This window comes from uncultured Tateyamaria sp., assembly GCF_947494755.1.
In the GTDB taxonomy this organism is placed as follows: domain Bacteria; phylum Pseudomonadota; class Alphaproteobacteria; order Rhodobacterales; family Rhodobacteraceae; genus Tateyamaria.
Genome location: NZ_CANLVZ010000008.1, coordinates 112,536 through 169,688, shown reverse-complemented (window position 1 = coordinate 169,688; position 57,153 = coordinate 112,536). Strand labels below are relative to the sequence as shown.

The window sequence follows — 57,153 nt, the reverse complement described above, 5'->3', positions numbered from 1 at the left end:
TTTGTCGATGAGGGTGAGAACTTCCGCAACTACACTTACGCACAATTCGGCAAAGCCGTGCTGGAACAGCCCGGGCACTTCGCATGGCAGATTTTCGATGCGAAAGTGGAGGATCTGCTTTACGCGGAATATCGCTTTCACGATGCTCATTTCGTTGAAGCGGACACGCTTGAGGCGTTGTGTGGCTTGCTGGATGGTGTAGACGCGCCAGCCGCGCTCGCAACGCTCAGGGCCTATAATGCCGGGGTGAATAGCAGTGTCGCTTTTGACCCAACACGTTTGGACGGCAAGGACACAGCGGGCCTGCCATTGCCAAAGTCGAACTGGGCGCAAAAGCTGGATACGCCACCGTTCAAAGCCTATCCGGTCACGGGCGGCATTACGTTTACCTACGGTGGACTGAAAGTGTCCGATAGCGGCGCGGTCCTGAAAGAGGATGACAGCGCAATCGGCGGTCTCTTTGCCGCCGGGGAGATGGTCGGCGGGGTCTTTTTTGAGGGCTACCCTGGTGGCTCTGGTCTGACATCAGGTGCAGTGTTCGGCAGACTTGCGGGCGCTGGGGCAGCTCTGACTGATAGTCAGGGCTGATGTTTCAAAGCATGCGTTGCAATCTGCTTTCGGACACCAAGCCATCCGAATTGCCTGAAAAACATTTGCTCTGACATCATTTGATAAAATGAAGACAACGAGGTTACACCGACGAATGTTGGCTTTGCGTGAATACCGCATTGTCGCTTCGGACGCTGTTCTCTAAGTCAGATTTGGGCTGCCTCTGAGGCCGAGGGTTCAGGATCCGCCCCAAAACGCCGCAACGTGGCTGACAGCAGATGTGAGCCCGGGCCACGCAAATAGACAACATGCGGCAAAGGTCCGGTTTCGTGAGACCGGTCTGGCGGTCTCAGCCTGTTTCGATAGTTTACTACTACGCATGATTGGCCAGTATATTCCCGCAAGCAATGGACGAAAGCTGTAAATCTCTCGGCTTTGCTGGGTTACTTGGCGGTGGTTGGTGTGCCCCCGATCTTCAATTCAAACCCCGCCGGTATCGGTGGTGGAGCAGTTTTGGGGTTCTGTTCGACCTGATGTGTAGCTGGGCAGTAGGAGCGCCGATCCGTAGACGCATGACGCAGATGAAATCAGTTGGATTTCCGCTGCTTGGTGGGGAGGCGCAATGGCTGCGATGAACGTTATCGCGGCATCCATCCGAAAATGCCTGACGATCCGTTTCGACAGCAGCGAAGCAATACGACTCGAAACTGTGAAAACTGCCTTGGCAGAGGTTGGAGCCACAACCGATGAAGTCCGCGAACTGCGATGACGATCCCAACCCAAGTCTTATCAAAACCCGAAGCGGTTCTGGCGGAGCGCCCGGTTGTTCATTTAATCTCGGATTGTCTGCGAAGGCGTCGATTGAGCTGCGAAAATTTGTACTTGCTGATGCCTGGGGGAAATTTAGGCACCAAGTTCGGTGCCAACGCCCACGCGTACGACCCTGGTACCTGACCTTTTTCAGTTGTTCGCCAACATGCGAAAATCCCTTAAGAAGCCAACCGCTTTCACGTGCGTGGCGTATCAAGGCAGGAATGTCGGGTAAACTTAAGGTTCATACCTCGGCTATGAAGTGGGCGATGGCTGTCAGTGAGCCAGCAAAACCGAAAAGCGATGCTTAGGCTGGGGGGGGTCTCGTGGTGTGAGTGACGCGCGAGGCGCTAGGAACAGAAAGAGGAAATTGCGGAAGGGCCTGCGATTTGACCAAAAGCAGCTCGCTTGGTTGAGGACTAGGACTCCAAGATTTACCGTATTTCGCGCACCCTTAGCGCCCTCACCAAACGGTTGTGACGTTGGAGTGAGAGTCCTGCGGAACCGGCAGCATTAGAGCATAAAGGTTTCGGCTGAATGTCTCTCAATGGTCGGGCACCCGCGTCTGTTTCGCTCGCCGGCACAGCCTGATCTTAATGCGCTCCGCTATGCAACAGTTGTCAAGTCAAGGACTCCGGGTATGATCATCTGACACGAAAAAGGGAGGAATGATATGTTTAGGGAGAGCCTTGTTGCTGCGGCGTGTCTGTCCGTTTTGGGTAGCGCTGCATTCGCGCAGGAGAAGATGCGCATTTCGCTGCAGCTGCCACTGACAAGCCATTTGGGCGAGAACCTGGTGCTGTTCGAGAAGGAAGTCGAGGAGCGCACAGGGGGCGCGATTGATGTCGAGATTTACGACAGTGCAACGCTTTACAAGGACAGCGAAGTGCCTGCTGCCGTTGGCTCTGGATCGATCGAAGCGGGCGTTGCATCGTTGACGCGTTATGTCGGTGATGCGCCGGTGGTGGACATCTTCTACATGCCATTCCTGTTCAATACCGAGGACAAGGTGCGCGCAGCTGTTGCCGAAGGTTCGCCAGTGCGCGAGGTGCTCGAGGAGGAGATCGCCAAGACTGGTGGTCAGGTGCTTTACTGGCAGGCCTACGGTGGGGCCATCCTTCTGTCGCAAGAAGAGCCGATCCGTCAACCTGCCGACCTTGAGGGCAAGAAAGTCCGCGTCTTTGGCAAAACGCTTGGCGATTTCGTGAGCGCTGCGGGTGGTGCGCCGACATTGATTTCGGGATCCGAGCAATATCTGGCCTATCAACGCGGCACCGTTGATGTCGGCATGACCGGTGTGTCGGGCGTCAAGTCCCGCAAGCTTTGGGAAGTCATGGACACCATCACGGTCACAAATCATGCCGATATCGAGTTCGTCGTTGTGGTCAACACGGACTGGTGGGCGGGGCTTGATCCCGAACTTCAGGGTCACATTCAAGACGCGGCCAAGGTTGCGCAGGATGATGTGCGCGACCGGATGAGCCAGATCGAAGCCGATGCCTACGCGGCAGCCGAAGAGAACGGCATGACCATTATCGAGTTGAGCGACGAAGAACTTGCCGCGTGGCAGGCAGTCTCTCAACCCGTTTTTGACAGCTATCTCGAAGCGACAGGCGAGGCCGGTCAGAAGATCTTTGACGCACTGGGTGTGAACTCCGGCTCGTAAATTTCGCTGTAAATACTTTGGAAAGCGGGCGGTCCCAGGGCCGTCCGTTCGAGGCGGACATGTCCCTGATAAGCCGAATTTCGCAACTTGCGTGCAGTGTTGGTGCAGTGCTGATGGCGCTGACGGGTGCCATGCTGACCTTCGAGGTCATTGCGCGCTATTTCTTTACCAAACCGACCATCTGGGCGGCTGAGCTTAGCCAGCTTTGTCTGGTTTGGGGCTGTCTTCTGGCGATGGCGCATCTTTTGACTTTGCGACGGCACATCACGGTGAATGCGGTGACCGCATTGCTACCCGAGGCCGGCCAGAGGTTCTGTGCCTATATCGCGCTCATGGTGGTCATCGTGTTCTCGGCCATCGTGGCCATCTGGGGCTTTGACATTTTCCATACCAGTTTCGAACGCGGTCGCACGACCGGCTCGATCTTGAACCTGCCGATCTGGATATCCGAAGCATCGGTGCCCGTGGGCTTTGGGCTTCTCGCACTTCAGGGCGCGGTCGAAATGATCCGCCTGAAAGACGCTGAAAGCGCCAGCCTCGGGGCGACACACGAATGACCATCATCCTGATCCTTGTGACGCTGTTTGTGCTGCTGCTGTTGGGCGTTCCGGTCGCCTTTGCACTTGGCGGCATGGGGCTGGGAATGCTCGTGCTGGGCGGGTTTTCTCCGCTCATGGCACCGCAATCGATCTTGTCCACGCTGAACGGTTTTATCCTGCTGGCTGTGCCGCTGTTCTTGTTGATGTCCAACCTGTTGCTGAAAGGTGGTGTCGGACGCGATCTTTTTGCGGCCGTTCAGGCCTGGGTCGGGCACTGGCCGGGTGGGCTCGCAGTGGCGACGATCATCAGCTGTGCCCTGTTTGCCGCCATTTCGGGATCGTCCGTTGCGACTGCGGCCACTATCGGCACCGTCGCCATCCCCGAGATGATCAACCGCGGCTACGAGAAACGCTTTGTCTACGGTCTGCTCGCCGCGGGTGGGACGCTTGGCATCCTGATCCCGCCATCGATCCCGATGATCGTCTACGGCTTTGTCACCGAACAGTCCGTCATCGCGCTGTTCCTTGCCGGGATCGGGCCGGGGCTGGTGCTGGTGACGTTGTTCATCCTATTTGCCATGGTTCACGCCAAACTCTCTGGCAACTTCGAAGACGCGCCCAAGGCCACGTGGCAGGAACGCATGACCGCGTCAAAGCGCGCGCTTCCCTCGGTGGCGCTGGCGGCCCTTGTGATCGTCGGCCTTTACTCGGGTGCCTTCACCCCGACCGAAGCGGCCGCCATCGGCTCTGCCGCCGCACTGATCATCGTCGCCTTCTGGCTGCGTACCCTCACATGGGCCACATTTTGGGAGGCGATCCGTGAATCCGCCATCACCACCGCCGCAATCCTGTTGATCGTGGCCGGGGCCAAGGTATTCGGCAAGGCCATTGCGCTGTATCGTATCCCGCAGGACATCTCGGCCTTTTTGGCCCAGACGATCGATGGGCCGATTATGTTCATCATCGTGGTCTCCGTCGTCCTTCTGCTCATGGGGCTGGTGTTTGAGGCGTTGTCGATGATTCTGATCATGACGCCGGTCCTCTTGCCCGCCGCACTTGGCCTTGGGTTTGATCCGATCTGGTTCGGCATCTACATGGTGATCATGGTGGAATGTGCGTTGATCACGCCGCCCGTGGGGCTGAACCTTTACGTGATCCAATCCGTTGCGCGCACGTCGTTGGCCAACGTGGCGCGTGGTGTCTGGCCGTTCCTTGCGCTCATGATCGTGACGGTGGGGCTTCTCTATGCCTTCCCGGACCTGGCTCTTTATATCCCGTTCAAATGGTGAAAGCATGAACCACGCTGAAACATTGCGCGACCTGCTGGCGCAAGACACCTGCCACATCATGCCCTGTTGCTTTGACGCGCTGTCCGCCAAGCTGATCCAGCAAGAGGGCTATGCGCTGACCTTCATGTCGGGCTTTGCCGCGTCGGCCAGCCGCATTGGCGCGCCGGACCTCGGCTTGATGAGCTACGGCGAAGTGGTGGATCAGGCCCGCAGCATTGCCGATGCGGTCACGATCCCGCTGATTGCTGATGGGGATACGGGTTACGGAAATGCGATGAACGTGCGTCGAACAGTTTCCGGAATGGCCAGGGCGGGCTGCGCATCCGTGATGATCGAAGATCAGGTCGCCCCCAAACGCTGCGGTCACACTCCGGGCAAGGCCGTGGTGTCGCGAGACGAAGCGTTTGACCGCATCCGGGCCGCCGTGGACGAACGTGCGGCCTTGCGCGCGCAGGGCAGTGACATCGTGATCCTCTCCCGGACCGACGCGCGTCATGAACATGGGCTGTCCGAAGCGATTGAACGCGCGGCGAAGTTTGCCGAACTTGGGGCCGACATCCTGTTCGTCGAAGCCCCACAAACCGAAGCCGAGATGCGCGAGGTTTGCGCCAACCTGCCGGGCGCGAAAATGGCCAATATCGTCGAAGGCGGCGCGACACCGAACCTGCCAAACGCCGCGCTGCACGAGATCGGCTATTCCATTGCGGCCTATCCGCTGTCCCTCATGGCATCGGCCATGCAGGCCATGGTCACAACGCTGCGCGCCATGAGAGATGATGCACGCCCGAACCAGATGGATTTCACCGAACTGCGCCAACGCATCGGGTTCGAGGACTATTACCAGACGTCGGAGCAGTATGGGTCATCTCGGCGCGACTGAAGCAATCATCCGCTTCACAGGCCAAGACCAAAGTTTGCCCGTATCCGCGAAACCGGAGGCGCCTTTGCCAACGGGCAGTACATTCCCGACCTGCACGCCATGGCGATGCCGATTCTGGATCACGACGGGACGCTGGCGGGTGCTGTGATACTGATTTCAACGAATGCGCCCGTATTGGCCAATGCTGCAGAACCGTTAAATAGCTGCTATGCTGGCCAGACGCGAAGTCACATGGCTTCGCGAGTGCTTTGAGATTGTCAGGCAGTCACGCCGACAAAAGCGACGTCAAGAAAGGTTAGAACACCACCTTTTGTAGGAACTGGATCGTAGGGGAAGACATGGACCGCCTCAAAGCTTGGCTTGAAAGCCATTCACTGGGCAAGCACTACGGCCTGTTTGTCGAACACTCGATTGACCTAGAGATCATACCAGAACTCGTAGAAGCTGACTTTGCCGAGCTTGGCCTTAATCTTGGTGACCGCAAACGTGTCCTGCGTGCCCTGAGATCACTCAATGAAACGACGGGGAAGCCCACCGGTCTTTCCGAAAACAGCAAACCGTTTCTGACCGCTCCTGCGTCTGATATCGGGCTGGGTGTTCCCACCGAAAAACTGCACATAACAATGCTCATCGCTGATCTCGTCGGCTCTACTGCCCTTTCGAACGAGCTTGATCTTGAAGAGTTTCGCGACGTTATGCATCGCTATCAGAATTTCGCGGCGGAGGTTATCCGGCGGCATCACGGACATCTTGCTCAGTTCATTGGCGATGCGGTTACGGCCTATTTTGGCTATCCTGTCGCTGCGGAGGATGACGCCGAACGCGCCGTTCTTGCCGGTTTGGAAATCTGCAATAGCCTGAATGAGCAAGTGTCGCTTGCCAACCGCAAGGTACAGGCGCGGGTTGGCATCGCGACGGGTGACCTCGTGGTTGAGGATCATTCGATGCGCGAAGGGCTCGCCTTTGGTGACACGCCCAGCCTTGCTGCACGGATCATGGCCACGACCAAGCCGGGAACGGTTGCCATCAGCGAGCGCACGCAACGGCTGTTGGGTGCTGGGGTCGAATGCGAGTGGCGGGGCAAACATGTGCTGAAGGGGTTTGCGGAACCCGAAGGCATCTGGTGTGTCCTGGGGACTACCAACCCCGGTTTGCGTTTTCGGGCACGCCAGAAGGGTAAAATCCTGCCCATGGTTGACCGAAAGGACGAGATGCGGCTGCTTGAGAGCCGCTGGCAGGCCGTGGTTTGCGGCCAAAGGCAGACCGTTCTGCTGTCAGGCGAAGCGGGCATTGGAAAGTCCCGTCTCGTTGAGGCGCTCGCCGAAAAGATAGAGAATGACGGCGGGCTTCGGTTGAACTTTCAGTGCTCGGTCCACGATCAAAGCAACGCGTTCTTTCCTCTCGTGTCGTTGATAAACCTTGCCGCCAGCATCCGGCGGTCCGATGTGCCAGCGCAACAGGCAAACAAGCTCAGGCGTCTTTTGCAGGACTGGTATTCTGATGAAGATGTCGAAATCGCCTTGGCCCCGTTCGCAAGCCTACTGTCCATTCCGGCTGAGGCATTAGGTCTTGACGCCGAATTGTTACCTGAACAATTGAAGCCGCGCCTGCAACAGGTTTTGATCAACCTTGCCATCCATCTGTCGGATCGCGGCCCTGTCCTGCTGCTTTTTGAAGATCTGCACTGGGTTGATCCGTCCACCGAAGAACTCATCGACCTGCTGATCGAACGTCTGAGTGACTATCCGATCATGATCCTGAGCACCTCGCGCCCGGAATACAGGTTCCGTTGGACGGGCTTGGCCGGGGTGACGTCACTTTCTATTGCGCCTTTGGAAAACCACTACGCGCAGGAGGTGATGCGCAACGCCCTTTCGGGCAAAGCCGCGACCCCGGACATCGAGGCGCAAATCATCAGAAAATCCGATGGCGTGCCGCTGTTTCTGGAAGAGATGGCGCGCATGGTTCGGTGGCGCCTTGATGACCCGGTGGCGTCCCAAGAAGACGGCGACACGATTGCGCTGCCTTCAACTCTGAAAGATCTGTTGCGGGCCAAATTCGACAACCTGGCCGCCGCACGTGAAATCGTCGCTGTATGTGCTGCGATCGGGCGCAATATCTATCCGTCAATGGTGCAGGCAGTCACCGGGACATCTTTTGAAACGGCTCGCGCACAGTTGGACTACCTCGCGGATGTCGACATTCTGGTGCCGCGCGGTAATCAGCCGGACCGAAGCTATTTCTTTCGACATGCGTTGTTTCAGGAAGCGGCCTATGACCTGATGCTGAAAAGCCGCGCACGGGCGTTGCACCGGAAAATCGCAGAGGTCATCGCCGAGGGATATCCCGACCTTGCGCGGCAACAGCCTGACGTGTTGGCACAGCACTACACGCGCGCCGACATGCCGGTCGAGGCCCGCGATGCCTGGCGCGACGCAGCCACGCATGCGGCAAGCCGATCCGCCACCGAAGAAACCATCCGACATATTGAAAACGCCCTGGAACAGAATGACAGGATCAAGGATCGCTCCGTGCGCGAAGCCGAGGAAATCACCCTGCGCAAGATGTTCAATGTTGCCCTGAACACACGCGCCTTCGGCTCGCGTCCTGTTCTGGACAACATGACCCGGCTGCACGAGTTGCTGTTGGGGGCGGCATCCACGCCCGAAGACGCGTTTCTTGCGCTTCACGTCCAATTCGGTGCGCAGTTGATGCTGGGTGATGCACAGACCGCTTTGGCGATGTGCGATGATTTCGATCACCTCGCCGAAGACTGCGCCGATGCAACAATGAAGGCACTTTCCGCGCACAATCGGGGCATGGCCACTTTCATGCTGGGTCAATTTCACGAGGCCATTGCGCAATTCCAGCTTGCCTTGACGTTGCGCGGGCATTGCACCATCGATGATGTCCTGCGTTACCACGCTGCGGATATCGCATTGGTGGATATGGCGATGCGTTGTTGGGCCCGATCCTTATGTAGTGACAAGCCGGATGATGTGCGCGCCGAAATCGAGGCCGCCGTTGCGCAACTGGGGTCCGAAGAGCATGAGTTTTCGCGCTGTTTTGCGCTCAATATTCTCGCGACGTCCTATCAGGCGCTTGACGACCCGCACGCGCTGATCGCGTTGGTGAACGAAGCAAAAAAGGTGAGCGATGCGCACAGTTTTCAATACTGGGGAGCGTGGAGCGCTATCATCCGTGGCTGGGCCCGTGCACGGACTGGCGAGCCCACTTTGGGTATCGCCGAGCTGACATCCGGGCTTGATGCCTACCTTGCCACCGGGTCCACTCAAATCAGCCAATTTGCTCGGACGCTTCTTGCGGATGCCTACCTTTGCGGGGGCGATATCGACAGCGCGCTGGCGACCATCGAACGGGTCAACACCGATCAAAAGGAAGGGGCCATCTGCTATCACCTCGCCATCACTGCGCGCGTTGAAGAGGACATTCGGGCCGCTTTGAACTAGGCTTTTTTCGGTTTGCGCATGATCTTGGCGGATCAGCGGTTGCTGGGACTTTGGTGTCTCCCGGCCGTGTATGATGCACAGCATGTGGCCAGTACATAGCGGGCGTTTAGGATGGTTTTCATGTGCTGGTGAAGCACGGCGCGGTGGCACCCGTGGACAAAGTAGGTGCGAGATGCACGCTTTTGTGGTAAGAAAAGCCCATAAAATCTGATGCTCGCAATTTTCACGAGCAGTGCGGCCGCTCGTCTTTACACGAGCCTGCGGACTATTTCGCTTTTTGTATCAGTTGTCTTTTTTCCAAGAATTATTCGTCAAAGGAGATTTACATGATCGGCACTACAATTTCGTCTATTCGCAATGCGGCGCGCCACACACGCTTGTTATGGCTAGTAATTTTTGCGCTCGCATCAACGCAGGCAAACGCTCAAGGCAACGACGCAGGGACCGCGCCGACCGCGCTTTACAGCTATCTGGCTGACGCAGGCAGAGAGCGTCAATTCATTGATCTTGGGGCTTTAGCGCGAGAATTCGAACGCTCCGATTACACTATTCAGGCCGCGTTTCAGGCCGCGTTTTCACTTGAGGCGCGAACCCCGGAAGAGTTGAAAGCGCTGCGATCAGATCCGCTGTTTGACAGACTTAACGGAGACACTACCCAGCATTTGGGCGCTGGCCTCTTGGAGGGTGGCGCATCGTCAGGTGCAGCGCTGGTAATGCTGGGCGTTGCCGCGATCGCTGCGGAAAAATGCGAGGCGCTGAACACGGATTCGAATGACAATTTCGTACTCTACAAGGACGCGATCCTTGGCCGAAGCTCCTTGCGCGCGGTTCAGTTTTCAATCGATGAGACCACGGAACTTGGCCTGGGTCGGGGGCAATTCGACATCTACACCACCAAGTTTGCGATATGCCGGAACACCGCAAATAACGATATTGCTGGCATTCCGATCAATGTGCGGTGGGTGTTCAACGTGAACGATGATAGCCTGACGACGCGCAAGGGTGACCTGTCGGGTCCGAAAGGCAGACCCTACAAGCAGAACTTCCATGCGGAAGGCGACGGCATTCAGGTTGTGTTGATGGAGATTGATGGCCAGGCCGTGCAGCCCGGCCACCCTGTCTACAGGATCGTCGAAGATGCGTGCATCGATATCTGGCTGCCCGAGGTGGTTGATACGTTCGATGTCGATTTTCCGGTCTCCATCCTGAACGCAGGTGTCTTCTGTGCCGGTGGGTATTGCAAAGGCAGACCACCGGGATTGGACGCGACCCAGTAGTAAAGCGGTTGCCATGCGCGTGATATGCCGCTGGTCCAAGCGTCGTCGCACATGCGGCGGCGCGCCTGCGCTTTCTGGATAGAAATGCGTCTCAAGCCGCCAAATCATCAGGGCTCAAGTCAGGTCGTCCCTCAATATTCGCAGCTTTAACACCGTGCCGTCATGTTGTTAGTTGAAGCCGCCGCAATTGCTGCGTCCGAATTTGAAACCAAGGCGGAAAATGCTGACAAATAGTGATCTGATCGAACTGACAGAATTTCGCCGGGCGCTGCACCGCCATCCCGAAGTTTCTGGCGAAGAAGTGGAAACCGCGAAAACGATCGTCGCCGCGCTGGCACCGATGAATGCAACGCGGATCCTTACCGGGCTTGGCGGTCATGGCGTGGCCGCGATTTTCGACAGTGGGCAGGATGGCCCGACTGTGCTGTTTCGGGCCGAGCTTGACGCCCTGCCTATTCAGGAACGCAACGAGACCATCGCCTGGCCCTCGCAAACCACTGGCAAAAGTCACGTTTGCGGCCATGATGGCCATATGACGATGTTGCTTGCCTTGGGCCGCCTGATCTCGCGCAGGCCCGTCGCGCGGGGGCGTGTCGTCCTGATGTTTCAACCCGCTGAGGAGGATGGAAGCGGTGCCAAAGCGGTTGTGGCCGACCCGGCCTATCAGGAGATCAAGCCGGATTGGGCCTTTGCCATTCACAATGAGCCGGGGACCGCATTTGGTTTTGTTTCTGCCCGTGTGGGATTGATGAATTGCGCGTCTTTGGGTCTGAAGATCGGGTTGAGCGGGAAAACCGCCCATGCCGCCGATCCGCAGGATGGTGTGTCGCCCGCGTTGGCAGTTGCCAAGCTGATCCCCGTCTTGGATGCCTTGGGGCAGGGCGAGGGTGGACCCCGCAATGACGATTTTCGCCTGGTGACAATCACCCATGTGAATATCGGGGAGCCGACCTTTGGCATCGCCCCGGGTGAGGCCGAGATTTTTGCGACCCTGCGCACTGCCGGTGACGCAGGTTTGAATGGCCTTGAGGCGACCGCGCGTTCCTTGGCCTCCTCCGTGGCAGAGGAATTCGGGTTGGACGTGACATTCGAGGTTCGTGATCACTTCGCAGCGTCCATAAATGACCCGGATGCCTATGAGGTGGCTGTCAGGGCGATGGATGCAATCGGTGTCCCGCATGGACAAGAAAACGTGCCCATGCGCGCATCAGAAGATTTCGGGGTGTTCGGTTGGGGGGCGAAGGCGGCGATGCTGTGTCTGGGGCCGGGCGAAGACTATGCGGCGCTGCATAACCCGGACTATGATTTTCCCGATGATCTCATCCCCATCGGCAGCGCGATCTTTGAACGCATCGCGCGCGACGTGTTGGGCGATGCCCAAGGGGACTAGGGCCCCACCCACGCGGGCAGACGCATAGTCTGTACTATGGCGAACCCAAGATGCGGCACCAATCAGCCCAACACATCGCGCCAGGAATGTTTTGGCGCAAAGCCCAGCATCTCCTTGGCCTTCTTGTTCGAATAGAACGTCTCATTTGGTCCCATCTTGCCCCGCACTTCGACGCCGGGGTAGAACCGCGCAATCACCGCGTCCGAGGTAAGGTCCACCGACATGTCATCGTTGGACACATTGAACACCTGAAAACCCAATCCGTCGGTGTTCAGACAGCAATCCACCATATGGCCCAGATCGCGCGCGTCGATATAGGCAAAGATGTTTCGACGCCGCAGCGCCGGGTCCTTCATGAAGGCGGGGAACATCCCGGCATATTCATCCGGTTCAATCACATTGTTGATCCGCAGGCCGTATATGTCGCAGCCAGTGCGCGCCTGAAACGACTTGGCGGTCATCTCGTTGCAGACTTTGGACATCGCGTAGCTGTCATGCGGCACCGTCGGGTGGGTCTCATCAATGGGGACAAACTCGGGCTTCACCTCTCCATCCGCAAAGCAGATCGCATAGGTCGTTTCGGAACTTGCAAAGATCACCTTCGGGATGCCGACTTTCACGGCAGCCTCGATCACGTTATATGTGCTTAACGTGTTCTGCCGGAAGCATTCGCCATCGGTGCCGATCATGACGCGGGGGACGGCGGCGAAATGCACGACTGCATCGTAAGTGGGAACGCCGGTGCCCTCGTCGAGCTCTGCGCCGTCTGTGAATTGGCTCATGGCACCGATCACCTGGCCTGCATCGCACAGATCGACTAGAAGTTCACAGCAATCCAGCCCCGACGGCACTTGATCCAGATTGACGACGCGATGCCCCTGCGCCTGCAAGTGCCGGATGGCCCATTTGCCTGCTTTGCCGCTGCCGCCTGTAAAGAGTACCCGCATCGCGCCCTCCGATAATATGCGTATTGGTGTCGATCGCACCAGATGGCGAAGATGAACCATGAAGCATGAAGACGGCAAGACCTTGCAACCGAATGTCTGCGATGATGGAAGCTGTCCTTGTTGGCAGTGTGGTACGCTGACCCTCCGATATCAGCTTTGCACTCCGCGTTGGGACCACACCACCGCAGCAAAGATGATCAGACCGCCTGCCAACACCGTCGATGTCGGCACCTCTGCAAGGATTAGAAACGCAAAAACCGGGGCGAGCGGCATTTCCAGGGTGGAGAGCAAGGCGGTCTCTCCGGACGGCAAGCGCCGCGCGCCTTCTGACAAGGTGACAGATGCGATTGCGAAGACGAGGCCAAAGCAGATGAGGACCGGAATTTCGGCCACTGGCACCGCCAGAGGGGCGTCAAAGACAAGGGCCACGGGCAACAAGACCAGCGATGACGCTGCTGCGGGAAGCGCGGCCGTGGTCGATGGGTATTTGCGATAGACCACAATGACTCCGGACATCATGACCGTCATCACAAGCGCCAGCGCATCTCCGCGCAGGTGGCTGCCACCAATTGATCCCGAGACGACAACCACGACGCCGCAGAATGCAACGAGGCTTGCGATGACGACCTTCCGCGTCGGGGGCTCCTTTATGAAGACCCAGGACAGCGCCGCGGCGACAAACGGTGCGGAGCCGTAAATCAAGGCGACATTGGCGACACTGCTCAGTTTGAATGCGGGGATAAAGGCTGCGCTGCCGACGCTCGACATAACGGTCACCAGCAACGCCGGTTTGCCGAACGCCCTCACTTCCGTCCTGAGGTTTTGGCGCAGGTAGAGGTAGAAAAGGGTAAAGCACGCAGCTGAAATGCCCCGCCAGAAGATGATGTTCCAGGCGGAGGTGGACACACCCTTCGTGAAAATCCCGGCTGAACTGAAGACGATGGCCGACATCACAACCAGTAGGATTCCCAGATTTCGACTTTCTGTCATTTGGCGTGTCACGTCCGATCCCCATTCAATATCTGGGTGACGCTACCGCATTGCTAATGCCATCTATATGTCAGCAGTGTTCGGCTATGCCGAACTGAATGGAGGTGCTGCGTTGCCAAAAACGACAAGATTTTTTGAAGTGATCCAGCTTCTTCGGGCGGCCAAACGGCCCGTTCTGGCGCGTGATCTGGCAGCGGCGTTGGAGGTGTCCGTGCGTACCGTCTACCGTGACATCGCAAGTTTGCAGGCCATGCAGATCCCCATCCTTGGCGAACCGGGTATCGGCTATGTCATGCGGCGCGGATATGACCTGCCCCCAGTCAATTTTGATGTGGACGAAGCAGAGGCCGTTTCCGTCGGTTTGAACATGATCGCGCGCACCGGTGATCCCGGCCTGTGGCGTGCGGCGCGGCGTGCGTCGCACAAGTTGCACGAGGTCGCGCCAAGCACGAAAAAGCTGGTTGCGTCGTCCTGGGGTGTGCAATCCATCCCCGCCGTGGACCTGTCAAAGCTCAGACAGGCGATCAGGCACGAGTATAAAGCCGCGATCCAGTACGCCGATGTCGAGGGTCGCGAAACCGAGCGCACGATTTGGCCCTTGGTGCTGATTTACTATGTCGACAACGTGCTTGTGGTTGCCTGGTGCGAGCTCAGGCAATCCATCCGGCATTTCAGGCTCGACCGGGTTACCAGATGCCGTTTCTTGACGGATGATTTCAACGGAAGGGGTGATGCGTTGATTGCTCAGTGGGAAGCCACCCAGAAAGACGACACCGTGTCGACCAAAGATTTCGGATTGAGCGAAACCTGACTTTTGAGAGGTGAGAGCATGCTGCGGTTTCCCTAGACCTCGGCACCGCTGGCGAAATGCGCGCGCCATTCTTGCGACAGATGCACGAGATCCTTTAATGCTGCCGCTGACGAAGCGCCCAAATGCTGGGTGAAGAGGGCGGTGACCACATCTTCGGATTGCCGATATTCGCATTCAGCTTCCAACAGGGGTGTCGTCCTCGCGATAGCGTCGATTTCATTGGGTTTTCCCTCGGAGATGCTGGCTGTGCTCGGTGGGGTCAGAGCAAAAAAATAGGCGGATGGCCGGGAAACCATCCGCCGTTGTGGCCTGTACAGAAGGCTGGGGGGACAGGCCTTTGCACATTTGGGACATCGTGCTGTGTACAGGCAGGGACGCCGTTGCGATCTGGGGGTCAGACCGGGCTATCGGGTAACATCAGGCAAAACTCAGTGCCGTTTTTCGAGCTGCGCAGCAGACGCATTTTGCCACCCATCTCGCGTGCAAGGCCGACGGCTGTCATCAAGCCAAAGCCGATATGTGCGCCCATGGCCGGTGGGCGATCAATCCGGGGATAAAGGTGGCCGATGATATGTTCGGGCAGGCCGGGGCCATCATCCGATATCGAAAAACAGACCTTGCCGCAGCCTTGCGACACCCGGATCGTGATCCGGCTGCCAGTGCTTGCCCGGATGGCATGCGCAGCATTGACCGTAAGGTTATAGATGATCCGAAACAGCCGGGTTTTGCTGCACACAAGCCGTGTGCCTTGCGATACAAACACGTCCATTTTGGGATGTCCGATCCGATCTTCGTAAACCGGGCCAATCAGATGCGCGATGTCTTTGAGCATCTCCTCAATGTCGTCGTGGCTGAGGCAGTTTGTGGTCTCAGGCTTTTCTGCTTCCACAAGGTCCGTGTCGCAAATACAGGCGATTTGATCGATGGCCTTGGCGATGCGTTCAGCGCGCAACGCCACCTTTTCATCCATATGCGCGCCGAGGCCTTCTGCCGCCAGCGATGCGCTGGCAAGGTATCCTCGAATATCGTGGGCGGCGCTTCGTAGAGTGAGAGTTGGGTGTTCCAAAACAGACCTCCTCAATTTTCATCTGACAATGCGTCAGGTGATGATCCGAATCTAACCGATGCGCGCTGCGCTGTATTTCAGTTTCCGGGGGGGGGATTCTGAAATTCTGCCAATTGTCAGGTCTGCGGTGGCGATGTTGGCAGCCAAAACCCCCTCTCACTGTTTGACCAAACGGCTGCATATATTTAGAACAAAGAAGGAACATTAGGGAATCAGTGTGACGTGCATGCAGTCGTTGTCTCTTCAAAAATACAAGCTTGGGCAGCGGCATCAGCGGAGCCCGATCAAACGGACCTTGTCGGAGATCTTTCCCGAAACGGTGACAGATGCAGCCGCAATTGGGTACATATTGGCGCGTCTGCCCCGCACCAATGCGCCTGTGTTGTGGGTGCAGGATCGCCTGTCCTGTCGCGAAACGGGGCGTCTTTGTCTTGCGGGGCTTGGCGTCCAGCGCCCCATTATTGCGGTGAACTTGTCCCGTCCGGTCGACGTTCTGTGGGCATTAGAAGATGGGTTGCGTTGCCGGACACTTGTCGCCGTGATTGGCGAGATATGGGGCGATCCGGCCGCGTTGGACTTTACCGCGACCAAACGGTTGGCGATTCGTGCAGAGGCCGCAGATGTGCCTTGCTGGCTGGTCCGCCACGCCGCCACACCAAACCTGAGTGCGGCCCGCAACCGCTGGCGGATCGGGTCGGTCCCCTCTACCGCCAATGCCCACGACGCCCACGCGCCGGGGGAATCGCGCTGGTCGCTCGATCTGTTCCGGTCGCGTCAAGCCAAGCCGGGCAAGTGGACGGTGACATATGACCGGACGGCGGATCGTCTCGATCGCATTACCCCACTTCGCGATGGAGCGATGGCAGCGCGCGATGGAACGACGGGGCAACGCGCCACAGGATGATATTCCGCTGGTGCTGGCCAGTGAGGGGCATCATGGCCCGGTGATCCACGCCTCCAATCGTATCGCGCGGGGGATGGGCATTCTGCCGGGATCGCGCGTTGTGGATATGCGCGCGATTTGTCCCGAATTGCAGGTGGAATATGCAGACCAGGCCGGTGACCGGGCCGCATTGGATCGTTTGGTGCTGTGGGCGCGGCGCTGGTGTCCGTGGACGGTGCGCGATGGCGACAACGGGATGATTTTGGACACAAGCGGCTCCGATCATCTGCTGGGCGGCGAAGCTGCGATGCTGATCGAGATGGAGACGCAATTGTCCCTTCTGGGTCTAACATCACAACTGGCCGTTGCCCCGACATGGGGAAGTGCCTGGGCGCTGGCAAGGTTCGGGCCTGTGCGCTCAATCTGCATGGCCGATGAAATCCCCCACAAACTTGGGCCCTTGCCCGTCGCGGGATTGCGTCTGGACGGCGAGACTTTGCTGCTGTTGCAAAGGTTGGGGCTCAAAACCATCGGGGCATTGATGGATGTGCCGCGCCTTTCGCTGACACGGCGCTTTGTGAAAGCGGCCCTCGCCTCCAACCCGCTGATGCGGCTGGATCAGGCGTTTGGGCGGTTGGCCGAACCTGTTGCTAGCGTCGATGCAAAGCCGCGGTTTGTGGTCCAAAGCCGCTTGGCAGAGCCTATTTTCGACCCGACACCCTATCTGCCCCAATTGTGCGAAGACCTGTGTGATGCGTTGCAGCACGCAAGCATGGGGTGCCGCAGGCTGCATCTGACGGTGTACCGCACGGATGGCGATGTCAGTTTTGTCGATGTTGCCATGTCTGCCAGCTCACAGGACCCCATCCACCTGCACAGCCTGTTTCGCGACAAGGTCGAGCGTATCAATCCGGGTTTCGGCTTTGATCTGATCACATTGGCCGCGGGTGGGGTGGAACCGATGCACGTTGTCCAAAAGGGTTTGGATGGCGATGTCGAGGATGGTTTGGACCTCAGCTTGCTTGTGGATCGGCTGACGGCAAAGTTTGGCACACAGGCTGTGTCGCGTCCTACCTTGCGGGCCAGCCACGTACCGGAGCGCGCCGAGGGGCGTGTCGCCGCCCTGTCCACCCCCCCTCCGCCGGTTGAGGCCGTGTCCCAAAACCGCCCCATCCGTCTGCTGGACGTCCCCGAAGAAGTGCGGGTGCTTTATGCGGTGCCCGAGGGCCCACCGGCACAGTTCGTCTGGCGCAAGCAAACCCATCGTGTCACCCGGTATGCGGGGCCGGAACGGATCGCCCCCGAATGGTGGAAAGACCGCCCCGGCACCCGGCTGCGTGACTATTTCAAGGTCGAGGATCAGACGGGCCGCCGCATCTGGCTCTACCGCGAGGGTCTGCATGATGATGGGCGCGGCGGGGATCCGCGCTGGTTCGTGCACGGGATGTTTGCCTGATGCCTGACATGGACAACCAGCACCCAAGGCGCACAATCGAGGATGATGGGCTCACCCGCAACACGCCCAGCGCTTTCGTGGAGCTTGGTATCACCACATGCTTTTCCTTTTTGCGCGGGGCCTCGGATGCCGTGGATCTGGCCACAACCGCAAATGCGCTGGGATATGACAAACTGGGCTGCGCGGATCTGAACACAATGGCAGGCGTGGTCCGCTTGCATGCCGAGGCTCACAAAGCCCAGATCACTCCTGTGATTGGCTGCCGTCTTGAGCTGGTGACGGGAGAGATGTTCCTTGCCTATCCGCGTGACCGGGCGGCCTATGGGCGGCTGTGTACCTTGCTGTCCAAAGCCAAGATGCAGGCGGTTGATGGGTCATGGCAGCTCAAGGGGGCCTGCGACATCACATTGGATGATCTGGCGCAGCACAGCGCGGGTGTGCAACTGATCGCCATACCCGGTTTGGACCTCAATCACTTCAGCGCGGGTCTGCGCCGTCTGATCCGCGCCCTGCCGACCCTCAAGCACATCGCGGCAAGTTACCTTTATCGCGGCGATGATCGGGCCCGGATCAATCGGCTGGACAGGCTTGCAAACGCCAACGGGCTGTCCATTCTGGCGACCAATGACGTTCACTATCACGCCCCCGAGCAGCGCCCGTTGCAGGACGTGATGACATGTATCCTGCATAAAACCACAATCCAGAAGGCAGGCTTTCTGCTGGATGCCAATGCGGAACGGCACTTGAAATCCCCCGCGCAGATGAAGGCGCTGTTTTCAGAGTGGCCGCATGCCATTCACGCAACGCGGGTCGTTGCGGATGCTTGCACGTTCAGCCTGCTCGAACTGTCTTACGAATACCCGCAGGAAACCGTGCCCGATGGGCGCACCCCACAAGAATATTTGGACGAACAGACATGGAAAGGGGCGGCATGGCGCTATCCGGATGGCATACCCGATACCGTCACAGCGACCTTGCGCAAAGAATTGGCGCTGATTGCCAAGCTTGAAATCGCCCAGTATTTCCTGACGATCCAGAACATCGTCAATTTCGCCCGGCACGATTGCACCCCCCCGATCCTGTGTCAGGGCCGCGGATCAGCCGCGAACTCCGCCGTCTGTTACGTTCTTGGCATCACGGCCGTTGATCCGGCGACAAACGATTTGTTGTTTGAACGCTTCATCAGTGAAGAACGCAAAGAGCCCCCCGACATCGACGTCGATTTCGAACATGAGCGGCGCGAAGAGGTGATCCAGCATATCTATGAAAAATACGGGCGCGACCGGGCGGCTTTGTGCGCCACGGTGATCCATTATCGCCCTCGTATGGCCGTGCGCGAAGTGGGCAAGGTCATGGGGCTGTCCGAAGACATCACCACCGCCTTGTCCAAGACCATCTGGGGGTCTTGGGGACGGGAGGTCGGCGCGCGCGAAGCGACAGAGGCGGGCATCGATCTGAATGACCCCCTCATGGCCCGCACCATCAAAATCGCGGATCAGATGATCGGGATGCCGCGCCACCTCGGGCAGCATGTTGGCGGGTTCATCCTGACCCAAAAGCCGCTGACCGAAACTGTCCCAATTGGAAACGGCGCAATGCCTGAGCGTAGCTTTATCGAATGGGACAAGGACGATATCGACGAGTTGCGTATCCTCAAGGTGGATGTTCTGGCCCTTGGAATGCTGACCTGCATCCGCAAGGCCTTCGATATGATTGCAGCCCATCACGGACCGACATTCACATTGGCAAGCATTCCACAGGACGACACGCCGACTTATGACATGCTGTGCAAAGGCGACAGTCTGGGCGTGTTTCAGGTCGAAAGCCGCGCGCAGATGAACATGTTGCCCCGGCTCAAGCCGCGCGAATTCTATGATCTGGTCATTCAGGTCGCCATTGTCCGGCCCGGCCCAATTCAGGGCGATATGGTGCACCCCTATTTGCGCAGGCGCAGCGGGAAAGAGGCCGAGGAATACCCCTCACCCGCCGCCCCGCATGATCCGGATGAGCTGAGGCACGTGCTCAAGCGGACCAAGGGCGTGCCGATCTTTCAGGAGCAGGCGATGAAAGTTGCCATGGTTGCCGCCGAGTTTTCCCCGGACGAGGCCAACCAGCTGCGCAAAGCCATGGCGACATTCCGGTCGCGCGGCACCATTGGCGCATTGGAGGAGAAAATGGTCGGGCGCATGATCCGGCGCGGCTATGATCCGGAATTTGCAAACCGCTGTTTTCATCAGATCAAAGGGTTCGGGGATTATGGTTTCCCTGAAAGCCACGCGGCCAGCTTTGCGCATCTTGTCTACGTATCGAGTTGGATCAAATGCCACTACCCGGATGTGTTCTGTGCGGCGTTGCTGAATTCCCAACCTATGGGATTCTATGCGCCTGCCCAGATTGTGCGCGATGCCAGGGAACACGGCGTCACAGTGCGTGCGCCAGATGTGAATTACAGCGATTGGGACAACACGCTGGAACCTCTTGGACATGATGTCTTTGCGGTGCGTCTGGGGCTGCGCCAGATTGATGGCGTGCGGCAGGACATGGCACACCGCATCATGGAGGCGCGGCTGACCCCCTATACAGATCTGGCAGACCTGAAAAAACGCGCCCGCCTTGATGTTGGCACCTTGCGCAAACTGGCGGCGGCGGATGCCGTACGCTCCATGGATCTGGATCGGCGGCAGGCGCTTTGGGATGCTCGCGCGTTGCGGGATGCGCCAGCCCTGCCTCTGTTCCAGGAAAACCGGGACGAGGGGCGCGAAGTGCAGTTCGCCCTGCCGCAGATGCCCATGTGCGAACATGTCGTTGCAGATTATCAAACCACGCGGCTGTCCTTGAAAGAGCATCCCATGTCGTTTCTGCGCACAAGCATGACACGGCAGGGCTATCGCTCGACCGGGGTCCTCAACACGATGCGCAGTGGCCAGTCCATCAAGCTGGCTGGGATTGTATTGATCCGCCAGCGTCCCGGCAGCGCCAAGGGGGTCTGCTTTATCACGCTTGAGGACGAGGTCGGCGTTGCCAACCTGGTCGTCTGGCCAAAAGTGATGGAGGCGTTTCGCAAGGTCATCATGCGCGCGCGTATCATTGATGTCACAGGTGTGGTGCAACGCAGCGATGACGTCATTCATGTCGTGGCCCATCGCCTGTCTGATCGCAGCGATGCGCTTGACCGGTTGGCAAATGATGTGATGACCCCACCGCTCGCCCGTGCTGATGAAGTCAGGAAAGCCCTTCCGCACGGCAGCCATGGCCATCCGCGCAATGTGCGCGTCATCCCGAAATCGCGGGACTTTCACTAGGGGATACGGCGTCGCCCGAAATGATCCGGCGTGCCAGCGCAAGGTCAGCTTGAAAATCGCGCATCGCCTGTTGGGCAACCTCGGCGGGTTGCGCGCGCAGGATATAGGCGGGGTGAAGTGTGATCAGCACTTTGCCCCCGTGCAGCCCATCCTCGATCTTGCCGCGCCGGTTCATGATCGCTTGCCCGGATCCGGTTGTTGCCAGCGCCGCCGTTGCGCCCATTGCGACAATCAGTTTAGGGGCGACCTGTTTGATCTCCGCGTTCAGCCACCATGCACACCGATCGATTTCAGATCGTGTGGGTCGTTGATGGATGCGCCTTTTGCCACGCGCCGTGAACTTGAAATGCTTGACTGCATTGGTGAGGTAAAGCGCCTCGCGCGTCAGACCTGCATGGGCCGCGGCCTGGTCGAAAAGCTGCCCGGCCGGGCCAACAAAGGGACGCCCGGCCAGGTCCTCCTGATCGCCCGGTTGTTCCCCGACAATCATCAGGTCCGCATCCACCGGGCCGCTGCCGGGCACGGCTTGGGTCGCCCCCTTGTGAAGATCGCAGCGTGTGCAGCCCTCAAGCGCGTCGCGCATGGCGCAGGCGGACCCGGTCCATTCAGAGACATTGCGCATCTGCATGGCTTGCGCGCTAGCGGCGTGCGCGGGCGGCAGGGTCGGTGCGGCCTCTGCCATGGCGCGTGCGCGGGCGGGTGCTGTTGCGATCAGCTCGGGGATGGCGACCGCCTCGGGCATGTTCTTCCAGTATTTCTTGGGCATTTCCGACTGCATCGCTGCCACTTTCAGCCGGGCAGGGTTAAAGATGTTGCGGAAATAGGTGACCCACAGCTCTTCATGGGCATCATCGGGCAGGTCGGGCGCGTCAGCCCCGTCTTCCAGCCGCAACACGCCCTTTTCGAAATGAGCGCTGACATCAGGGGTCAGGATACGCCAATCCATATCGCCAAAGCGGCGGCAAAAGAACTGCGCGGTCGGCTCAACCGTGTGATGGGTCGGCTCAAACCAGGCGGCAAAGGATCGCCGTGGCGCTGCGGGGTCCCCGATCTCGCGAAACCGGACAAAGGCCTTCATCTTGTGCTGACAGCGATGTACGCCTTTTTCCAGGCTGCGCAGCTTTGCAACCTCGGCGTCCCCCCGATCAGACATCAGCCAAGGCGCGCTTTGGACACGCCACAGCAACGCATAGAGCCGTGCAAATCGCTGAGGGTCGGAATGCCAGACCACGCTGTTGGCCAATGCCACAAAGCTGCGCGGCACGGTTATGTCGCTGCGATCTGGTGGCGCTGCCGGTGCGTTCGCAAATAACTCGGGCGGGGTGTCATCACCGCCCCAGATGACGTCACTGGGCGGCACCCGTTCCCCCAACAACGCACGCGCCGCATCGCGCCACGCCACCGCCGTGCCGATTTTGGGCAACGCGATGTGCCGCATTACAGCAACGTCAATTGCTGGGGTGCGGGCGCGAACCGGGCGCGCAAATCCGCGCTGTCGGTCAGCCGGCCCGGGGTCCATCCAAGGGCTGTGATGAACGCGCGCGCCTTTTTCATCGATCCGCCCATGCAGGCCAGATCCTCATATCGCAACGTGCGATGTCGCCGTGTGCTCAGGATACGCTGCACCGATTTGACGCCAAAGCCGGGGACCCGCAGCAACATGTCCTTGCTTGCGGTGTTCACATCCAGCGGAAACAGGCCCCGATGCTGCAAGGCCCAGGCCAGCTTGGGGTCAATGTCGAGGTCGAGGTTCCCGTCCGGCGTCACGCCCGTGATTTCGTTCAAGTCGAACCCATAGAACCGCAACAGCCAGTCCGCCTGATAAAGCCGATGTTCCCTCTGCAACGGCGGGCGGATCAGCGGCAGCTTGCTGGAACTGTCAGGGATCGGCGAGAAGGCCGAGTAATAGACCCGCTTCAACTTGTAACTGGAATAAAGCCGGGTGGATTGCGACAGCACCGCCGCATCGTTTGACGCATCCGCCCCCACAATCACCTGAGTGGATTGCCCTGCGGGGGCAAACCGGGGCGGGCGCTTGCCGGTGTGAGACTTGTCCTTGGCCACCTCTTTGCGCATCCGGACGTTGGCCATCGCCTTGCGGATCTGTGCAGGGTTCTTTTCCGGCGCGAAATTCTTGACCGAAACATCCGTGGGCAATTCGACATTGATCGACAGCCGATCCGCCAGCAGCCCCGCTTCTTCGATCAGTTCAGGGGCGGCATCGGGGATTGTCTTGAGGTGGATATAGCCGCGAAAGTTTTCCTCGTGCCGCAGCTTGCGCGCAATGCGCACCATGTCCGACATCGTCCGGTCCGGCGACTGGATGATCCCCGAAGATAAAAACAGTCCTTCGATGTAGTTGCGGCGGTAGAAGTTGATCGTCAGGTCCACGACCTCGTCCACGGAAAACCGGGCACGAGGCACGTTCGACGACACCCGATTGACGCAATAGCTACAGTCATAGATGCAAAAATTTGTCATCAATATCTTGAGCAGACTGATACAGCGCCCATCTGGGGCATAGGCGTGACAAATCCCCGATCCCTCGTTCGATCCCAACCCCTTCCCGTCGAGTGAATCGCGTTTAGTCGACCCTGACGAGGCGCAGGAGGCGTCGTATTTGGCTGCGTCGCTGAGGATTGCCAGCTTGGAGACGAGAGAGAGTCGGGACATAATGTTCACATTATGTTCTCATCCAAGCTGATGCAAGCGCAAGTGATGCTGCGCTGGCCAAGTATCGCCGAATTGATTTTGTGCCTCCGACACTTAGCTTACGAGGAAGCCAAGGACATAAAACACCGATGACCGAAAACAGCCCCTTATCGCGCCCGCTGGCCGTGCCGACAGGACGCGTGTCGCGCATGATGCGCATGGGCGTGCTGGCGGCCGATGTGGCCGGTCGCATGGCGGCTGATGGCGCGCGCCAATGGGGGCAGGGCGGCCGCCCCACGACGCGGCAGTTGTTTATGACTCCGGGCAATCTGCGCCGCATGGCGGATGAGCTGGCGCGCATGCGCGGGGCGGCGATGAAGGTTGGTCAACTTCTCTCGATGGACACCGGCGACATGTTGCCCCCCGAACTGGCCGAGATCATGGCTCGCCTTCGGGCTGATGCCGATTTCATGCCGCCCAGACAGTTGCGCAATGTGCTGGATGCGGAGTGGGGCGCAGGCTGGCGTCAACGCTTTGCCCAGTTTGATGTGCGCCCCATTGCGGCGGCCTCTATCGGGCAGGTCCACAGGGCCCGTTTGCCCGATGGCACGGAACTGGCGATCAAGGTGCAATATCCCGGCATCGCGCGCAGTATCGACAGTGACGTGTCAAACATTGGCAGCCTGATCCGCATGTCCCGGCTGTTGCCCAAAGAGTTTGAATTGCGCCCCTATCTCGATGAGGCTCGCGCGCAACTGAAGGAAGAGGCGGATTACAACGCCGAGGCCGCTCATCTAGAGACCTTTGGCCGCTTGCTGAAGGATGATGCGCATTTTGTCGTGCCTGCGCTCCATGCGCCGCTGACCACGCAAAAGGTGCTCGCCATGACGTATGTGCCGTCGGACAAGATCGAAACGGTCGCTGAACAGCGTCAGGATGTGCGTGACCGGGTGATGCATGCGCTGTGTACGTTGATGTTGCGAGAGTTGTTTGAGTTTGGTGTGATGCAGACCGATCCGAACTTTGCCAATTATCGCTTTGATCCGGACACGGGGCGGATCGTTTTGCTGGATTTTGGCGCAACGCGCCGTGTGCCCGCAGCCTTGCAGACCCATATGCGTGCGCTCTTTCAGGCCGGGTTGGAAGATCAAGGCGCGGAGGTCGACAGCATCGTGGCGCAGATGGGACTGGTGCCTGACACCGTCGAGGCTCCTTTTCGCGACCGCATCCTTGATATGATCATGCTTGTCTTTGACGAAGTTCGGGCGGCACCTTTGCTGGACTTTGGCACATGGGATGTGTCCCGGCGCTTGCAGCGCGAAGGTGAGGCGCTGGCCGCCGCAGGCTTCGTGCCGCCTCCGGTGCCCATGGATCTGCTCTATATCCAGCGTAAAGTCGCGGGCATGTTTCTACTTGCGACCCGCCTGAATGCCCGCGTGCCAGTGACAGAGTTGATCACGACGGGGTTGAGCCGCGCATGACGCAAGCCGACCTGGCCCTTTTTCTAAGCGGTGTTCAAAAGACATTCGCAGGCGCCGACGGGCCTGTGCCGGTGTTGGGCGGTGTGGACATGACACTTGCACCTGGCGAGACGCTGGCGCTGACCGGGGAATCCGGCAGCGGCAAAAGCACGTTGCTCCATATCGCCGGTGGGCTGGAGGTCGCGGATGCGGGGACAGTGCGTGTGGCTGGTCAGGAGCTGACCGGGATGTCCGACAGTGATCGCGCCGCCGTACGGTGTCGCGATGTCGCGGTGATCTTTCAGCAATTTAATTTGATCCCGTCGTTGAATGTGACGGACAATATCGCGTTTCAGGCGCGGCTCGCGGGGCGCGCGGATATGGCCCTGATTGGTGAACTTGCCACGCGTCTTGGGTTGTCGGACCAGATGCGCAAATACCCCGAGGCCCTGTCGGGCGGTCAGCAGCAGCGTGTCGCCATCGCGCGGGCCATCGCGGCACGGCCGCAGGTGTTGTTGGCTGATGAACCCACGGGCAATTTGGACGAAAACACAGCCGTGCAGGTTCTTGACCAATTGCTGACCCTTGTGGCGGATACGGGCGCTGCGCTGCTGTTGGTGACGCATTCACCTGTCATCGCCGCCCGTATGGGTCGCCGCTTGCACCTGAGCCGCGGGGTGCTGGCGTGACCCGCGCGTGCTTTGCGGCTTTGGCGTCGCACTGGCGCCACAACCCCTTGCAGTTGTTTGCCTTTCTGGCCGGCCTCGCCTTGGCCACTGGCCTGTGGTCCGGCGTGCAGGCCATCAACGCCGAAGCGCGCGCCAGCTATGATGCAGCGGCGGCAACCTTGGGCGAAGGACAATTTGACCAGATCGTACCGCGCGCAGGGGATCGTATCGCCCAACAGGATTTCGTGTCCTTGCGGCGCGCCGGTTGGCTGGTGTCACCCATCATCGAAGGGCGACTGGACGGCGTGCGCGTGCTTGGGTTCGATCCTTTGTCATCTCCTTCAGGGGCCAGCGTTGGCGAAATCGCAGAGGCGGGTGACCTCGACAGCTTCCTCAGCCCCGGCCGGCTTTATGCGACTGCTGAAACAGCCCAAGCACTCGGTGATGGTGTTACCGTTTTGGTCGAGGACACCGTCGCGCCGGGAGTCGCTGTCGGGGATATCGGCGCGGTGCAACAACTGCTGGGGCGCACTGATCTATCGCGCCTGTTGGTGCAACCCGATCAACCCTTGCGCCGCCCCGCATTGGCGGATGTGGCCCCGCATCTGCGCCTGCAATCTGCCAGCCAGTCGGCAGATGTGGGCGAGCTGACCGAGAGCTTCCATCTGAACCTCACCGCCTTTGGCCTGCTCAGCTTTGCGGTGGGATTGTTCATCGTCTACAGCACCATCGGCCTTGCGTTCGAGCAGCGGCGGGGCATGGTTCGGACCCTGCGCGCCTTGGGCGTACCCTTGCCGCGTCTGATCAAGCTGATGGTGGTTGAGGTCGTTGCGCTTGCGCTTGTTGGCGCGGGGATCGGGGTGGTTCTGGGGTATGTGATCGCCGCGCTGTTATTGCCGGATGTCGCGGGCAGCTTGCGTGGGCTTTACGGGGCCGAGATGGCTGGCACGCTGCAATTCAGGGTCTCGTGGTGGGGGTCGGGCATGGCTATTGCGGTTCTAGGCGCTTTGGCAGCGGCAGGCGGGCGGCTCTGGCAGATCGCGCGGATGCCGCTGCTGGCGAGTGCGCGACCCCGCGCATGGGCGATGACATTGGGAAATGCGCAGGTGGCTCAGGGTGTGGGCGCACTTGGCTTGCTGCTGTGTGCGGGTGCTTTGGCGGTATGGGGATCAGGGTTGGTTGCGGGTTTTGCGCTGTTGGGATGCTTCCTGATCGGGGCCGCACTTGCGCTGCCCCTTCTGGTACGTCCGGTCCTGACCTTGGCCGAGAGCACAGCCAAATCGCCGGTGGCACGCTGGTTCTGGGCGGACACGCGCCAGCAATTGCCCGGTCTCAGCCTTGCGCTAATGGCGCTGCTGCTGGCCATTTCGGCCAATATCGGGGTGGCCACCATGGTGTCGAGTTTTCGGCTGACCTTTGTAGCGTTTCTGGATCAGCGCCTGGCACCCGAGCTTTACGTCGAGGCGGAGACTGCTGCGCAAGCGGCCCAAATCGAAGCGGCAGCGCCACGCCTCGGCGCAACTGCGTTGCCGCTGCTTGTGCGTGATACGCATGTGGCAGGCCAGCCGACGCGGTTGTTTGGGGTGCGGGTCGGGCCGACCTATCGCGAGAATTGGCAGTTCCTCGCCGCCACCCCCTCTGCCTGGGATCAGGTCGCTGCGGGTGCCGCTGCGGTGGCGAATGAACAGCTGGCCCGCCGTGCAGGGCTTTGGGTCGGAGACCGCGTTGAGGTGGCCCCGGATCGCATGCTGCCACTTGCCGCGATTGTGGCGGACTACGGCAATCCACTTGGGCAATTGGTGATTGGCGAGACACTGTTCCAAAGCCTTTACCCCGAGGTCAGTGCCCGCCAATTCGGTCTGCGCACAGACGACCCCACCGCTGTGCGGCGCGCTATGACTGACGAGATGGGGATCGCTGACAGTGCCATCACCGATCAGGTCGCGCTCAAGGCGTTCTCGATGGGCGTTTTTGACCGGACCTTTACGGTTACCGCAGCACTCAACGTGCTGACGCTGGCCGTGGCGGGGTTTGCGATGTTGATGTGCCTTCTGACCCTTGCCGATTTGCGGGTGCCACAGCTGGCACCGGTCTGGGCGCTTGGGCTGACCCGCCGCCGCATTGGCCAGTTGGAGGTCATCCGCGCATTGGTTTTCGCTGCGGTCGTGTGCCTTTTTGCGTTGCCCGTCGGGCTGGGTCTGGCATGGGTCCTTTTGGCGATCATCAATGTGGAGGCGTTTGGTTGGCGTTTGCCGATGTACCTGTTTCCTGCCGATTATGCCGGGCTTGGGGCATATGCAATACTGGCCGCTGGCATTGCTGCGGCGTGGCCTGCGATCCGTCTGATGCGCGTGCCACCCAATGCGTTACTCAAGGTGTTTGCACATGAGCATTAGGCTGCTCCTCTTCCTTCTGCTTTGGCCTCTCAGCGTGTTCGCGCAGGGTTTTGCGGGCTTGGGCACGGATGCCCAGAAGTTCGCAGTGCCGCAGGCCGATCCGCAATTCGACTTTCCCGCAGATCACGGCCCGCACCCGGAATACCGTATCGAGTGGTGGTATCTGACAGCCAACCTGACCAGTGCGGATGGCACGCAATACGGATTGCAATGGACCTTGTTTCGCACGGCCATCGCACCCGGAGAGGACGCAGGCTGGTCTTCGCCACAGGTCTGGTTTGCTCATGCGGCGGTAACCACTCCACAGGCCCATTTCGCCACCGAACGCTTCGCGCGGGGGGGCGTCGGAGTTGCAGGCGTCCAAGCCGAACCGTTCCGTGCCTGGATTGACGAATGGGCGATGGAGGGGGCGGACTTTGACACTCTGACGTTGACGGCCCAAGGTCCCGACTTTGCCTATGACATGGCGTTGCAGGCGCAGGGCCCGCTGGTGTTCCACGGGCAGCACGGGTTTTCGGTCAAATCTGTCGAGGGGCAGGCGAGCTATTATTATTCTCAACCGTTCTACAAGATAGCAGGCACCCTGATATTGCCTGATGGATCGGTTGAGGTGACGGGCAATGCCTGGCTTGATCGGGAATGGTCCTCGCAACCGCTGTCGGACAATCAGTCGGGTTGGGATTGGTTTTCCTTGTCCTTTGACGATGGGGCCAAGCTGATGGGGTTTCAATTGCGCCAGCGTGACGGTTCGCTTTACAGCGCCTCCACATGGATTGGGGCGGATGGGCGCACGACGGCTTATCCAGACGGGGCCTTTGCGGCTCAACCTGTGGCCCAAAGCGATGTGGGCGGGCGCGATGTGCCCACGACGTGGCAGGTTCAACTGCCGGATCGTGGCGTTGATGTGCGGGTTGAGGCGCTCAACACCCAAGCGTGGATGCCGCTGAGCATCCCCTACTGGGAGGGCCCGGTGATCGTCGAAGGTTCCCATACAGGCGTCGGCTATCTGGAGATGACAGGATATGAATGATCTAAACGATCTGGCGGCCTTTCTGGAAGAGGGCTGGCAGCATTTGCGGCGTGGCGTGGCCGACGGCAAGGCCCCTGCGCGCTATCCGACCTTTGCGACCGTCTCCTCCGATGGACTGCCCGAGGCGCGAACGGTGGCGCTGCGCCATGCCGGGCAGGCGGAGGGTGTGGTCGAGGTGCACACAGATATCGCGACACCGAAATTCGCGGCGCTGAGGGCGAACCCGCATGCCGCGCTGCATGTGTGGGTGCCCAGATCCAACCTGCAAATTCGCCTGACCAGCCGTGTCACCATTCAAACCGGCGATGCAGTGCAGGCGGCCTGGGACAAGGTTCCTGCCGCCTCGCGGGTCTCCTACGGGACTGCGCCTGATCCCGGCACGCCGATTTCGGACGTCTATGCCTATGAAAAACCGGCGCGGCGGGATCGGTTCGCGGTGCTGCACTGCGTCATCAGCCACATTGATCTTGTGCATCTGGGGGCGCAGCACCGCCGTGCCGAATTCCGGCGCTCGGATGCGTGGAAAGGCCAATGGCTGGCCCCTTGACCCGCGCTATTTTGGCTATGCGTGTTTGGGCGGCGTGAGCTGTTTGTGATCGGGATGGCGGGCTTCACGTTCGCTTCGCGCTTGTGTGGGCCTGCACCGGGCATTGTCGAGTTGTTCACCGCGCGCGCGTTGCGGGGCCTGGCGGCGGCGGCGATGACGCCACAGGTCCTCGCCATCGCGCATGTTATCGTCTCCCCCCGGAAGAAAGGGCGCGGGCTTTTGGCCTGTCCGGAACCATCTCGAGTCTCGGCGTAGGTGGCAGGACCCATTGTTCGGAGATGCGTCGATTTCTGCGGACATATTGGAGATGGATGGCGGCTGGCGTTTTTCGTCAACATTCCGCTTGGCGCCGCCGCCGCACTCCGCGCACTGCAAAGCGATCTGATAATGACCCGGTTTCCCGTCGGTGTGATGCTGGCCTCTATGGCGACAGAACGGTTCGGTGGCCATCGTCTCGCTGCCCGGATCGCAATTGGGGCTGCGCTGTTGTATGTGGGGATAGTGAGCCTTCAGGCTGTCATCCGTTCGACGGGTTCTGATCTGAATCCCTATGGGTTTGCCATGCCATTTTTGATCTGTGGCATCGGCATGGCGACCGCGATCATGTCCTGTTTCGACTGCCGATGTTGAGTGTTGACGCACAGGACGACGGGTCCGGGGCCGGGGCGGTGCAACCGTTCCAACAGATCGGCGCAGCCCTTGGGATGGCTATTGCTTGCCAGGCACCCTTCGTCAATCCGGGCGAGGACGGGATGGCCGCAGGTGGCGAGAGCGCACCGCAATTCGTAGAGGCTGCCGCGCAAGCGATCATGTGGTCCATCGCGGTTTTCGTCGTCTTGACAGTCAGTGTCGGGCGGGCGGCATGGGTCGAGCATCGCGCGGGCGCGTTGCGGATCACTCAGTAGGGCAGCCCAACATAGTTCAGCGCCATGGCAGCTTGCGCTTCGGGGCTGTCGCGCAGCAGGGCAAGTTCAGCCAGCTGCATCTTTTTGTCAAACGCGCTTTGGCCGGGGGAGTGGTGCATGAGGTTTGAAAACCACCAACTGAACCGCTCGGTCTTCCACACCCGCGCCAGTGCCTTTTCCGAATAGACATCAATGCCATGGGTGTCATTGTCCGCATAGAACTGGCGCAAACCCTGATTGAGATAGTGCACATCCGAGGCGGCGGTGTTCAGGCCCTTGGCTCCGGTGGGTGGGACGATATGCGCGGCATCCCCGCACAGAAACAAGCGCCCCCACCGCATCGGTTCGGTGACGAAACTGCGCAAGGGTGCGATGGATTTTTCGAGGGCTGGCCCCGTGATCAGCGTCTCGGCGGCGGTGGGTGGAATGCGGCGGCGCAGCTCGTCCCAGAACGCGTCATCGCTCCAGTTCGCGGCATCATCGCCTTCATCGCATTGGATGTAGTACCGGCTGAGGTTGGCATTGCGCATCGAACATAAGGCAAAGCCGCGATCAGAGTTGGCATAGATCAGCTCGTCATTCACAGGCGGCGTTTCAGACAGCACGCCAAGCCAGCCGAACGGGTACACTTTTTCATACTCGCGGCGGACGGATGCGGGGATTGTCTTGCGACTGACCCCGTGAAAGCCATCACATCCCGCCACGAAATCGCAGTCGATGCGGTGGTGCGTTCCGTCCTGGTCAAAGGTGACAAACGGGGTGTCGGTGTCTGCGTCGTTGATCACCACTTTATCCACTTCAAACCGGGTTTCGCCTCCGGTCTTGTCGCGCGCATCATAGAGGTCGCGGGTCAACTCGGTCTGGCCATAGACCAGAACAGTTGCATCTGTATGTTGTGTGAAATCCACCCGGAACATGTCGTTATCATAGGCGATCAGGGTGCCGTCATGCACAAACCCTTCGGCCTTCATCCGGGCATCTACACCCGCCTCACCCATCAGCCCGACCAGGCCGCGTTCAAGAACCCCGGCGCGGATACGGCCCAGCACATGGGCGCGCGACTTGCGTTCCAGCACAATCGCTTCGATCCCGGCCTTGTACAGCAGTTGCCCAAGCAAAAGCCCGGATGGTCCGCCGCCGACTATCACAACCTGGGTGCGCATAGGCCCTCATTTCTTAAAAGGGCAATCTTTGGGGCGGCCGTGGTCGGGGGTCAAGCATCGGTGACAGCGCGCGCATATTCGATAAAGGCATTGATCTCTTCGGGGTGCGCAGATTTTCCGGTGAAGGCCACCAGATATTCGGGCACCATCGCCAGACGCTCTGCAAGGGTTTCGCCGAGGTTCGCGTCATCATATCCAAGCTGCATGTAGTAGAGGACGCGCGCGCGGGCCTTTGCCTCAAGCGGGTCATAAGCGAAACGGGCAAACATCTCGGTCAGGGCCTCCAACCGCGCATCGTCCCCGGCCTTGAGCACCACGTTCACCCGGTCGGACCGGCGCGCCCAATCCCGGATCGCAAAGTCGAGGCGATTATCGAACAGATCGGCGTTGATGTTGCAACGAAAAACATTGCAGCAGGCGGCGGTGATCGTGTCAGCGGGCGCATTGGCCTGCGCCACCATCGCGGCGGTGTTTGTGTCCTGCCAATGTTGCAACAGGGCATCCAAGAGGTCGGTCCGGTTCTTGAAATACCAATAGAAGCTGGATCGCGACACATCCAGCCCGGCGGCCAGATCGGCCACTTTGACCGCCTCGACCCCACCTTGTTTCAAGACCGCAAGGGCCGCGTTCAGCCAATCCTGCCTCGTGACTTTGACATTGCCAATCAGCAGATCCTTGGCCGGGTCATCCCTGTGCAGCAGGGGCGCGCCCATCAGCTTTCCGGCGCGCAGCCACCTTCGGCGCTGCGTTTGCTGATATAGGTGCGCAAGTCTTCAAGGTTGTCTTGGCGACCCGTGGGCGGGGTAAAGTCGCGCAGGATGCCTTTCCATATGTCGGTCGCGCGGGCCGTGGCGTCCACGCTGCCCCGCTCTTCCCAGGTGCCGATATTGGCAAAGTCCGCCACCAGCGGTTCGTAGAACTCGGTGCTGTAGCGTTCCATCGTGTGCGCCGCGCCGAAAAAGTGGCCGCCCGGTTGCACCTCCTGCAACGCGTCCAATGCGATCTCGGCCTCTTCTGCGGGAGTTTCGACACATAACTCGGCGATCATTTGCAGCACTTCGACATCCGTAATCAGCTTTTCGTAAGAGACGGTCAGCCCTCCTTCAAGCCAGCCTGCCGCGTGCAGGGTCACCGTCGCCCCCGCCATCAGGCACCCCCACGTCCCGAACTGGGTTTCGTTGGCGGCCTGCACATCGCCCAAGTTTGCTGCGGAACCGGATGCGCAGCGCCACGGCAGTCCGACATGACGTGCAAGCTGACCGGCGGCGAGTGATGCCTTGAAGTGTTCGGGTGTGCCGAAGACGGGCGCGCCTGACTTCATGTCGACATTCGAGGTGAACGTGCCGTAGCACACAGGCGCGCCGGGGTTGACCAACTGGCCCAGGGTGATGGCGGCCAACGCCTCGGCATGGGACAGCGTCATGGCCCCCGCCACGGTAATCGGTGCCATCGCCCCCATCAGGGTGAAGGGTGTAATGATCGCCATCTGACCGGCGCGCGCGAAATCCATGATCCCGAGGGCCATAGGGATATCCAACTGGCGCGGCGAGTTGGTGTTGATGATGGTGTAGCAATGCGCCTCGGCGCGGAATTCGGCGTCCGACAGCCCGCGCGCAATTTGCAGCATCTCGAAGGACTGATCAACCTGCCCAGTGCCGCGCGAATAGATGAACGGTACCTTGTCCGTCAACTCCATTTGCCCCTCGGTCATCGCATAGTGGCGCAGGTGAATGGGCACGTCCTGTGGTTCGACCAGTGGCGGGATCATGTGCAGCACGTCGAAATGTTGGGTCAGGGTGATGAGTTCGCGAAAGTCCTGTTCGGTGCCGGGGCGGCGTCCGCGCTCGAGGTCTGTCGCGTGAGGGCAGCCCGCGCCGGGCTGAAAGATCATGGTGCCCAGTTCCATCACCTGATCGCGCTCGCGCGCACCGCCTTTCAGCGCAAAGGATTTGGGCGCGGTGGCAAGGGCGGCCTCGACCACCTCGCGCCCGATATGGACCATCTGTGTGCTCTCATCGACGCGCGCGCCCGCGGCTTCGAACGCCGCGCGCGCCTCGGGTAGCAGCACCTTGATGCCGAGCCGTTCCAGCACATCCAGCGCGGCGTCGTGCATTGCCGCGACCCGGTCGTCGGAAAACACGTTCATTGCCGGGAACGGGTTGCGCAATCGGCGGTAGTCCGTCTTGCGGGTCTTGGCGGGTGGCGCGCCGCGCCCGCGTCGTCGTCTGGGTTGATCGCTCATCCGCGCATCGCCTTGCCCTCGGGGTCATAGGGCGAGGCTGCAATGACCTTGGCGGTGCGTTCGACCCCGACGATATGTACCGTCAGGTCCGTGCCAGTGCCGCTATGATCCGCATCGAGCAGCGCCATGGCGAGCGATTTGCCTGTGGTGTGCCCGAACCCACCCGAGGTGACAAAGCCCACCTTTTGCCCGTCTTTCCAGACCGGTTCGTACCCCGACGCATCCGCGCCATCGGCGTCCACCTCGAGCGTGACCTGCATCTGCGCGGGGCCGTTGCCATCACGTTCAGCGACCGCTGAGGTCTTGCCGACGAATTCCTTGTCCCAATCGATCCAACGGTCCATGCCGGTCATGGCCGGCGTGTAGCCTTGGGTGAATTCCGCCGACCAGATACCGAACGACTTTTCAAGCCGCAAGGACAGCAGCGCGTTGAACCCGTATTCGATCATCCCGTGATCCGCACCCGCGGCCAGCAGCGTTTTGCGCAAGGTCGCATGGTCTCCCATACGGCAGTGGATTTCATACCCCATCTCGCCCGTGACGGACAGCCGACCGACCTTGCATTGAAGTAGCCCGATGTCGAAGGTGCCGCAGCCCATGAAGGGCAGTGCACTCGCCTTGCCATCCGTTAGCGCGTCGATGACCGCTTTGGATTTGGGGCCTGACAGGGAAAAGCCAGCCATTTCGTCGCCTAGGTCGTTGAGCGTCACACCGTCCATCATGTGATCGTCGAACCAGCGTTGATGCCATGTCCGCAGATAGTAGCTGCCCATGATCCACCAGACGCCATCGCCCCAATTGAACACGGTCAGATCACCCTTGAGCCGTCCGTCTTCGCCCAGCATCGGTGCGAGGCGTGCGCGGCCCGGTGCGGGCAGGCGCGAGGCCATGATCGAGTTCAGCCACGCCTCCGCATTCTCGCCGGTGACCTCGACGCGCGAAAAGCCGGAGATATCCAGCAGGCCCACCCGCTCGCGCACTGCCTTACATTCGGCGGCCACGATGTCGTGGGCGTTGCTGCGTTTTAGAGATGGCGTTTCGGCAAACCCATGTGGCGCGAAATAGAGCGGCACTTCGAGGTCCCAGCTTTGACCCCAGTGGCACCCGGCGGCGGTCATGTCCGCATATGCCGGTGCGGTTTTCAAGGGCCGGCCGGCCGGCAGTTGTTCGTTGGGGTAGGTCATCACGAAGCGGCGGGAATAGAATTGGCCGGTCGTTTCCTTGATGTACTGCTTGTTCTCGGCCCAGATGCCATAGCGGGCCACATCCATGCCGTAGACATCCGCCTCAGGCTCGCCATGCACCATCCATTCGGCCAGCGATTTGCCCACGCCGCCCCCTTGCAGGAACCCGGCCATCACCGCGCAGGCCGACCAATAGCCGCGCTTGCGTGGCACCGGGCCCACCAAGGGGTTGCCGTCGGGGCTGAAGGTGAAGGCACCGTTCACCCACGTCTTCACGCCCACATCCTGCAACGCGGGATAGCGTTCAAAGCCCATGATCAACTCTTTTTCAATGCGATCAGGGTCTTCCTGTTGAAGTTCAAACCCGTATTCCCACGGCGCGCCGTCCATCATCCAGTGCTGGTGGTTGATCTCGTAAATACCCAGCAAAACGCCCTTCTGATCCTGACGCAGATAGGTGAACCCTTCGAGGTCCACGGTCATGGGCACCTCGAAATCCAGCTCCTCCAGCGCGGGGATCGTGTCGGAAATCAGGTAGTGGTGGTTGAGCGGCGAGACGGGCAGTTCGACGCCTGCCATGCGGCCCACCTGCTTGGCCCAGAGGCCCGCAGCGTTCACGACATGCTCACAGGATATGGTGCCCTGTTCGGTGACAACCTCCCAGCCTTGCAAGGTCTGGTTCAGTTCCAGCACCCGGTTGTGTTCGATCACTGTCGCGCCGCGTTTCTTGGCGGCCCCGGCATAGGCGTGCACGGTGCCGGTGGTGTCGATATACCCCTCGCGGTCGGCCCACATGCCGCCCAGCAACCCGTCACCCGACATGATCGGGTTCAATTCAACCGCTTCTTCGACCGTGACGAGGCGGCAATCCTCGATCCCGATGGACTGGAACGTGCGATAAGCCGATTGCAGCCATTCCCACCGGTCCGGCGTGCCTGCCATCGTCAAGCCACCGGTCATGTGCAGGCCGATATCCTGACCGCTTTCGGCCTGAATGTCCTCGAACAGGTCGATCGTATAGGCCTGCAGTTGCGCGATGTTGGGGTCCGCGTTCAGCGCGTGAAACCCGCCCGCCGCGTGCCAGCTTGACCCGGCTGTCAGCACCGAGCGTTCGATCAGGCACACATCGCTCCACCCCAGTTTGGCCAGGTGATAGAGCACCGATGTGCCCACAACGCCGCCACCGATCACCACCACCCGGTAATGTGTTTTCATGTCTGCCCTCTGTCGCATTCGTCCGATCTTTGGGGAACTGTCGGATAACTGGACAGATCTGTCCAGTGCTTTCGCGACATCAATTTGGTCGGAGACGACCGCGTGTCAGACAGGTTCAGACAGGTGCCGATGGATTGCGTCGGTCAGGCGATCTTTCACGCGCGCGTAGCGGCTGGCGGGCACGGGCGTGGAGAGTGCATAGATGTCGCCGTTGCCGTCCTCGATGGCCAGTCCAAGGGCGCAGACTCCGTCGGTATGCTCGCTTTCATCGCGGGCAAGCGCGCCCTGACGGATATCTTCGACTTCGCGCAGGATCGTGGCGAGCGGTTTGGCCGTGTCGCTCTCCAGCTCCGCCAGGATCAGTCGCGTCGCGCGGGCGGGGTCCATACAGGCCAAAGCGGCTTTGCCGTTGGCGGTGGTTGTCAGGGGAAAGGATTCGCCGATGCTCGACACCGCGCGCAGGCGTTGACTGCCCACGATCTGATCGATGAACAACATCTTGTCCCCGTCAAGAATTGCCAGATCAACCGTCTCGCCGGTCTCGTCCGATATGCGTTTCATGATGGGACGTAGACGGTCACGTATATCGGTGGAGGCCGCTTGGGCGAGACTTTGAATCTCGGGGCCCAACCTGATTCCCCCATACCCCTTATCGGTTGAAATGAAGCCCTCGACCGTCAGTGCTGCCACGATCCGCTGTACCGTAGAGCGGGCCAATCCGACACGCGTAGCGATCTGCCCAAGGCTGAGGCCATCGGTCTCCTGACCCAACAGACGCAAGATCGTAGCTGCACGCGAGATCACCTGAATTCCTTGATTTTTCGAGATTTCTTGGATGCTCATATGTGGTTCTACCCTTGTGTCAGCCCGTTGTCTTGACGTGCTCAGCCTCAGAAATCATGCCCGACAAATCAGTCCTTGACCGCTATATGATACATTTGCACCATATTGTGAAACACCTTTAACCGGTTTTGGGAGGAACGGATGGTCGTTAATATTCGCGGGATCGATTTTCAGGAAAACGACAACAACGATATGGGGCTGGAGTTCGTGAACCTCAGTCACCGCTACGGGTTCCAGTGCCCCAACTGGCCGTATTTCAAAGACGTCCAGATCGACCGCAAGCACTACATGGCCAAATCCGGCGTGCTGAGCCAGACAATCACGACGACCATGCACGTCACCACTCACATTGATGCACCCGCCCATGTGGTTCAGGGCACGCCGTTCATCGACGAGGTGCCGCTGCCGCATTTCTTTGGGTCCGGTCTGGTGGTCAGCATCCCCAAAAAGAAATGGGAAAGCATCACCGGCGACGATCTTGAAAAAGCCTGTGGCCACGCGATCCGCAAGAATGATGTGCTGATCATCAACACGGGCTGGCACAAGCAATATGAGGATGGCGATTACTTCGCCTATTGCCCGGGCCTCGTGCCGTCTGCCGCCGATTGGATGGTCGAAAAAGGGATCAAGGTTGTGGGTCACGACACCCAAGCCAACGACCACCCGCTTGCGACCGCGATCGGCCCGCAGCGCAACGGCCCCATCCTGCCGCATCTGGAAAAGGAATACCTCGAATGGTCGGGCGGTACGCCGTGGGACGAGGATTTCCCCGAATGGGAACCCGTCCACCAGAAGCTGTTCACCAACGGTATTCTCGGCATCGAGAATGTCGGCGGCGATCTGGATCGGGTCACGGGCAAACGCGTCACCTTCGCCTTCTTCCCGTGGAACTGGGATCGCGGCGATGGGTGCATCATCCGTCTGGTTGCCATGATGGACAAGGATCAGGGCTACCGGATCGAGGCGGGCGAGGCGTTCTGATGCACCTCAAGCGCTTTGCCGATGCGACCGCTTACGAGGCCCCGAACCATTGGGGTGTCACCGGCCTGCGCCTACAGGGATTTGAGGATGGCGGCCCGGAGAATCAGTGGGTGGGGTTTTCCCAATTCCTGCCCGGCGGCGGTGCAGGGCCAGACGCGACCCCATTCGAAAAGGTCTACGTCGTTTTGGAGGGTGAGATGACAGTCAGCGTCGATGGCACTGACACCGTGTTGGGCGCGATGGACAGTTGTACGATCCCGCCCGGCGAGGTGCGCAAGATCGAAAACCGCAGCAACCACGTCTGCAAGATGCTGGTCGTGATCCCCTACCCCGAAGGAGGACGACCATGAGCCTCGACAATCCCATGTCGTTCTTCGACGTCTCCGGCAAGGTTGCGCTGATCACAGGCGCGTCGGGCGCATTCGGGGCCGTTGCCGCGCGCTGTTTGTCCGGGGCCGGGGTCAGGGTTGTGCTGGCGGCGGGCAATGCCGATGCGATGGCCGAGGTTGCGGCCACCTGCACGGGGCGAACGCATCAGATCAATGCGCGTCCCGACAGTGAGGCGGCCTGCGCCGCCATGGTCGAGGAAGCCGTGGCGACCTTCGGCCAACTCGATATTCTCGTTGTCGCCTCGGGCATGAACAAGGTGGCCAAGATCGGCGATATGGACCCCTCGACCTTTGAGGGTGTCATGGACGCCAATGTCACCCAAAGCTGGCTGATGGCGCGGGCGGCAGCAGGTCAGATGCAGGCGCAGGGCGCAGGCGGCAAGATCGTCCTGATGTCCTCGGCCCGTGGATTGCTGGGCCACCCTGCGGGCTACACCGCCTATTGCGCCTCGAAGGCGGCCGTAGATGGAATGACCAAGGCTTTGGGATGCGAACTCGGCCCGACGGGCATCACGGTGAACGCGATTGCGCCCACTGTCTTCCGCTCTCCTCTCACCGCGTGGATGTTCGAGGACACACCCGAGGCCACGGCTGTGCGCGACGGCTTCCTATCGCGCGTGCCCAAGGGCCGTTTGGGCGAGCCCGAGGACCTGGCAGGCCCACTTCTGTTCCTATCCTCGCGCGCGTCGGATTTCTACACCGGGCATATCCTGTACGCCGACGGCGGGTATACGGCGGGCTGATGGGTGCAGCGGCAAATATCGCGGTCATCGGGGCCGGTTTGATGGGCCACGGCATCGCGCTGACATTCGCGCGCGCGGGGCACGATGTGCGCGTCACCGATCCCATGACCGACACCTTGCGCAGCGTGCTCGAGCGGGTGGCGAGCAGTCTCGCGCTGCTTGGCGCGGACGAGGGCGAGATTTCCGACGTCCTGCCCCGCATAACCTTGTGCGATGCAGTCGCCGAAACTGTGCAAGACGCCATGTTCGTGATCGAGGCGGCACCGGAAAAGCTGCCCCTGAAACAGGCGATCTTTGCAGAAGTCGAAGCGCATGCGCCTGCTGACGCCATCCTCGCCTCCAACACCTCCGTCATCCCGATCACGCAGATCATGGGGGGCCTGTCGGGCCGCCACCGTGCGCTCGGCACCCACTGGTGGAACCCGCCGCACATGATCCCGCTGGTGGAGGTGATCAAGACGGAATGGACGCACCCTGGCCAGGCCAACGCCATGGTCGCGTTGCTGAGCGGGGCAGGCAAGACGCCGGTGATGGTCGAAAAGGACGTGCCCGGCTTTATCGGCAACCGCTTGCAGCACGCGCTGTGGCGCGAGGCGGTTTCGCTGGTCGAGAACGGGATCTGCACCGCTGAAGCGGTTGATGATGTGGTCAAGGCGAGTTTCGGGCGGCGCATGGCGGTGCTGGGGCCGCTTGAGAACGCCGATCTGGTTGGGATCGAGCTCACGCAAGACATCCACAATCAGGTGCTCGGCGATCTGGATGCCACGCCCCGCGCTTCGCATTATTTGCAGACCCTGCTGGATCAGGGGCGAACCGGCATGGCGTCAGGGGCCGGATTTCGGGACTGGGGGCCTGATGATCTGGCGGAGACGAAGGCGCGCATTGCGCATCATTTGAGCGCGCTGGATGCGCTACTGGACCTCAAAACATAACAACAAGGTATATAGATCAGAGAAAGCCGTAATAATTTGCGAAACGGAACATGATATTCCGAACAGAAACACAGACGGCTTTGCGCCCTTCGCGGCGCATCAGACCACACCATACATCTCAGGGAGGAGACGCTATGAAAACGGGAACAACCAGAAGACAGATCCTAGGCGGTTTGGCGGCAACTGTCGCATCGCCAGCCATCCTGACGGCAACGCGCGCCTATGCGGATAATCCAACGATCCGCGTCGGTTTCGTCACCCCATCGACCGGCCCACTGGCCGGGTTTGCAGAGGCGGATGACTATATCCTTGACGGTCTGCGCGCGCATTTTGCGGGCGGCGTGACGAACAACGGCAAGTCCTACAACATCGAGATCATCAAGAAGGACAGCCAGTCCAACCCCAACCGGGCTGCCGAAGTGGCTGCCGAACTCATCCTGTCGGACGAGGTCGACATCATCACCGCCGCCGCAACGCCCGACACCACCAACCCGGTCGCCGATCAGGCCGAAATCAACGAGGTGCCCTGCGTCACCACCGACGCGCCCTGGCAGCCCTATTTCTTCGGGCGCGGTGGCAACCCGGCCGAAGGGTTCCGCTATACCTACCACTTCTTTTGGGGCCTTGAGGACGTCATCACGAACTTCACCGGTCTGTGGAGCAACGCGGGCGTGGCCAAGAAAGTCGGCGGGCTGTTCCCCAACGATGCGGACGGCAACGCATGGGGCGATCCTGAACTGGGCTTCCCCAAGCCACTTGCCGCGCAAGGGTTCGAGTTGGTCGATCCGGGTCGGTTCCAGCCGCTGAACGACGACTTCTCAAACTACATCGCCGCGTTCAAGGACGCAGGCTGCGAGATCGTGACGGGCGTGATGATCCCGCCGGACTTCGGCACCTTCTGGGCGCAGGCCGCGCAACAGGGCTTCAATCCCAAGGTTGCGACCATCGGCAAGGCGCTGCTCTTCCCGTCGGCCATCGAGGCGCTTGGGGATCGCGGCGTGGGCCTGACCACGGAAATCTGGTGGTCGCCGAACCACCCGTTCTCGTCCTCGCTGACGGGCACGTCAGCAGGCGAACTGGCCAATGGCTTCACCGCCGCCACCGGGCGGCCCTGGACCCAACCCATCGGGTTCAAGCACGCGCTGTTCGAAGTTGTTGCGGACGCCATCGCGCGGGCCGAGGATCTGGACGACCCGGATGCCATTGCCGCCGCAATCAAGGGCACGAACGTGTCGACCATCGTCGGCGACGTGAACTGGTCCAACGGCCCGGTGCCCAACGTGTCCAAGACGCCGCTCGTGTCCGGGCAGTGGCAACGGCAGGGCGATGGAGTCGAGCTTGTGATCACCAACAACGCTCACGCGCCGAACATTCCGGTGGGCGGCGAATTGCAGCTGCTCGGATAGGCCCACATGTCCGCCCTGTTATCCGTCGCAGGTTTGCGCAAGTCGTTTGGCGCCGTTGTGGTTGCCGACGACACCAGCTTTGACATCGCGCAAGGCGAAGCTGTCGGCATTCTGGGGCCCAACGGGGCGGGCAAGACATCGCTGTTCAATCTCGTGACCGGGGCGCTCAGCCCGGACGCCGGGCGGATCACGTTTCAGGGGCAGGACATTTCGGCCACCTCCGCCGCACGGCGTTGCAAGATGGGGATTGCCCGGTCATTCCAGGTGCCCCAACCCTTTGGCGGGATGACGGTGTTTGAGAACGCGTTGGTCGGTGCAGTCGAAGGGGCCGGGATGCGCGGGCATGAGGCCGAGGCGCATGTGCTTGCCGTTCTTGAAGACACAGGCCTGCTCGCCAAGGCCAATATCCGCGCCGGCGCGCTTACCCTGCTGGATCGCAAGCGGCTGGAAATGGCGCGTGCGCTGGCGGCGCGGCCCAAGCTGCTGCTGCTGGACGAGATCGCGGGCGGTCTGACCGAAGCGGAATGCACCGCCCTGATCGACACGATCAAGGCCGTACATGCGGGTGGCACCACGATCATCTGGATCGAACACGTGGTCCATGCGTTGCTGGCCGTGGTCGAACGGCTGATCGTGATCGACTTCGGCAAGAAGATCGCCGAGGGGCCGCCCAAGACGATCATGGACAGTGCCGAGGTCAAGGAAATCTATCTGGGGGTCGATCCCGATGTCTGATCCGGTGCTGCAACTCGCGGGCCTCGATGCCTATTACGGAGATTTTCAGGCGCTTTACGGCGTTGATATGGAAGTGAACGCGGGTGAGGTGATCGCAATCATCGGAGCCAACGGGGCGGGCAAGACCACGCTGATGCGTTCGATTTCGGGGTTGTTGCCCAATGCTGCCGATCAGGTCCTGTTCAAGGGGCAACCCATCGGGGCGTTGCGCGCCGATCAGGTGGCCTATGCCGGTGTGGCGCTGGTTCCGGAGGGGCGGCAGTTGTTCGCCTCGCTCTCGGTTGAGGAAAACCTCAAGCTCGGCGGTACTGTGGGGCGGCAGGGGCCGTGGTTCCTAGAGGCGGTCTATGGCCTGTTTCCGATCTTGAAAGAGCGCCGCAACCAGCCCTCGACCTCGCTATCTGGCGGACAGCAGCAGATGGTCGCCATCGGCCGTGCCCTGATGTCGAACCCCGAGGTAATCCTGTTTGACGAGATCAGTCTGGGCCTTGCCCCCGTCATTATCAAATCCATCTATGAGGCGCTGCCGAACATCGTGAGCGGGGGCATGACGGCCATGATCGTCGAGCAGGACGTCACCAAGGCGTTGTCGGTCTCGTCCCGCGTCTATTGCCTGCAGGAAGGGCGCGTGTCGTTGTCGGGCCGGGTCGAGGACATCACCCGCGACCAGATCACCGCCGCCTATTTCGGAGTGGCCGCATGATCGAATGGCTCAACGCAATTGTGCAGGGGGTCCTGCTGGGCGGGCTTTATGCGCTGTTTGCCGCCGGCCTGTCCTTGATTTTCGGGGTGATGCGGCTGGTCAATATCGCGCACGGCGACCTGATTATTCTGGCGGCTTACTTGGGGCTGAGCACCACCGTGATGCTGGGCGTGCATCCGTTCGTGGCTTTGTTGGTCGTTATGCCAGCCATGGCCGGGATCGGCTACGTGCTGCAACGGGGCCTGTTGAACCAGACTCTCGGGACGGACATTCTGCCGCCCTTGCTTGTCACCTTCGGGCTATCGGTGATCCTGCAGAACGCGCTGCTCGAAGGTTACACCGCCGATCCACAGAAGCTGTCCGCCGGATCGATCGAAACGGCGAGCCTGTCGGTCGGGGGCCTGTCCCTCGGGGTGTTACCGCTGCTCACCTTTGCGATGGCCGTCGCGGTGATCGCCGGACTGCAATGGATATTCTACGCAACTGCCCTCGGCCGTCAGTTCCGCGCGGTGTCCGACAATCAGGACATCGCGCAACTGATGGGGCTGAACAAGGCGCATGTGTTCGGGCTGGCCATGGCGTTGGCGCTCGCCGTCACGGCGATTGCGGGCATCATGCTGGGTGTACGCACCAGCTTTGATCCGTCCATCGGTGGCGGGCGTCTCATCTTTGGGTTCGAGGCGGTGATCATCGGCGGGCTTGGCAACATCTGGGGCACGCTTGCGGGCGGTGTGATCCTGGGCGTGGCGCAAACCATCGGGGCCAAGATCGACCCCGGTTGGCAGGTTCTGGCGGGGCACATCGCGTTTCTGGTCGTACTGGCCATACGCCCCAACGGCCTTTTCCCGAGGGTCGAGCATTGAGCGCCCCGGTCGTCACCCGGGCCACGCGCGCCAGCCGCGTTGCGATGATTGTAGCCGCACTGGCCGTGATCGTGCTGGCGCTTGCGCCGTGGTGGGCTGGGCGGGCCGATCTGCGCCTGATGGGCGAGATTTTTCTCTATCTGTCACTCGCGTGCCTGTGGAACCTGATGGCGGGCTATGCGGGCCTTGTGTCAGTCGGGCAGCAGGCGTTCGTGGGTTTTGGTGGCTATATGCTGTTCGCGCTGACGATCTTTGGCGGGCTGCACCCGATCGTGGCGATCCTCGGATCCGGCGTGCTGGCGGCGATGCTGTCGGTGCCGGTGGCCGCGCTGATCTTCCGCCTCAAAGGGGCCTATTTCGCAATCGGTACGTGGGTCATGGCGGAGGTTTTCCGCCTTACATTTGCACAGATTTCCGCTCTTGGCGGCGGGTCGGGGACCTCGCTGCCGGTTGATGTGGTGCGCTCGCTCGCGGACTCGCGGTCGGGGCGGGAGGCGTTCAGCTACTGGCTGGCGCTTGGCGCGGCGATCACCGTGATCGCGTGCGTCTACCTGTTCCTGCGCTCGCGGCGCGGGCTTGCGCTGACGGCGATCCGCGACAGCGAAGTTGCCGCCTCGGGCCTCGGTATCGACATCTGGCGCACCAAGCTAGAGGTCTATGTCGTAACCTCCGCCTTCACAGCCATCATCGGCGGACTGCTGTTCCTGCAAAAGCTGCGGATTTCGCCCGATGCGGCCTTTTCGGTCAATGACTGGACGGCTTTCGTGATCTTTATCGTGGTCATCGGGGGCATCGGCACGCTCGAAGGGCCGATCATCGGAACGCTTATCTTTTTCCTTCTGCGCGAAACGCTTGCCGATTTCGGCACCATCTATCTGATGGTTCTGGGCGCGGTGGCAATTGTCGTCATGCTGAAGGCCCCCAAGGGAGTGTGGGGGTTGGTGCGCGACCGCTACGATCTGGAACTGTTCCCGCTGAGTTATCGCGTGCGCACCAAAAAGGAGTGAGACCATGGCCAGACAGCCCACCATCATCACCTGCGCGGTCACCGGGTCGATCCATACGCCCACGATGTCCGACACATTGCCGCTGACCCAGAACGACATTGCCGAACAGGCCATTGCGGCAGCCGAGGCGGGGGCTTCGATCCTGCACCTGCACACGCGCGATCCGGACGACTTCCGCCCCTCGGTCGAACCGGACCACTACGCGCCGATCCTGGGCCGGGTCAAACAGTCGACCGATGCCGTGCTGAACATCACCACCGGTGGTGCGCCAACCATGCTGATCAAGGAGCGGATCAAGGCGGCCACCAAATTCTCGCCCGAGATGTGCAGCCTCAACATGGGGTCGATGAATTTCGCCTTTCACCCGCTCGCCAAACGCTATGACACTTGGAAATACGGTTGGGAAAAGGATTATGTAGAAGGGTCTGAGGCCAACATATTCCGCAACACATTCGCCGATATTCGCGAGGCCGCAGAGACGCTGGCACCCCACGATATCAAATTTGAGCATGAGTGTTACGATATCGGGCACCTTTATAATCTGAAATACTGCATGGATGTCGGGCTGTTCAAAGCGCCGGTGTTTATCCAGTTCATCTTTGGCATTCTGGGCGGGATCGGGCCCGAGGTGGATAACCTGATCTTTATGAAACGCACGGCGGACCGGCTGTTTGGTGACGACTACCGCTGGTCGGTTCTGGGCGCGGGCGGTGCGCAGATGCCGCTGGCCACGACCGCCAGCCAGATGGGCGGGAATGTGCGTGTCGGGATGGAGGACAGCCTGTTTATCGCCCGTGGCGAACTGGCGGAGTCCAATGCGCAGCAAGTCACCAAAATCCGGCGGATTATCGAGGATCTGGGCTGCGAAGTGGCTACGCCCGATCAGGCGCGTGACATTCTAGCGCTCAAAGGCGGAGACCGGGTCGCGTTCTAATTCACTTGGGCAGCTTGGTCGGTTTGTCCCGGTGCCGCCCGGACGTCATCATGCCGCTCAGGCGGACAAGACCGGGTGTACCCACCCGGCTGCGGGTGCGCAGAACGGGTGTGTTGACCGAGCCACCCCGGCTTTCGCGGAACACGATGAACAGGCCGGAGGCGATGATGATGGCGGCGCCCATGGCGGTGTAGATGTCCGGTGTTTCATCGAAAAAGATCAGCCCATATCCTGTCGCCCAGAGGATTTGTGAATATTGCATGGGGGCGACGATGGCCGCCTCCCCGGTCTGGTAGGCGGCGATGATGAATCGCGCGGCGATCCAAGCCATCGTCGAGATGACGGCCAACAGTCCCAGATGCTCGATCGGCATCGGTTTGTAGACAAAGGCAAGTGCTGCGCCCATCACCACGAAATTGGCCACCATCGGATAGAGCAGCAGAACGGCCGTGCGTTCCTCCCCGCCGATCTTGCGCACTACGATGGATGCGAATGCGCCGCTGAAGGCGGCCAGGATGGCAGCGGCATGGCCCAGAGTGAGGTCTGTCGTGCCGGGGCGCAGCACGACCATCACCCCCGCGAGGCCCACGATCACGGCCAGCCAGCGCGGCAGACGGACCTTTTCGCCCAGGATCGGGATCGACAGCACGGTGATCAACAACGGAGTGGCAAACAGGATCGCATAAGTTTGCGTCAGGGGCAGGTTCGAGAAGGCGTAGAAGGCAGAGACGCCTGTGATCACCGCGCCCACGGTTCGGATCGCCATCCACCATGGATGCACCGGCAGCAAGGTGCCCGGCTTCGAATCCCGCATGATCATGATCGTGGCCAGCGGGAACGACAGCAGGACGCTGAAAAACACGATCTGGATCGGGGAATAGGTCGCCCCGAGCGTCTTGATGAACACGTCATGGGTCGAAAAGATGCCGAAGGCGACGAGGGCCAGCAATGCGCCTTTGATATTGGGTGACATGACTGATCCTTTGGGCTCGGCAACGGCGTTTGGATACCCTTGGCCCGATGGAGATGTCCACTGCGTTAACCGAGGTCACAAGACTGCGATCTAACGACGAAAGAGTGTTCCAGCCTGGGCTCTGGGGGGCGTTCGTGCTGGCGACGCGCCTTGCGCCACCAGCCAGAAGTCTTAGAGGCTCGCGTCGAGAGCGGCCAGAATGGCGTCGCCCATTTCGGTGGTCGAGATCGGTGTGCCACCCTCGGGGCCCATCAAATCAGCAGTGCGCGCGCCGTCGGCCAGCACCTTTTCGATGGCGTCCTCAAGCCGGGTTGCCTCGTCCCCCTGATCAAAGGAATACCGCAGAGCCATGGCAAAGCTGAGGATGCAGGCGATGGGGTTGGCCTTGCCTTGGCCGGTGATGTCAGGGGCGGAGCCGTGCACGGGTTCGTACATCGCCTTGGGCCGCCCGTTCGCCATCGGTGCGCCAAGGCTGGCCGAGGGCAACATGCCCAAAGAGCCGGTCAGCATCGCCGCGCAATCGGACAGGATGTCGCCGAACAGGTTGTCGGTCACAATCACGTCGAACTGCTTGGGCGCGCGTACCAGTTGCATCGCACCGTTGTCGGCATACATGTGGCTGAGTTCCACGTCCGGATAGTCAGTGTCGTGGACCTTCTGGACAACTTCGCGCCACAGAATTCCGCTTTCCATGACGTTGGCCTTCTCCATCGAGCAGACCTTGTTGTTGCGCCGCCGCGCAAGTTCAAAAGCGGAGCGGGCGACCCGGTCAATCTCGGACTCGGTATAGCGTTGGGTGTTGATGCCGACACGCTCGTTGCCCTCTTCGATGATCCCGCGCGGTTCGCCGAAATAAACGCCCGAGGTCAACTCGCGAACGATCATGATGTCGAGGCCCGCGACGAGTTCCGGCTTGAGCGAGGAGAAGTCGGCAAGCGCATCAAAGCATTGCGCGGGGCGCAGGTTGGAAAACAGGTCCATCTCTTTGCGCAGGCGCAAGAGGCCCCGTTCGGGTTTGACCGCGAAGTCCAGATCGTCGTATTTCGGCCCACCCACGGCCCCGAGCAGGACCGCGTCCGCCGCCAGCGCCTTGGCCATTGTGTCGTCGTGCAGCGGTGTGCCATGCGCGTCATAGGCGGCCCCGCCCACAAGGTCGGTTTCCACGTCAAAGGGCAGGTCGCGCTTGGCCGCGAACCAGTCAATGATCCGCGTGACCTGATCCATCACTTCGGGGCCGATGCCGTCTCCGGGCAGGATCAAAAGGGATGGATTGGACATGGGCGAAACTCCTGTGAATGCTTGGGGTTTCGCCTATCCATCCGGGGGTGCCGGGTCAAGGGTGAGGTCCACCCAGACGAGGTGGTGGCGGCTGGCTGTCGCGGCTGTTTCTGTCAGTGGATCATCAGGCGCGGGCCACATCACGCCACTGTCGATGACGCGCCAGTGGGTTGATGGCAGCACGTAATCCACCCGCAGATTTCCCGGCACGGGTTCGGCCCAGTCCGCGGTGTCTGTGCCTTGGGTACCTTTGGGGGCCGGATCCTGCAGACGCGGATCGGTGAGCAGAGAGTTGATTGCTGCCTTGATGCCTTGGCCATCAACAGGGTCCAGATTGGCGTCCCCCGCGATGACAAAGGGGCCGATGGGTGCGATGCCCACCGTCCCGTCGAGCACCTGTTGCCACAGCCGGATTTCATCGTGATTGCGCTTGCCATTGCGATCCTCGGGTCCGTCAAAGACCGGGGGGCTGGCGTGAAAGGTCATCAGGTCGATCACACCCACGGGTGTGTCTATCGGAACGATCCAGTGGGCGGTGGTTGAAAGGCGCTGCGCGGCTTGGGCGGCGTCACCTGGAAAGGGCGCGCCGTTGACCATAGGCAATGTCGGGTCGGGCACGTCACGCCACAACAGGTCCGACAGGTCCTGCACGTCCGTCGCAAGCACGGGAAAGCGCGACAGGATCGCCATGCCGCCTTGCCCGGAGAACCGACCGTAGCCCTGGGCATCGCGCGGGCCGCCAAGCCGCCCGTCGCCGTCCATGTCGAGGCCGGTGGGCATCCCGGTGTTGGGGCGGCGGGCAAAGTGGTGAGGATACTCTGCGGCCTGTGCCAATCGCGACAGGGCCGCGCTGGTCAGGTCATAATCAATGCCTTGCAAGGCTAGAATGTCAGCATCCGCCGCCTTGATAATCGCCAGCACCGCATTGATCTGATCGTCGGTGCCGCGTGCCAGGTCGCGCAAAAGCAGGCCGGGACCATCCCGGCTGAGTTCAGTGTTGTAGGTCGCAATGCGTAACGTGTCTGCCTGCGCCGCCAACCCTGTCAGCAGGGCGGTGACCGTGGCAATCAGACGGTCAGCATATCGCCTTCCGCGTTGGCATAGGCGCGCTTGCGCTGGTCGCGGATCATCTCGGCGATCCGCTGCATCGCGATGCCGCGCATGATCATGCTGGCAGGAAGGAAGGCCCATGCGCTCATCGTCCAGATCAGGGTTTGCGGGTTCTCCAGCGAGATCGGGTTCACCAGGTCTGCCGCCAGTTTGACCACCGCTGGAATAACAAAAGGTAAAAGAAAGCCGAGCGCGATGTTGATCCGCGCATCACGGCTCAGACGACGTAGAACGTCCCCGCCCGCCGTAGGGTCAAACAGAGGCAGGTTCACCCAAACGTTAAAGGCCCCCGACCGCGCGGGCCATCCGAGTACTCGAACCAAGAACAGGAACGCCGTCATCGCAGTCAGCGAAATGAGGTAGGCAAGGCCCGCAGCGGTGCGCACGGATTGCACAATGTCCGCGTCAGCATTGCTGGGCAGCATCAGCACGACGAGGCGCACGGGGCTGTAGGGGAAATCGATGCTGCTGCCCACAATTGTGCCGATGGATGTCAACGCGCCTGTCAGCAATGTGGGGTCAGTCTTGCCTTTGCAGATCACGCTGAGAAGGAAAACCGTCAGGAAAAGCGCGATGAAACGCAGCCGGTTGAATGGGGCTGCATCGCGAAACTCAACGATGCTGGGGCTTTTGGAGTTATATTCGACAAAGGTCATGAAAGCCGCGAAAAGAGCAACCAAAACAGTCGCTTGAGACGAATCAATAGACGCGCCGGGCACAATAAGCGCCGGGGTGGCGACGACCAATGCCACCAAAAAGCCGCGCATTGCTGCGCCAGACAGTCGTGCTATCACGTTTCGATCCCTTCAAACTGGCCAGCCGCGATACGTTGCCGCGAACTTGTTCCAACTTGATCCCACCGGGTCGGGCGGGTGTGCCTCATTCTTGCCGTATTGTTGCCTTGATCGACCCAATGGCTCAAGTGTGTTGGTTAACGAAACGCAAAACCTTGGGCATTTTGAGGGAGGGTGTGGTGCGTTTGTGCATCATTTCTGAGGCAGGAATTTGGCACGGTCCACATATTGTGTGCGGGCCGTGCGGGACCCATATCAGAGCACCGTCTGATGGGCTTTGTGGTTAATGAGGTCTTAAACCCACGGGCGGGCTTGGCTCGCCTCGGCTTCGAACGCGGTGATGCTATCGGCCTTGGCCATGGTGAGCCCGATATCGTCCAGACCTTCCATCAGGCAGTGCTTTTTGAATGCGTCCACCTCGAAGCTGAACACCTCGCCATCTGATGTGGTCACGGTCTGCGCCTCAAGATCGACGGTCATGCGGGCATTGGCCCCTTTTTCGGCGTCCTTCATCAGCACATCGACCGCTTCGGCAGGCAGCGCGATGGGCAGAATACCGTTCTTGAAACAGTTGTTGTAAAAGATGTCGGCGAACGAAGTCGAGATCACGCAGCGGATACCAAAATCCTTGATCGCCCACGGCGCGTGTTCGCGCGATGATCCACAACCGAAGTTGTCGCCCGCCACCAAGATCTCGGCATTGCGATAGGCGTCCTGATTCAGCACGAAATCGGCGATTTCGTTGCCCTGACGGTCAAAGCGCATTTCGTCGAAAAGGTTGGCACCGAGGCCCGATCGCTTGATCGTCTTCAGGAACTGCTTTGGAATGATCATGTCGGTGTCGATATTGACCAGAGGCATGGGTGCCGCGATCCCGGTCAGTGTTTCGAATTTATCCATTGGGTGTTTCCTTTGGCTTGGGGCGCTGCGGGGTCGGGAACCGATCCGATGCGCGCTGTGTTTGCCCTGCAAGACAGACAGATATGGAGAGACGTGATGTCATATAATGAAGGGACGAAGGTCGAATGGGACTGGGGCAACGGCACGGGCACCGGCAAGGTGACCAAGGTCTACACCCAGAAAACGACCCTCAAGATCAAGGGCAGCGAAGTGACCCGCGACGCGAGCGAGGACGAACCGGCCTACAAGATCGAACAGGACGACGGTGACGAAGTCCTGAAGTCCGACAGCGAAGTGCGCAAGGTGTCCTGAGCCCGCTTGGAACGTGGGATGGGCAATATTGCCCATCCTACATCATGTCCCGCACGTCGGTCAGTTTGCCGGTGATCGCCGCAGCTGCCGCCATACCAGGCGATACGAGGTGCGTGCGTCCCTTATAGCCCTGCCGCCCCTCGAAGTTGCGGTTCGAGGTCGACGCGCAGCGTTCGCCTTCGGACAGCTGATCGGGGTTCATCGCCAGACACATGGAACAGCCCGCAAGACGCCATTCGAAACCGGCCTCCTTGAAAATATCGGCCAGCCCTTCTTCTTCGGCCTGGGCGCGCACGAGGCCAGAGCCGGGCACGATCATAGCGCGCATCCCTTCCTTGATCTTCTTGCCCTTAAGGATTTGCGCCGCAGCGCGCAGGTCTTCGATCCGCCCATTTGTGCAGGACCCGATAAAGACCGTGTCGATCTCGATATCCGTCAGCGGTGTGCCGGGTGTGAGGCCCATATAGTCGAGCGAGCGTTGCGCCGCGCCGACCTTGCCGCCTTCGAAATCTTCGGCAGCAGGCACAGTGGCGGTGATGGGCAGCACGTCCTCGGGTGACGTACCCCAGGTGACGACGGGCGCGATGTCCTCGCCCTTGATGGTGATAACTTCGTCCCAATGCGCATCATCGTCCGAATAGAGCGTTTTCCACCACGCCACGGCCGCTTCCCATTGCGCACCTTTTGGTGCGTGAGGGCGGCCCTTGCAGTATTCAAACGTCTTTTCATCCGGCGCGATCAGGCCAGCGCGCGCGCCGCCTTCGATGGCCATGTTGCAGACGGTCATGCGCCCTTCCATGGACAGATCACGGATCGCTTCACCGCAATACTCGATGACATAGCCGGTGCCGCCTGCGGTGCCAGTCTTGCCGATGACGGACAGGGTGATGTCCTTGGCCGTGACGCCGGGCTTGAGCTTGCCGGTGATCTCGACCTTCATGTTCTTGGATTTCTTCTGAATCAGGGTCTGGGTGGCAAGCACATGCTCGACCTCGGAGGTGCCGATGCCATGGGCGAGTGCGCCGAAAGCCCCATGGGTGGCGGTGTGGCTGTCGCCGCACACGACAGTCATGCCGGGCAGGGTCCATCCCTGTTCGGGGCCGACGATGTGCACGATGCCCTGACGGATATCTGACACCGGATAGTAGTGAATGCCGAAATCCTTGGCGTTCTTGTCAAGCGCCTCGACCTGCACACGGCTGTCCTCGGTCATGGTTGCCGCATTGGCGCGGTCCAGCGTCGTGGGGACGTTGTGATCGGGCACGGCGATGGTCTTGTCCGGGGCATGGACGGGCCTGTTTGCCATGCGCAGCCCTTCAAAGGCTTGCGGGCTGGTCACTTCGTGAACGAGGTGACGGTCAATATAGAGCAGACAGGTGCCATCGTCGGCTTCGTGGGCGACATGGGCGTCCCAGATTTTGTCATATAGTGTTTTGGGGGACATGTGGTCCTCTCCCTTGGATCAGATGTGCGGATTTTGAGTGGATGAACAAGGTTGAGCGCGCTTAGGCCCGGGCCAGCACCGTGTGCGTTGCCCCGAAAAAGCGTTCGCGCAGGCGCGCGCGGTCATCCATGTCAAAAAGACGGGTCATGACGGGGTGACTAGCCGGATTCCCCGTGCCGATCAAGCAAGCGTGCAGTGCTGATATGCAGACGGGCGATTGCCTGCCCCGGCGCGGCGTTGCATGTTGGGGCGAAGCAAGAGGGGCGATATGGCCAACCACACGGGCGGTGAGTCCACCAACAACATTGCGGATGCGCTGAATTCGGCGGCAGAGGCGGCGGTCACTGGCAGCAGTGGCAACGGCGATATGTTCGTTGATACCATTCTGTCACTGGGCGAAATGATCCTGGTCGAGATCGACGGGATGTTTCATTCGCTGATGCGGCCCTGGGTCGGCTATCAGGTTGCGATCGTCGTTGGGGTGTTCCTTCTCTCATATGTGTTGCGCCTGTGGCTTGGGCCGCCGATCCGGGCGTGGATGGGTACCCGCGAAGGCTGGCCCAAGTGGCGCATGCGCGTTCTGGTCGTCGTTCACCAACGCCTGCGGGCAATCTTTTTCGTTGTGGTCATGTGGGCCGTTGTGCTGGCCATGCGCGAGTTCACTTGGCCATCGCGGTCCTACATCCTCAGCCTCGTGGCGACGCTTGCCATGGCGTGGTTGTTGGTGGTCTTTGCAACGCGGTTGATCCGCTCGATGCTGCTGCGCCGTGTGGTGCGGATTGGGGCCTCTATCTACGTCACGCTCTATATCCTCGGGATTGTGGATGAGACGGCAGAGGTGCTTGATGCTGCCGCACTCAGCATCGGGGATGTGCGCCTGTCGCTGTTGCTGCTGGTGCAGGGGGCCGTGGTCATCGGGGTGCTGTTTGCGCTCGCCCGGTTCATCACCCAAAGCACCTCGGCCCGGATCAACGCGAACGAGGATATCTCGCCCTCGATGCGGGTGCTGATCGTCAAGGTTGTGCAAATCATATTCTATGCCATCGCATTTTTTGCTGGGGTGCGCGCGCTTGGGATTGACCTGACCGGATTGGCGGTTCTGTCGGGTGCCATTGGTGTGGGTCTTGGCTTTGGTCTGCAAAAGGTGGTGTCGAACCTTGTGTCCGGGGTGATCATCCTGCTCGACAAGTCGATCAAGCCCGGCGATGTGATCAGCCTTGGCGATACATTCGGGTGGATCCAGACGCTTGGTGCGCGCTATGCGTCCGTGGTGACGCGGGACGGGCGCGAATACCTGATCCCGAACGAGGATCTGATCACCGGGCAGGTCGTGAACTGGTCGCACTCGGACGAGTTTGTCCGCCTCGATATCTATTTCGGCACGGCCTATGACGATGATCCGCATCAGGTGCGCAAACTTGCGATTGCGGCCGCGATGGGCGTTGAGCGTGTTTTGTCGAGCCGCCCGCCCGTGTGCCACATGGTCGGATTCGGAGACAGCTCGGTCGATTACATCCTGCGGTTCTGGATCACTGATCCGACGGGCGGGCTGACCAATATCCGGGGCAATGTGTATCTGGCGCTTTGGGACATGTTTCAGGAACACGGCATCTCGTTCCCATTCCCGCAGCGTGAGGTTCGGCTGCTGGGCAAGACGCAGGTGGACATCGCGCCGGATTGAGATTGTCTGCCTTTTGATTGAGCGCAATCGTGCGACGTCGCGGCGGGGCCCCATGCGGTTCATTGAAATGTCACGGTTGCATTGTTACGATAGGACATATCCCAGCGTCGGGGGTTTCGGCGACGCGATGAAAAGGAGGACAATGTCCTGTCAATTTCTGCCGAAGCGGTGCGCGCCGCTGATGGGGCGGCGGCCATGACGGCCAACGCCAAAACGAAAGCCACAAGCGATTTGCTCCTTGAGGCCGTTCTCTCCTCACTTTCCGATGACAAGGCCGAAGACGTGGTGCAGATCAATCTGCGCGGCAAGACCGAGATTGGCGACTATATGGTCGTGTGCTCGGGGCGGTCGTCGCGTCAGGTCACTGCGATTTCGGAAAAGCTGGTGCAGCGGATCAAGGACGAGTTTGGTCATGCCTCGCGGATCGAGGGCAAGGATACCGGCGATTGGGTCCTGATCGATACAGGGGACGTGATCGTGCATGTGTTCCGCCCTGAAGTGCGCGAGTTCTACCAGCTTGAGAAGATGTGGCAGCCCAGCACGGCTGCGAACTGATCGCGCCCTAGATGCGCGTTCATATCTGTGCGGTGGGCCGCCTGCGTGGCGGGCCCGAGGCCGAGCTGATCTCTGATTATGTCACCCGATTTGACCGCACGGGCCGGGCCTTGGGCCTTGGCCCTTTGTCCGTTGTCGAGGTTGAGGATCGAAAGGGCGGGGGCATGCCGGGTGAGGCCGAGGTCTTGCGCCGTGCGATCCCCAAAGGTGCCTTGATCTGTTGTCTTGACGAACGCGGCAAGGTCGAAGCTTCGACCGCCTTTGCGCGCCGCCTTGCCGGTTGGCGCGATGCGGGTCGGTCGGATGTGGCATTTATGATTGGCGGGGCGGATGGGATTGATCCGGCCTTGCGCGCGGATGCGGATCACGCGTTGTCATTTGGCGCGATGGTGTGGCCCCATATGCTGGTCCGGGTGATGTTGGCGGAACAGTTATACCGCGCGGCGTCCATCCTTGCCGGGTCACCGTATCACCGGACCTGATCCCGAGGCCGCTGCGCGACACCATGTTATAGGGGCTTTGCCCCGTCGCTTGCGCGACTCCCCAAGGTATTTTTGGCGAAAGGAAGAAGCAGACTGAGCCTGCTCTGATCGTTTCAGATCAGGGCAGGTTTACGATTGTTGTGCCGTCGTTCCAGCCGCCGGGCAGATCGCGCGCTTGTATTTGCACTTGTGTTGTGCCGGCAGGGACTTTGACGTCATCCAGGCTACGCGTGAAGGGTTGTTCGTTGACATGTGGATGAAACAGGACGCGGACGCCCAGTTCATTGCCATCCATGTCCAGCACGCGCCAGCCATCTGCATAGTGGTCCCAACCGGTATCGGGGTGCCGGATGGTGACAGAGAACCGGTATGTGTCTGCTCCGGTCCGCACCGCCATGACATTTTCGATCACCGGCTCTTCGGCCAGTGCGAATGTGGGAATCACAGCGAGTATGAGGGCGAATAATTTGTTCATAGGGCGCAGTTTACAGGTGTTTGAAACGCTTGTCCCGTTATGTCTTTGAGCGGAGCAAAATGGTACGCGATTGTGATGCAAATTCGCGCCGCCATATCACCGCCAAGGTGAAGAGTGTCGCGATTATCAGCGGGATCGGCCCGGCAAGCCATGTGGCACAGGCCAAGGCGAAATAGACCGACCGCAATCCCCGGTTGAAGGACCTGGCGGCCGTCACGTTCAATTCGCCTGCCTGCGCGGCGCGGGGGCCGCAATTGGCATCTGTGATATCGTTTGGGACCGAGGCCATGACGACAGCCGTGTATCCAAACAGCCGGTTGGCCCAGACGAACTTCAGGAACGCGTTGGTCAGGAATAGTGCGAGGATGACCAGTTTGACCTCCCACACGAAGGCGGGCGTATCCATCAGCACAAGATCGTTGGCGATACCGGTCAGCCGTTCAGCGTTGCCGATCACCGCCAGCGTGCCGCCGATTGCGATCATTGAGGTCGAAGCAAAGAAGGCCGTGCCTTGCCGTAGGTTCGACACGATCTGTGCATCGAAAATCCGTGGTTCACGCGTGATCATCTGACGCATCCATTCCCGCCGGAACTCGGCCATGATCAGGGAGGTCGAGGGATGTTTTGCGCCGGGATGTTCGATCCGCCAGCCGATCAGGGCCCAAGCCGCGATCAACAGTCCAAGGGCGCCAAAATCCAGCGGGTCAAAGAACGAAAGTCGGTCAATCCAGGTCATGGGTGTGCACATACACCGCACCGATAAGGATTGCATCCCGCACAAATTGGTCATATTATTTTACCAATCCTGAGGAGGTCATTCATGGAA

General features: G+C 60.2%; 52 protein-coding genes (2 of these 52 running past the window's edge). 34 read left to right on the top strand and 18 right to left on the bottom strand.

Annotated elements, in window-relative coordinates; translation table 11 throughout:
- The 8 genes from tcuA to Q0908_RS12015 form a co-directional block, all read left to right on the top strand.
- Window positions 1-588: the end of an FAD-dependent tricarballylate dehydrogenase TcuA gene (tcuA, locus tag Q0908_RS12050; RefSeq protein WP_299284402.1), read on the top strand. 894 nt of this gene lie to the left of the window's left edge; 588 of the gene's 1,482 nt are visible here — the last part of the coding sequence; its start codon lies beyond the left edge, outside the window; it ends in the stop codon at window positions 586-588.
- A gap of 1,444 nt (window positions 589-2,032) precedes the next feature.
- Entirely contained in the window at window positions 2,033-3,025 is a 993-nt protein-coding gene (gene dctP / locus Q0908_RS12045; protein WP_299284400.1) for a TRAP transporter substrate-binding protein DctP, read from the top strand.
- A gap of 59 nt (window positions 3,026-3,084) precedes the next feature.
- On the top strand, window positions 3,085-3,582 hold the full coding sequence (locus Q0908_RS12040) for a TRAP transporter small permease (protein ID WP_299284398.1): 498 nt from the start codon (window positions 3,085-3,087) through the stop codon (window positions 3,580-3,582).
- Window positions 3,579-4,853 (top strand): TRAP transporter large permease, encoded by a 1,275-nt coding sequence (locus Q0908_RS12035; RefSeq protein ID WP_299284396.1) that lies wholly within the window; start codon window positions 3,579-3,581, stop codon window positions 4,851-4,853. The genes Q0908_RS12040 and Q0908_RS12035 overlap by 4 nt, the downstream gene beginning before the upstream one ends.
- A 4-nt stretch (window positions 4,854-4,857) precedes the next feature.
- Window positions 4,858-5,733, top strand: coding sequence for an isocitrate lyase/PEP mutase family protein (locus Q0908_RS12030; RefSeq protein WP_299284393.1), 876 nt, complete (start codon window positions 4,858-4,860; stop codon window positions 5,731-5,733).
- 338 nt (window positions 5,734-6,071) lie between these two features.
- Window positions 6,072-9,203, top strand: a complete 3,132-nt coding sequence (locus Q0908_RS12025) for an adenylate/guanylate cyclase domain-containing protein (protein WP_299284390.1) — start codon at window positions 6,072-6,074, stop codon at window positions 9,201-9,203.
- Window positions 9,204-9,529: 326 nt separating this feature from the next.
- Window positions 9,530-10,480, top strand: a complete 951-nt coding sequence (locus tag Q0908_RS12020; protein ID WP_299284387.1) for a hypothetical protein — start codon at window positions 9,530-9,532, stop codon at window positions 10,478-10,480.
- Between the two features lie 220 nt (window positions 10,481-10,700).
- Window positions 10,701-11,870 (top strand): amidohydrolase, encoded by a 1,170-nt coding sequence (locus Q0908_RS12015; protein WP_299284384.1) that lies wholly within the window; start codon window positions 10,701-10,703, stop codon window positions 11,868-11,870.
- A gap of 62 nt (window positions 11,871-11,932) precedes the next feature.
- Here Q0908_RS12015 and Q0908_RS12010 read toward each other — a convergent pair whose 3' ends face one another.
- Entirely contained in the window at window positions 11,933-12,817 is an 885-nt protein-coding gene (locus tag Q0908_RS12010) for an NAD(P)-dependent oxidoreductase (RefSeq protein ID WP_299284381.1), read from the bottom strand.
- A 150-nt stretch (window positions 12,818-12,967) separates the two neighbouring features.
- Window positions 12,968-13,819: a DMT family transporter gene (locus tag Q0908_RS12005; RefSeq protein WP_299284378.1), complete on the bottom strand. Its 852-nt coding sequence runs from the start codon at window positions 13,817-13,819 to the stop codon at window positions 12,968-12,970.
- A gap of 127 nt (window positions 13,820-13,946) precedes the next feature.
- Here Q0908_RS12005 and Q0908_RS12000 point away from each other — a divergent pair, with 127 nt between their 5' ends.
- The gene (locus tag Q0908_RS12000) at window positions 13,947-14,618 is read left to right on the top strand and encodes a YafY family protein (RefSeq protein ID WP_299284375.1); all 672 of its coding nucleotides are present in this window, start codon (window positions 13,947-13,949) and stop codon (window positions 14,616-14,618) included.
- Between the two features lie 394 nt (window positions 14,619-15,012).
- On the opposite strand, the gene Q0908_RS11995 is transcribed toward Q0908_RS12000, so the two are convergent.
- On the bottom strand, window positions 15,013-15,684 hold the full coding sequence (locus tag Q0908_RS11995) for a HAMP domain-containing sensor histidine kinase (protein ID WP_299284372.1): 672 nt from the start codon (window positions 15,682-15,684) through the stop codon (window positions 15,013-15,015).
- 295 nt (window positions 15,685-15,979) lie between these two features.
- Between Q0908_RS11995 and Q0908_RS11990 the strand changes: the two genes are divergently transcribed.
- The 3 genes from Q0908_RS11990 to Q0908_RS11980 are packed head-to-tail and all read left to right on the top strand — an operon-like array spanning window position 15,980 to window position 21,325.
- Entirely contained in the window at window positions 15,980-16,588 is a 609-nt protein-coding gene (locus Q0908_RS11990) for a hypothetical protein (protein WP_366869097.1), read from the top strand.
- Window positions 16,557-18,023: a DNA polymerase Y family protein gene (locus Q0908_RS11985; protein WP_299284495.1), complete on the top strand. Its 1,467-nt coding sequence runs from the start codon at window positions 16,557-16,559 to the stop codon at window positions 18,021-18,023. The genes Q0908_RS11990 and Q0908_RS11985 overlap by 32 nt, the downstream gene beginning before the upstream one ends.
- Window positions 18,023-21,325, top strand: a complete 3,303-nt coding sequence (locus Q0908_RS11980; RefSeq protein WP_299284366.1) for an error-prone DNA polymerase — start codon at window positions 18,023-18,025, stop codon at window positions 21,323-21,325. The genes Q0908_RS11985 and Q0908_RS11980 overlap by 1 nt, the downstream gene beginning before the upstream one ends.
- Here Q0908_RS11980 and Q0908_RS11975 read toward each other — a convergent pair.
- Window positions 21,297-22,763 carry a UdgX family uracil-DNA binding protein gene (locus Q0908_RS11975; RefSeq protein ID WP_299284363.1) on the bottom strand — a complete coding sequence of 489 codons (1,467 nt, stop codon included), beginning with the start codon at window positions 22,761-22,763 and terminating at the stop codon, window positions 21,297-21,299. The genes Q0908_RS11980 and Q0908_RS11975 overlap by 29 nt on opposite strands.
- On the bottom strand, window positions 22,763-23,998 hold the full coding sequence (locus Q0908_RS11970; RefSeq protein ID WP_299284360.1) for a putative DNA modification/repair radical SAM protein: 1,236 nt from the start codon (window positions 23,996-23,998) through the stop codon (window positions 22,763-22,765). The genes Q0908_RS11975 and Q0908_RS11970 overlap by 1 nt, the downstream gene beginning before the upstream one ends.
- Window positions 23,999-24,126: 128 nt before the next feature.
- Between Q0908_RS11970 and Q0908_RS11965 the strand changes: the two genes are divergently transcribed.
- The 7 genes from Q0908_RS11965 (at window position 24,127) to Q0908_RS11935 (ending at window position 30,983) form a co-directional block, all read left to right on the top strand.
- Window positions 24,127-25,458, top strand: coding sequence for an AarF/ABC1/UbiB kinase family protein (locus Q0908_RS11965; protein WP_299284357.1), 1,332 nt, complete (start codon window positions 24,127-24,129; stop codon window positions 25,456-25,458).
- Complete coding sequence (locus tag Q0908_RS11960; protein WP_299284354.1) at window positions 25,455-26,126, top strand: ABC transporter ATP-binding protein; 672 nt, start codon at window positions 25,455-25,457, stop codon at window positions 26,124-26,126. The genes Q0908_RS11965 and Q0908_RS11960 overlap by 4 nt, the downstream gene beginning before the upstream one ends.
- Window positions 26,123-28,501, top strand: a complete 2,379-nt coding sequence (locus tag Q0908_RS11955; RefSeq protein WP_299284352.1) for an FtsX-like permease family protein — start codon at window positions 26,123-26,125, stop codon at window positions 28,499-28,501. Before Q0908_RS11960 ends, Q0908_RS11955 begins: the two co-directional genes overlap by 4 nt.
- Window positions 28,491-29,531 (top strand): lipocalin-like domain-containing protein, encoded by a 1,041-nt coding sequence (locus Q0908_RS11950; protein ID WP_299284350.1) that lies wholly within the window; start codon window positions 28,491-28,493, stop codon window positions 29,529-29,531. Before Q0908_RS11955 ends, Q0908_RS11950 begins: the two co-directional genes overlap by 11 nt.
- The gene (locus Q0908_RS11945) at window positions 29,524-30,078 is read left to right on the top strand and encodes a pyridoxamine 5'-phosphate oxidase family protein (RefSeq protein ID WP_299284348.1); all 555 of its coding nucleotides are present in this window, start codon (window positions 29,524-29,526) and stop codon (window positions 30,076-30,078) included. Before Q0908_RS11950 ends, Q0908_RS11945 begins: the two co-directional genes overlap by 8 nt.
- A 387-nt stretch (window positions 30,079-30,465) precedes the next feature.
- The gene (locus Q0908_RS11940) at window positions 30,466-30,708 is read left to right on the top strand and encodes a hypothetical protein (RefSeq protein ID WP_299284346.1); all 243 of its coding nucleotides are present in this window, start codon (window positions 30,466-30,468) and stop codon (window positions 30,706-30,708) included.
- Complete coding sequence (locus tag Q0908_RS11935) at window positions 30,702-30,983, top strand: hypothetical protein (protein WP_299284343.1); 282 nt, start codon at window positions 30,702-30,704, stop codon at window positions 30,981-30,983. The genes Q0908_RS11940 and Q0908_RS11935 overlap by 7 nt, the downstream gene beginning before the upstream one ends.
- On the opposite strand, the gene pobA is transcribed toward Q0908_RS11935, so the two are convergent.
- The 5 genes from pobA to Q0908_RS11910 form a co-directional block, all read right to left on the bottom strand.
- The gene (gene pobA, locus Q0908_RS11930) at window positions 30,977-32,146 is read right to left on the bottom strand and encodes a 4-hydroxybenzoate 3-monooxygenase (RefSeq protein WP_299284340.1); all 1,170 of its coding nucleotides are present in this window, start codon (window positions 32,144-32,146) and stop codon (window positions 30,977-30,979) included. The genes Q0908_RS11935 and pobA overlap by 7 nt on opposite strands.
- A gap of 50 nt (window positions 32,147-32,196) precedes the next feature.
- Entirely contained in the window at window positions 32,197-32,862 is a 666-nt protein-coding gene (locus Q0908_RS11925) for a TetR/AcrR family transcriptional regulator (protein WP_299284492.1), read from the bottom strand.
- Window positions 32,859-34,388 carry a trimethylamine methyltransferase family protein gene (locus tag Q0908_RS11920; protein WP_299284337.1) on the bottom strand — a complete coding sequence of 510 codons (1,530 nt, stop codon included), beginning with the start codon at window positions 34,386-34,388 and terminating at the stop codon, window positions 32,859-32,861. Before Q0908_RS11920 ends, Q0908_RS11925 begins: the two co-directional genes overlap by 4 nt.
- Window positions 34,385-36,787: an FAD-dependent oxidoreductase gene (locus Q0908_RS11915; RefSeq protein ID WP_299284335.1), complete on the bottom strand. Its 2,403-nt coding sequence runs from the start codon at window positions 36,785-36,787 to the stop codon at window positions 34,385-34,387. The genes Q0908_RS11920 and Q0908_RS11915 overlap by 4 nt, the downstream gene beginning before the upstream one ends.
- A 105-nt stretch (window positions 36,788-36,892) precedes the next feature.
- A complete protein-coding gene (locus tag Q0908_RS11910; RefSeq protein WP_299284332.1) occupies window positions 36,893-37,630 on the bottom strand; it encodes an IclR family transcriptional regulator in 738 nt (245 codons plus the stop codon).
- Between the two features lie 141 nt (window positions 37,631-37,771).
- Between Q0908_RS11910 and Q0908_RS11905 the strand changes: the two genes are divergently transcribed.
- From Q0908_RS11905 to Q0908_RS11860, 10 genes are all read left to right on the top strand, one after another.
- The gene (locus Q0908_RS11905; protein WP_299284329.1) at window positions 37,772-38,611 is read left to right on the top strand and encodes a cyclase family protein; all 840 of its coding nucleotides are present in this window, start codon (window positions 37,772-37,774) and stop codon (window positions 38,609-38,611) included.
- Window positions 38,611-38,961, top strand: coding sequence for a cupin domain-containing protein (locus Q0908_RS11900; protein ID WP_299284326.1), 351 nt, complete (start codon window positions 38,611-38,613; stop codon window positions 38,959-38,961). Before Q0908_RS11905 ends, Q0908_RS11900 begins: the two co-directional genes overlap by 1 nt.
- Window positions 38,958-39,743, top strand: a complete 786-nt coding sequence (locus tag Q0908_RS11895) for an SDR family oxidoreductase (RefSeq protein ID WP_299284323.1) — start codon at window positions 38,958-38,960, stop codon at window positions 39,741-39,743. Before Q0908_RS11900 ends, Q0908_RS11895 begins: the two co-directional genes overlap by 4 nt.
- Window positions 39,743-40,675 carry a 3-hydroxyacyl-CoA dehydrogenase family protein gene (locus Q0908_RS11890; protein ID WP_299284320.1) on the top strand — a complete coding sequence of 311 codons (933 nt, stop codon included), beginning with the start codon at window positions 39,743-39,745 and terminating at the stop codon, window positions 40,673-40,675. Before Q0908_RS11895 ends, Q0908_RS11890 begins: the two co-directional genes overlap by 1 nt.
- Window positions 40,676-40,809: 134 nt before the next feature.
- Window positions 40,810-42,081, top strand: a complete 1,272-nt coding sequence (locus Q0908_RS11885; RefSeq protein WP_299284317.1) for an ABC transporter substrate-binding protein — start codon at window positions 40,810-40,812, stop codon at window positions 42,079-42,081.
- A 6-nt stretch (window positions 42,082-42,087) separates the two neighbouring features.
- A complete protein-coding gene (locus Q0908_RS11880) occupies window positions 42,088-42,816 on the top strand; it encodes an ABC transporter ATP-binding protein (protein WP_299284314.1) in 729 nt (242 codons plus the stop codon).
- A complete protein-coding gene (locus Q0908_RS11875; protein ID WP_299284311.1) occupies window positions 42,809-43,519 on the top strand; it encodes an ABC transporter ATP-binding protein in 711 nt (236 codons plus the stop codon). The genes Q0908_RS11880 and Q0908_RS11875 overlap by 8 nt, the downstream gene beginning before the upstream one ends.
- Window positions 43,516-44,382 carry a branched-chain amino acid ABC transporter permease gene (locus Q0908_RS11870; protein ID WP_366869091.1) on the top strand — a complete coding sequence of 289 codons (867 nt, stop codon included), beginning with the start codon at window positions 43,516-43,518 and terminating at the stop codon, window positions 44,380-44,382. Before Q0908_RS11875 ends, Q0908_RS11870 begins: the two co-directional genes overlap by 4 nt.
- On the top strand, window positions 44,379-45,389 hold the full coding sequence (locus Q0908_RS11865) for a branched-chain amino acid ABC transporter permease (RefSeq protein WP_299284308.1): 1,011 nt from the start codon (window positions 44,379-44,381) through the stop codon (window positions 45,387-45,389). The genes Q0908_RS11870 and Q0908_RS11865 overlap by 4 nt, the downstream gene beginning before the upstream one ends.
- Window positions 45,390-45,393: 4 nt before the next feature.
- Window positions 45,394-46,323 carry a 3-keto-5-aminohexanoate cleavage protein gene (locus Q0908_RS11860; protein WP_299284305.1) on the top strand — a complete coding sequence of 310 codons (930 nt, stop codon included), beginning with the start codon at window positions 45,394-45,396 and terminating at the stop codon, window positions 46,321-46,323.
- 1 nt (window position 46,324) lies between these two features.
- Here the strand turns inward: Q0908_RS11860 and Q0908_RS11855 are convergent, their stop codons facing one another.
- The 5 genes from Q0908_RS11855 to leuD form a co-directional block, all read right to left on the bottom strand.
- Window positions 46,325-47,296: a DMT family transporter gene (locus Q0908_RS11855; protein ID WP_299284303.1), complete on the bottom strand. Its 972-nt coding sequence runs from the start codon at window positions 47,294-47,296 to the stop codon at window positions 46,325-46,327.
- 171 nt (window positions 47,297-47,467) lie between these two features.
- Entirely contained in the window at window positions 47,468-48,574 is a 1,107-nt protein-coding gene (gene leuB, locus Q0908_RS11850) for a 3-isopropylmalate dehydrogenase (RefSeq protein ID WP_299284300.1), read from the bottom strand.
- A gap of 33 nt (window positions 48,575-48,607) precedes the next feature.
- The gene (locus Q0908_RS11845) at window positions 48,608-49,612 is read right to left on the bottom strand and encodes an endonuclease/exonuclease/phosphatase family protein (RefSeq protein ID WP_299284297.1); all 1,005 of its coding nucleotides are present in this window, start codon (window positions 49,610-49,612) and stop codon (window positions 48,608-48,610) included.
- Window positions 49,613-49,641: 29 nt separating this feature from the next.
- Window positions 49,642-50,478, bottom strand: coding sequence for a hypothetical protein (locus Q0908_RS11840; protein ID WP_299284294.1), 837 nt, complete (start codon window positions 50,476-50,478; stop codon window positions 49,642-49,644).
- A gap of 294 nt (window positions 50,479-50,772) precedes the next feature.
- Complete coding sequence (leuD, locus tag Q0908_RS11835; RefSeq protein ID WP_299284291.1) at window positions 50,773-51,378, bottom strand: 3-isopropylmalate dehydratase small subunit; 606 nt, start codon at window positions 51,376-51,378, stop codon at window positions 50,773-50,775.
- Between the two features lie 96 nt (window positions 51,379-51,474).
- Here leuD and Q0908_RS11830 point away from each other — a divergent pair, with 96 nt between their 5' ends.
- Window positions 51,475-51,690, top strand: a complete 216-nt coding sequence (locus Q0908_RS11830; protein WP_299284288.1) for a DUF2945 domain-containing protein — start codon at window positions 51,475-51,477, stop codon at window positions 51,688-51,690.
- A 37-nt stretch (window positions 51,691-51,727) separates the two neighbouring features.
- On the opposite strand, the gene leuC is transcribed toward Q0908_RS11830, so the two are convergent.
- Complete coding sequence (gene leuC, locus Q0908_RS11825) at window positions 51,728-53,134, bottom strand: 3-isopropylmalate dehydratase large subunit (protein ID WP_299284285.1); 1,407 nt, start codon at window positions 53,132-53,134, stop codon at window positions 51,728-51,730.
- A gap of 400 nt (window positions 53,135-53,534) precedes the next feature.
- On the opposite strand from leuC, the gene Q0908_RS11820 reads away from it, so the two are divergent.
- The 3 genes from Q0908_RS11820 (at window position 53,535) to rlmH (ending at window position 55,852) form a co-directional block, all read left to right on the top strand.
- Complete coding sequence (locus Q0908_RS11820; protein ID WP_299284485.1) at window positions 53,535-54,815, top strand: mechanosensitive ion channel domain-containing protein; 1,281 nt, start codon at window positions 53,535-53,537, stop codon at window positions 54,813-54,815.
- 195 nt (window positions 54,816-55,010) lie between these two features.
- Window positions 55,011-55,370 carry a ribosome silencing factor gene (gene rsfS, locus Q0908_RS11815; RefSeq protein ID WP_299284282.1) on the top strand — a complete coding sequence of 120 codons (360 nt, stop codon included), beginning with the start codon at window positions 55,011-55,013 and terminating at the stop codon, window positions 55,368-55,370.
- 11 nt (window positions 55,371-55,381) lie between these two features.
- The gene (gene rlmH / locus Q0908_RS11810; RefSeq protein ID WP_299284279.1) at window positions 55,382-55,852 is read left to right on the top strand and encodes a 23S rRNA (pseudouridine(1915)-N(3))-methyltransferase RlmH; all 471 of its coding nucleotides are present in this window, start codon (window positions 55,382-55,384) and stop codon (window positions 55,850-55,852) included.
- 118 nt (window positions 55,853-55,970) lie between these two features.
- Here rlmH and Q0908_RS11805 read toward each other — a convergent pair whose 3' ends face one another.
- Together Q0908_RS11805 and Q0908_RS11800 are read right to left on the bottom strand one after the other, a co-directional pair.
- Window positions 55,971-56,327, bottom strand: a complete 357-nt coding sequence (locus tag Q0908_RS11805) for a hypothetical protein (protein ID WP_299284277.1) — start codon at window positions 56,325-56,327, stop codon at window positions 55,971-55,973.
- 37 nt (window positions 56,328-56,364) lie between these two features.
- Window positions 56,365-57,063: a DUF599 domain-containing protein gene (locus Q0908_RS11800; RefSeq protein WP_299284274.1), complete on the bottom strand. Its 699-nt coding sequence runs from the start codon at window positions 57,061-57,063 to the stop codon at window positions 56,365-56,367.
- Between the two features lie 84 nt (window positions 57,064-57,147).
- Here Q0908_RS11800 and Q0908_RS11795 point away from each other — a divergent pair, with 84 nt between their 5' ends.
- On the top strand, window positions 57,148-57,153 hold the 5' end (the start) of the coding sequence (locus tag Q0908_RS11795; protein WP_299284271.1) for an FAD-linked oxidase C-terminal domain-containing protein. 1,443 nt of this gene lie beyond the right edge of the window; the window shows 6 of its 1,449 coding nt (coding positions 1-6); it begins with the start codon at window positions 57,148-57,150; its stop codon lies off the right edge, out of view.

Excerpts from the sequence above, each read along its gene's own strand:
- dctP (WP_299284400.1), top strand. The coding sequence starts at position 2,033 with ATGTTTAGGGAGAGCCTTGTTGCTGCGGCGTGTCTGTCCGTTTTGGGT.
- Q0908_RS12040 (WP_299284398.1), top strand. The coding sequence starts at position 3,085 with ATGTCCCTGATAAGCCGAATTTCGCAACTTGCGTGCAGTGTTGGTGCA.
- Q0908_RS12035 (WP_299284396.1), top strand. The coding sequence starts at position 3,579 with ATGACCATCATCCTGATCCTTGTGACGCTGTTTGTGCTGCTGCTGTTG.
- Q0908_RS12030 (WP_299284393.1), top strand. The coding sequence starts at position 4,858 with ATGAACCACGCTGAAACATTGCGCGACCTGCTGGCGCAAGACACCTGC.
- Q0908_RS12025 (WP_299284390.1), top strand. The coding sequence starts at position 6,072 with ATGGACCGCCTCAAAGCTTGGCTTGAAAGCCATTCACTGGGCAAGCAC.
- Q0908_RS12020 (WP_299284387.1), top strand. The coding sequence starts at position 9,530 with ATGATCGGCACTACAATTTCGTCTATTCGCAATGCGGCGCGCCACACA.
- Q0908_RS12015 (WP_299284384.1), top strand. The coding sequence starts at position 10,701 with ATGCTGACAAATAGTGATCTGATCGAACTGACAGAATTTCGCCGGGCG.
- Q0908_RS12010 (WP_299284381.1), bottom strand. The coding sequence starts at position 12,817 with ATGCGGGTACTCTTTACAGGCGGCAGCGGCAAAGCAGGCAAATGGGCC.
- Q0908_RS11985 (WP_299284495.1), top strand. The coding sequence starts at position 16,557 with ATGGAACGACGGGGCAACGCGCCACAGGATGATATTCCGCTGGTGCTG.
- Q0908_RS11980 (WP_299284366.1), top strand. The coding sequence starts at position 18,023 with ATGCCTGACATGGACAACCAGCACCCAAGGCGCACAATCGAGGATGAT.
- Q0908_RS11975 (WP_299284363.1), bottom strand. The coding sequence starts at position 22,763 with ATGCGGCACATCGCGTTGCCCAAAATCGGCACGGCGGTGGCGTGGCGC.
- Q0908_RS11970 (WP_299284360.1), bottom strand. The coding sequence starts at position 23,998 with ATGTCCCGACTCTCTCTCGTCTCCAAGCTGGCAATCCTCAGCGACGCA.
- Q0908_RS11965 (WP_299284357.1), top strand. The coding sequence starts at position 24,127 with ATGACCGAAAACAGCCCCTTATCGCGCCCGCTGGCCGTGCCGACAGGA.
- Q0908_RS11960 (WP_299284354.1), top strand. The coding sequence starts at position 25,455 with ATGACGCAAGCCGACCTGGCCCTTTTTCTAAGCGGTGTTCAAAAGACA.
- Q0908_RS11950 (WP_299284350.1), top strand. The coding sequence starts at position 28,491 with ATGAGCATTAGGCTGCTCCTCTTCCTTCTGCTTTGGCCTCTCAGCGTG.
- Q0908_RS11945 (WP_299284348.1), top strand. The coding sequence starts at position 29,524 with ATGAATGATCTAAACGATCTGGCGGCCTTTCTGGAAGAGGGCTGGCAG.
- Q0908_RS11940 (WP_299284346.1), top strand. The coding sequence starts at position 30,466 with ATGACCCGGTTTCCCGTCGGTGTGATGCTGGCCTCTATGGCGACAGAA.
- Q0908_RS11935 (WP_299284343.1), top strand. The coding sequence starts at position 30,702 with ATGTTGAGTGTTGACGCACAGGACGACGGGTCCGGGGCCGGGGCGGTG.
- pobA (WP_299284340.1), bottom strand. The coding sequence starts at position 32,146 with ATGCGCACCCAGGTTGTGATAGTCGGCGGCGGACCATCCGGGCTTTTG.
- Q0908_RS11920 (WP_299284337.1), bottom strand. The coding sequence starts at position 34,388 with ATGAGCGATCAACCCAGACGACGACGCGGGCGCGGCGCGCCACCCGCC.
- Q0908_RS11915 (WP_299284335.1), bottom strand. The coding sequence starts at position 36,787 with ATGAAAACACATTACCGGGTGGTGGTGATCGGTGGCGGCGTTGTGGGC.
- Q0908_RS11910 (WP_299284332.1), bottom strand. The coding sequence starts at position 37,630 with ATGAGCATCCAAGAAATCTCGAAAAATCAAGGAATTCAGGTGATCTCG.
- Q0908_RS11905 (WP_299284329.1), top strand. The coding sequence starts at position 37,772 with ATGGTCGTTAATATTCGCGGGATCGATTTTCAGGAAAACGACAACAAC.
- Q0908_RS11900 (WP_299284326.1), top strand. The coding sequence starts at position 38,611 with ATGCACCTCAAGCGCTTTGCCGATGCGACCGCTTACGAGGCCCCGAAC.
- Q0908_RS11895 (WP_299284323.1), top strand. The coding sequence starts at position 38,958 with ATGAGCCTCGACAATCCCATGTCGTTCTTCGACGTCTCCGGCAAGGTT.
- Q0908_RS11890 (WP_299284320.1), top strand. The coding sequence starts at position 39,743 with ATGGGTGCAGCGGCAAATATCGCGGTCATCGGGGCCGGTTTGATGGGC.
- Q0908_RS11885 (WP_299284317.1), top strand. The coding sequence starts at position 40,810 with ATGAAAACGGGAACAACCAGAAGACAGATCCTAGGCGGTTTGGCGGCA.
- Q0908_RS11880 (WP_299284314.1), top strand. The coding sequence starts at position 42,088 with ATGTCCGCCCTGTTATCCGTCGCAGGTTTGCGCAAGTCGTTTGGCGCC.
- Q0908_RS11875 (WP_299284311.1), top strand. The coding sequence starts at position 42,809 with ATGTCTGATCCGGTGCTGCAACTCGCGGGCCTCGATGCCTATTACGGA.
- Q0908_RS11870 (WP_366869091.1), top strand. The coding sequence starts at position 43,516 with ATGATCGAATGGCTCAACGCAATTGTGCAGGGGGTCCTGCTGGGCGGG.
- Q0908_RS11860 (WP_299284305.1), top strand. The coding sequence starts at position 45,394 with ATGGCCAGACAGCCCACCATCATCACCTGCGCGGTCACCGGGTCGATC.
- Q0908_RS11855 (WP_299284303.1), bottom strand. The coding sequence starts at position 47,296 with ATGTCACCCAATATCAAAGGCGCATTGCTGGCCCTCGTCGCCTTCGGC.
- leuB (WP_299284300.1), bottom strand. The coding sequence starts at position 48,574 with ATGTCCAATCCATCCCTTTTGATCCTGCCCGGAGACGGCATCGGCCCC.
- leuD (WP_299284291.1), bottom strand. The coding sequence starts at position 51,378 with ATGGATAAATTCGAAACACTGACCGGGATCGCGGCACCCATGCCTCTG.
- Q0908_RS11830 (WP_299284288.1), top strand. The coding sequence starts at position 51,475 with ATGTCATATAATGAAGGGACGAAGGTCGAATGGGACTGGGGCAACGGC.
- leuC (WP_299284285.1), bottom strand. The coding sequence starts at position 53,134 with ATGTCCCCCAAAACACTATATGACAAAATCTGGGACGCCCATGTCGCC.
- Q0908_RS11820 (WP_299284485.1), top strand. The coding sequence starts at position 53,535 with ATGATCCTGGTCGAGATCGACGGGATGTTTCATTCGCTGATGCGGCCC.
- rsfS (WP_299284282.1), top strand. The coding sequence starts at position 55,011 with ATGACGGCCAACGCCAAAACGAAAGCCACAAGCGATTTGCTCCTTGAG.
- rlmH (WP_299284279.1), top strand. The coding sequence starts at position 55,382 with ATGCGCGTTCATATCTGTGCGGTGGGCCGCCTGCGTGGCGGGCCCGAG.
- Q0908_RS11805 (WP_299284277.1), bottom strand. The coding sequence starts at position 56,327 with ATGAACAAATTATTCGCCCTCATACTCGCTGTGATTCCCACATTCGCA.
- Q0908_RS11800 (WP_299284274.1), bottom strand. The coding sequence starts at position 57,063 with ATGACCTGGATTGACCGACTTTCGTTCTTTGACCCGCTGGATTTTGGC.